At 40.1% G+C, this 56,898-nt stretch carries 66 protein-coding genes, 1 tRNA gene, 1 other RNA gene and 1 pseudogene (2 of these 69 running past the window's edge); 43 read left to right on the top strand and 26 right to left on the bottom strand.

Going from position 1 to position 56,898, the window contains the following annotated elements:
* Positions 1–995, bottom strand: the 5' end (the start) of a protein-coding gene (locus tag QZ289_RS04100) for a TonB-dependent siderophore receptor (protein WP_295699507.1). The gene continues 1,075 nt to the left of window position 1, outside the view; 995 of the gene's 2,070 nt are visible here — the first part of the coding sequence; its start codon is at positions 993–995; its stop codon lies beyond the left edge, outside the window.
* Positions 996–1,153: 158 nt separating this feature from the next.
* Between QZ289_RS04100 and QZ289_RS04095 the strand changes: the two genes are divergently transcribed.
* A complete protein-coding gene (locus tag QZ289_RS04095; protein ID WP_295699504.1) occupies positions 1,154–1,345 on the top strand; it encodes a hypothetical protein in 192 nt (63 codons plus the stop codon).
* Positions 1,346–1,630: 285 nt separating this feature from the next.
* On the opposite strand, the gene ppsA is transcribed toward QZ289_RS04095, so the two are convergent.
* The gene (ppsA, locus tag QZ289_RS04090) at positions 1,631–4,057 is read right to left on the bottom strand and encodes a pyruvate, water dikinase (protein ID WP_295699502.1); all 2,427 of its coding nucleotides are present in this window, start codon (positions 4,055–4,057) and stop codon (positions 1,631–1,633) included.
* Between the two features lie 219 nt (positions 4,058–4,276).
* Here ppsA and purL point away from each other — a divergent pair, with 219 nt between their 5' ends.
* The 6 genes from purL to traF all read left to right on the top strand — a co-directional run bounded on the left by purL (position 4,277) and on the right by traF (position 13,346).
* The gene (gene purL / locus QZ289_RS04085) at positions 4,277–6,517 is read left to right on the top strand and encodes a phosphoribosylformylglycinamidine synthase subunit PurL (RefSeq protein WP_295699500.1); all 2,241 of its coding nucleotides are present in this window, start codon (positions 4,277–4,279) and stop codon (positions 6,515–6,517) included.
* Positions 6,510–7,034, top strand: a complete 525-nt coding sequence (locus QZ289_RS04080) for a hypothetical protein (protein ID WP_295699498.1) — start codon at positions 6,510–6,512, stop codon at positions 7,032–7,034. The genes purL and QZ289_RS04080 overlap by 8 nt, the downstream gene beginning before the upstream one ends.
* 163 nt (positions 7,035–7,197) lie before the next feature.
* Positions 7,198–8,997: a translational GTPase TypA gene (gene typA, locus QZ289_RS04075; protein ID WP_295699495.1), complete on the top strand. Its 1,800-nt coding sequence runs from the start codon at positions 7,198–7,200 to the stop codon at positions 8,995–8,997.
* 79 nt (positions 8,998–9,076) lie between these two features.
* Positions 9,077–9,700 (top strand): NAD(P)H-dependent oxidoreductase, encoded by a 624-nt coding sequence (locus QZ289_RS04070; protein ID WP_295699493.1) that lies wholly within the window; start codon positions 9,077–9,079, stop codon positions 9,698–9,700.
* 14 nt (positions 9,701–9,714) lie between these two features.
* Complete coding sequence (locus QZ289_RS04065; protein ID WP_295699491.1) at positions 9,715–12,090, top strand: ribonucleoside-diphosphate reductase subunit alpha; 2,376 nt, start codon at positions 9,715–9,717, stop codon at positions 12,088–12,090.
* Positions 12,091–12,164: 74 nt separating this feature from the next.
* Entirely contained in the window at positions 12,165–13,346 is a 1,182-nt protein-coding gene (gene traF / locus QZ289_RS04060; RefSeq protein WP_295699490.1) for a conjugal transfer protein TraF, read from the top strand.
* Between the two features lie 56 nt (positions 13,347–13,402).
* On the opposite strand, the gene QZ289_RS04055 is transcribed toward traF, so the two are convergent.
* The 5 genes and pseudogenes from QZ289_RS04055 to rpsT form a co-directional block, all read right to left on the bottom strand.
* The gene (locus QZ289_RS04055; protein WP_295699488.1) at positions 13,403–14,128 is read right to left on the bottom strand and encodes a glycosyltransferase family 10; all 726 of its coding nucleotides are present in this window, start codon (positions 14,126–14,128) and stop codon (positions 13,403–13,405) included.
* 69 nt (positions 14,129–14,197) lie between these two features.
* Positions 14,198–14,254 (bottom strand): annotated as a pseudogene (locus tag QZ289_RS04050) (hypothetical protein); the annotation flags it as partial.
* A 317-nt stretch (positions 14,255–14,571) separates the two neighbouring features.
* Complete coding sequence (locus tag QZ289_RS04045; protein WP_295699485.1) at positions 14,572–14,754, bottom strand: hypothetical protein; 183 nt, start codon at positions 14,752–14,754, stop codon at positions 14,572–14,574.
* Positions 14,754–15,818 carry a peptide chain release factor 1 gene (gene prfA, locus QZ289_RS04040; protein WP_295699483.1) on the bottom strand — a complete coding sequence of 355 codons (1,065 nt, stop codon included), beginning with the start codon at positions 15,816–15,818 and terminating at the stop codon, positions 14,754–14,756. Before prfA ends, QZ289_RS04045 begins: the two co-directional genes overlap by 1 nt.
* Before the next feature lie 24 nt (positions 15,819–15,842).
* Positions 15,843–16,115, bottom strand: a complete 273-nt coding sequence (gene rpsT, locus QZ289_RS04035; protein WP_295699481.1) for a 30S ribosomal protein S20 — start codon at positions 16,113–16,115, stop codon at positions 15,843–15,845.
* Between the two features lie 102 nt (positions 16,116–16,217).
* On the opposite strand from rpsT, the gene glmM reads away from it, so the two are divergent.
* Positions 16,218–17,558 carry a phosphoglucosamine mutase gene (gene glmM, locus QZ289_RS04030; protein WP_295699543.1) on the top strand — a complete coding sequence of 447 codons (1,341 nt, stop codon included), beginning with the start codon at positions 16,218–16,220 and terminating at the stop codon, positions 17,556–17,558.
* Positions 17,551–18,048, top strand: a complete 498-nt coding sequence (lspA, locus tag QZ289_RS04025) for a signal peptidase II (protein WP_295699479.1) — start codon at positions 17,551–17,553, stop codon at positions 18,046–18,048. The genes glmM and lspA overlap by 8 nt, the downstream gene beginning before the upstream one ends.
* A gap of 92 nt (positions 18,049–18,140) precedes the next feature.
* Here lspA and QZ289_RS04020 read toward each other — a convergent pair.
* Positions 18,141–18,215, bottom strand: a tRNA-Val gene (locus QZ289_RS04020).
* A gap of 514 nt (positions 18,216–18,729) precedes the next feature.
* Here QZ289_RS04020 and gltS point away from each other — a divergent pair.
* Positions 18,730–19,968: a sodium/glutamate symporter gene (gene gltS / locus QZ289_RS04015; RefSeq protein WP_295699541.1), complete on the top strand. Its 1,239-nt coding sequence runs from the start codon at positions 18,730–18,732 to the stop codon at positions 19,966–19,968.
* A 237-nt stretch (positions 19,969–20,205) separates the two neighbouring features.
* Here gltS and QZ289_RS04010 read toward each other — a convergent pair whose 3' ends face one another.
* Both QZ289_RS04010 and QZ289_RS04005 read right to left on the bottom strand, forming a co-directional pair.
* Positions 20,206–21,090, bottom strand: coding sequence for a hypothetical protein (locus QZ289_RS04010; protein WP_295699476.1), 885 nt, complete (start codon positions 21,088–21,090; stop codon positions 20,206–20,208).
* 100 nt (positions 21,091–21,190) lie between these two features.
* Positions 21,191–21,382 (bottom strand): hypothetical protein, encoded by a 192-nt coding sequence (locus QZ289_RS04005; RefSeq protein WP_295699475.1) that lies wholly within the window; start codon positions 21,380–21,382, stop codon positions 21,191–21,193.
* A 238-nt stretch (positions 21,383–21,620) separates the two neighbouring features.
* Between QZ289_RS04005 and QZ289_RS04000 the strand changes: the two genes are divergently transcribed.
* From QZ289_RS04000 to QZ289_RS03985, 4 genes are all read left to right on the top strand, one after another.
* Positions 21,621–22,529 (top strand): bifunctional 2-polyprenyl-6-hydroxyphenol methylase/3-demethylubiquinol 3-O-methyltransferase UbiG, encoded by a 909-nt coding sequence (locus tag QZ289_RS04000; protein WP_295699472.1) that lies wholly within the window; start codon positions 21,621–21,623, stop codon positions 22,527–22,529.
* Between the two features lie 161 nt (positions 22,530–22,690).
* Positions 22,691–22,963, top strand: coding sequence for a NifU family protein (locus QZ289_RS03995; protein ID WP_295699470.1), 273 nt, complete (start codon positions 22,691–22,693; stop codon positions 22,961–22,963).
* Between the two features lie 21 nt (positions 22,964–22,984).
* Positions 22,985–23,599, top strand: coding sequence for a hypothetical protein (locus tag QZ289_RS03990; protein ID WP_295699468.1), 615 nt, complete (start codon positions 22,985–22,987; stop codon positions 23,597–23,599).
* Positions 23,571–24,980 (top strand): UDP-N-acetylmuramoyl-L-alanyl-D-glutamate--2,6-diaminopimelate ligase, encoded by a 1,410-nt coding sequence (locus tag QZ289_RS03985; protein WP_295699465.1) that lies wholly within the window; start codon positions 23,571–23,573, stop codon positions 24,978–24,980. The genes QZ289_RS03990 and QZ289_RS03985 overlap by 29 nt, the downstream gene beginning before the upstream one ends.
* Positions 24,981–25,037: 57 nt before the next feature.
* Here QZ289_RS03985 and tsaD read toward each other — a convergent pair whose 3' ends face one another.
* Positions 25,038–26,162: a tRNA (adenosine(37)-N6)-threonylcarbamoyltransferase complex transferase subunit TsaD gene (gene tsaD, locus QZ289_RS03980; RefSeq protein WP_295699463.1), complete on the bottom strand. Its 1,125-nt coding sequence runs from the start codon at positions 26,160–26,162 to the stop codon at positions 25,038–25,040.
* A gap of 67 nt (positions 26,163–26,229) precedes the next feature.
* On the opposite strand from tsaD, the gene QZ289_RS03975 reads away from it, so the two are divergent.
* On the top strand, positions 26,230–27,360 hold the full coding sequence (locus QZ289_RS03975; protein ID WP_295699461.1) for an agmatine deiminase family protein: 1,131 nt from the start codon (positions 26,230–26,232) through the stop codon (positions 27,358–27,360).
* A gap of 38 nt (positions 27,361–27,398) precedes the next feature.
* On the opposite strand, the gene ssrA is transcribed toward QZ289_RS03975, so the two are convergent.
* From ssrA to QZ289_RS03960, 3 genes are all read right to left on the bottom strand, one after another.
* Positions 27,399–27,765: a transfer-messenger RNA gene (gene ssrA, locus QZ289_RS03970) on the bottom strand.
* 26 nt (positions 27,766–27,791) lie between these two features.
* Positions 27,792–28,355 (bottom strand): phosphatase PAP2 family protein, encoded by a 564-nt coding sequence (locus QZ289_RS03965; protein WP_295699459.1) that lies wholly within the window; start codon positions 28,353–28,355, stop codon positions 27,792–27,794.
* A gap of 224 nt (positions 28,356–28,579) precedes the next feature.
* On the bottom strand, positions 28,580–29,656 hold the full coding sequence (locus tag QZ289_RS03960; RefSeq protein WP_295699457.1) for a tyrosine-type recombinase/integrase: 1,077 nt from the start codon (positions 29,654–29,656) through the stop codon (positions 28,580–28,582).
* A 270-nt stretch (positions 29,657–29,926) separates the two neighbouring features.
* On the opposite strand from QZ289_RS03960, the gene QZ289_RS03955 reads away from it, so the two are divergent.
* The 25 genes from QZ289_RS03955 (at position 29,927) to QZ289_RS03835 (ending at position 41,077) form a co-directional block, all read left to right on the top strand.
* Positions 29,927–30,346 (top strand): hypothetical protein, encoded by a 420-nt coding sequence (locus QZ289_RS03955; protein ID WP_295699454.1) that lies wholly within the window; start codon positions 29,927–29,929, stop codon positions 30,344–30,346.
* 53 nt (positions 30,347–30,399) lie between these two features.
* On the top strand, positions 30,400–30,624 hold the full coding sequence (locus tag QZ289_RS03950) for a hypothetical protein (protein WP_295699452.1): 225 nt from the start codon (positions 30,400–30,402) through the stop codon (positions 30,622–30,624).
* Positions 30,621–30,914, top strand: a complete 294-nt coding sequence (locus QZ289_RS03945; RefSeq protein WP_295699449.1) for a hypothetical protein — start codon at positions 30,621–30,623, stop codon at positions 30,912–30,914. The genes QZ289_RS03950 and QZ289_RS03945 overlap by 4 nt, the downstream gene beginning before the upstream one ends.
* On the top strand, positions 30,898–31,317 hold the full coding sequence (locus QZ289_RS03940; protein WP_295699446.1) for a hypothetical protein: 420 nt from the start codon (positions 30,898–30,900) through the stop codon (positions 31,315–31,317). Before QZ289_RS03945 ends, QZ289_RS03940 begins: the two co-directional genes overlap by 17 nt.
* A gap of 312 nt (positions 31,318–31,629) precedes the next feature.
* Entirely contained in the window at positions 31,630–31,752 is a 123-nt protein-coding gene (locus tag QZ289_RS03935; protein ID WP_295699444.1) for a hypothetical protein, read from the top strand.
* Between the two features lie 94 nt (positions 31,753–31,846).
* Positions 31,847–32,074 carry a hypothetical protein gene (locus QZ289_RS03930; protein ID WP_295699441.1) on the top strand — a complete coding sequence of 76 codons (228 nt, stop codon included), beginning with the start codon at positions 31,847–31,849 and terminating at the stop codon, positions 32,072–32,074.
* Positions 32,071–32,211, top strand: a complete 141-nt coding sequence (locus QZ289_RS03925; RefSeq protein WP_295699439.1) for a recombinase family protein — start codon at positions 32,071–32,073, stop codon at positions 32,209–32,211. Before QZ289_RS03930 ends, QZ289_RS03925 begins: the two co-directional genes overlap by 4 nt.
* A 4-nt stretch (positions 32,212–32,215) precedes the next feature.
* Positions 32,216–32,638: a recombinase family protein gene (locus QZ289_RS03920; RefSeq protein WP_295699437.1), complete on the top strand. Its 423-nt coding sequence runs from the start codon at positions 32,216–32,218 to the stop codon at positions 32,636–32,638.
* 394 nt (positions 32,639–33,032) lie between these two features.
* Entirely contained in the window at positions 33,033–33,170 is a 138-nt protein-coding gene (locus tag QZ289_RS03915) for a hypothetical protein (protein WP_295699435.1), read from the top strand.
* A gap of 54 nt (positions 33,171–33,224) precedes the next feature.
* On the top strand, positions 33,225–33,497 hold the full coding sequence (locus QZ289_RS03910) for a hypothetical protein (protein ID WP_295699433.1): 273 nt from the start codon (positions 33,225–33,227) through the stop codon (positions 33,495–33,497).
* 72 nt (positions 33,498–33,569) lie between these two features.
* The gene (locus QZ289_RS03905) at positions 33,570–34,106 is read left to right on the top strand and encodes a hypothetical protein (RefSeq protein WP_295699432.1); all 537 of its coding nucleotides are present in this window, start codon (positions 33,570–33,572) and stop codon (positions 34,104–34,106) included.
* Positions 34,107–34,188: 82 nt separating this feature from the next.
* Positions 34,189–34,812: a hypothetical protein gene (locus tag QZ289_RS03900; protein ID WP_295699430.1), complete on the top strand. Its 624-nt coding sequence runs from the start codon at positions 34,189–34,191 to the stop codon at positions 34,810–34,812.
* A 223-nt stretch (positions 34,813–35,035) separates the two neighbouring features.
* Positions 35,036–36,244 carry a hypothetical protein gene (locus QZ289_RS03895; RefSeq protein ID WP_295699427.1) on the top strand — a complete coding sequence of 403 codons (1,209 nt, stop codon included), beginning with the start codon at positions 35,036–35,038 and terminating at the stop codon, positions 36,242–36,244.
* A gap of 59 nt (positions 36,245–36,303) precedes the next feature.
* Positions 36,304–36,534, top strand: coding sequence for a hypothetical protein (locus tag QZ289_RS03890; protein ID WP_295699424.1), 231 nt, complete (start codon positions 36,304–36,306; stop codon positions 36,532–36,534).
* Positions 36,535–36,540: 6 nt separating this feature from the next.
* Positions 36,541–36,963, top strand: a complete 423-nt coding sequence (locus QZ289_RS03885) for a hypothetical protein (protein ID WP_295699421.1) — start codon at positions 36,541–36,543, stop codon at positions 36,961–36,963.
* A 28-nt stretch (positions 36,964–36,991) separates the two neighbouring features.
* On the top strand, positions 36,992–37,372 hold the full coding sequence (locus QZ289_RS03880; RefSeq protein ID WP_295699418.1) for a hypothetical protein: 381 nt from the start codon (positions 36,992–36,994) through the stop codon (positions 37,370–37,372).
* The gene (locus tag QZ289_RS03875) at positions 37,369–37,668 is read left to right on the top strand and encodes a hypothetical protein (protein ID WP_295699416.1); all 300 of its coding nucleotides are present in this window, start codon (positions 37,369–37,371) and stop codon (positions 37,666–37,668) included. The genes QZ289_RS03880 and QZ289_RS03875 overlap by 4 nt, the downstream gene beginning before the upstream one ends.
* Positions 37,640–38,002 carry a hypothetical protein gene (locus tag QZ289_RS03870; RefSeq protein WP_295699413.1) on the top strand — a complete coding sequence of 121 codons (363 nt, stop codon included), beginning with the start codon at positions 37,640–37,642 and terminating at the stop codon, positions 38,000–38,002. Before QZ289_RS03875 ends, QZ289_RS03870 begins: the two co-directional genes overlap by 29 nt.
* 72 nt (positions 38,003–38,074) lie before the next feature.
* Entirely contained in the window at positions 38,075–38,779 is a 705-nt protein-coding gene (locus tag QZ289_RS03865; RefSeq protein ID WP_295699411.1) for a hypothetical protein, read from the top strand.
* The gene (locus QZ289_RS03860; protein WP_295699408.1) at positions 38,780–38,941 is read left to right on the top strand and encodes a hypothetical protein; all 162 of its coding nucleotides are present in this window, start codon (positions 38,780–38,782) and stop codon (positions 38,939–38,941) included.
* A 64-nt stretch (positions 38,942–39,005) separates the two neighbouring features.
* On the top strand, positions 39,006–39,398 hold the full coding sequence (locus QZ289_RS03855) for a hypothetical protein (RefSeq protein ID WP_295699405.1): 393 nt from the start codon (positions 39,006–39,008) through the stop codon (positions 39,396–39,398).
* Between the two features lies 1 nt (position 39,399).
* Positions 39,400–39,690 (top strand): hypothetical protein, encoded by a 291-nt coding sequence (locus QZ289_RS03850; protein WP_295699403.1) that lies wholly within the window; start codon positions 39,400–39,402, stop codon positions 39,688–39,690.
* A 107-nt stretch (positions 39,691–39,797) separates the two neighbouring features.
* Complete coding sequence (locus QZ289_RS03845) at positions 39,798–40,013, top strand: hypothetical protein (RefSeq protein ID WP_295699400.1); 216 nt, start codon at positions 39,798–39,800, stop codon at positions 40,011–40,013.
* Positions 40,014–40,162: 149 nt separating this feature from the next.
* On the top strand, positions 40,163–40,732 hold the full coding sequence (locus QZ289_RS03840; RefSeq protein ID WP_295699398.1) for a DJ-1 family glyoxalase III: 570 nt from the start codon (positions 40,163–40,165) through the stop codon (positions 40,730–40,732).
* 51 nt (positions 40,733–40,783) lie between these two features.
* The gene (locus QZ289_RS03835; RefSeq protein WP_295699396.1) at positions 40,784–41,077 is read left to right on the top strand and encodes a hypothetical protein; all 294 of its coding nucleotides are present in this window, start codon (positions 40,784–40,786) and stop codon (positions 41,075–41,077) included.
* Positions 41,078–41,223: 146 nt separating this feature from the next.
* Here QZ289_RS03835 and QZ289_RS03830 read toward each other — a convergent pair whose 3' ends face one another.
* The 12 genes from QZ289_RS03830 to QZ289_RS03775 all read right to left on the bottom strand — a co-directional run bounded on the left by QZ289_RS03830 (position 41,224) and on the right by QZ289_RS03775 (position 52,410).
* A complete protein-coding gene (locus tag QZ289_RS03830) occupies positions 41,224–41,859 on the bottom strand; it encodes a hypothetical protein (RefSeq protein ID WP_295699393.1) in 636 nt (211 codons plus the stop codon).
* A gap of 35 nt (positions 41,860–41,894) precedes the next feature.
* Positions 41,895–42,161: a hypothetical protein gene (locus QZ289_RS03825; protein ID WP_295699391.1), complete on the bottom strand. Its 267-nt coding sequence runs from the start codon at positions 42,159–42,161 to the stop codon at positions 41,895–41,897.
* A 472-nt stretch (positions 42,162–42,633) separates the two neighbouring features.
* Positions 42,634–43,647, bottom strand: coding sequence for a quinolinate synthase NadA (gene nadA, locus QZ289_RS03820; protein ID WP_295699389.1), 1,014 nt, complete (start codon positions 43,645–43,647; stop codon positions 42,634–42,636).
* Between the two features lie 36 nt (positions 43,648–43,683).
* Positions 43,684–44,469: a phosphatidylserine decarboxylase gene (locus tag QZ289_RS03815; protein WP_295699387.1), complete on the bottom strand. Its 786-nt coding sequence runs from the start codon at positions 44,467–44,469 to the stop codon at positions 43,684–43,686.
* A 9-nt stretch (positions 44,470–44,478) separates the two neighbouring features.
* Positions 44,479–45,027, bottom strand: a complete 549-nt coding sequence (locus QZ289_RS03810; RefSeq protein WP_295699386.1) for a queuosine precursor transporter — start codon at positions 45,025–45,027, stop codon at positions 44,479–44,481.
* 14 nt (positions 45,028–45,041) lie between these two features.
* Entirely contained in the window at positions 45,042–46,853 is a 1,812-nt protein-coding gene (locus tag QZ289_RS03805; protein WP_295699383.1) for a hypothetical protein, read from the bottom strand.
* Positions 46,854–46,898: 45 nt separating this feature from the next.
* A complete protein-coding gene (locus QZ289_RS03800; protein WP_295699381.1) occupies positions 46,899–47,555 on the bottom strand; it encodes an OmpA family protein in 657 nt (218 codons plus the stop codon).
* A 92-nt stretch (positions 47,556–47,647) separates the two neighbouring features.
* Entirely contained in the window at positions 47,648–48,343 is a 696-nt protein-coding gene (locus QZ289_RS03795) for a non-canonical purine NTP pyrophosphatase (protein ID WP_295699379.1), read from the bottom strand.
* Positions 48,344–48,359: 16 nt separating this feature from the next.
* Complete coding sequence (locus tag QZ289_RS03790; protein WP_295699377.1) at positions 48,360–49,319, bottom strand: thiamine-phosphate kinase; 960 nt, start codon at positions 49,317–49,319, stop codon at positions 48,360–48,362.
* Between the two features lie 7 nt (positions 49,320–49,326).
* Entirely contained in the window at positions 49,327–50,157 is an 831-nt protein-coding gene (gene nadC, locus QZ289_RS03785; RefSeq protein ID WP_295699374.1) for a carboxylating nicotinate-nucleotide diphosphorylase, read from the bottom strand.
* A 122-nt stretch (positions 50,158–50,279) separates the two neighbouring features.
* Positions 50,280–50,918: a superoxide dismutase gene (locus tag QZ289_RS03780; protein ID WP_295699371.1), complete on the bottom strand. Its 639-nt coding sequence runs from the start codon at positions 50,916–50,918 to the stop codon at positions 50,280–50,282.
* 565 nt (positions 50,919–51,483) lie between these two features.
* Entirely contained in the window at positions 51,484–52,410 is a 927-nt protein-coding gene (locus tag QZ289_RS03775) for a radical SAM protein (RefSeq protein WP_295699369.1), read from the bottom strand.
* Between the two features lie 128 nt (positions 52,411–52,538).
* On the opposite strand from QZ289_RS03775, the gene QZ289_RS03770 reads away from it, so the two are divergent.
* The 3 genes in view from QZ289_RS03770 to QZ289_RS03760 are tightly spaced (each overlapping or abutting the next) and all read left to right on the top strand, a layout consistent with a single transcriptional unit that may run on beyond the window.
* Positions 52,539–53,723 carry a murein transglycosylase domain-containing protein gene (locus QZ289_RS03770; protein ID WP_295699367.1) on the top strand — a complete coding sequence of 395 codons (1,185 nt, stop codon included), beginning with the start codon at positions 52,539–52,541 and terminating at the stop codon, positions 53,721–53,723.
* Positions 53,723–54,460 (top strand): arginyltransferase, encoded by a 738-nt coding sequence (locus QZ289_RS03765; protein ID WP_295699364.1) that lies wholly within the window; start codon positions 53,723–53,725, stop codon positions 54,458–54,460. Before QZ289_RS03770 ends, QZ289_RS03765 begins: the two co-directional genes overlap by 1 nt.
* Positions 54,460–56,898: the 5' portion of a type ISP restriction/modification enzyme gene (locus QZ289_RS03760; protein ID WP_295699362.1), read on the top strand. 1,125 nt of this gene lie beyond the right edge of the window; only the first 2,439 of its 3,564 coding nucleotides appear in the window; it begins with the start codon at positions 54,460–54,462; its stop codon lies off the right edge, out of view. Before QZ289_RS03765 ends, QZ289_RS03760 begins: the two co-directional genes overlap by 1 nt.

The following is a 56,898-nucleotide window of genomic DNA, read 5'->3' as shown; positions in this document are numbered from 1 at the left end:
AAATCACTCCCAAGATTCATAAGACTTAAGTCCATAGCTCCTTCTGGGTCGTGTGTGGTTGTAATATCGCTATGATTTACATCTGTGGGGGAGAGTTTAAGAGATTTGTGTGAGAAATAGTTATTCCACGATAACATAAAGCTATCATTTGCACTATAATCATAGCGCAATGCTGCATTGTGGGCGTTGAGAGTATTATTAAAAAGCTCTGGTGTTGTGCTAGTGATGACATTTGCGGCATAGGGTGCGACTGAAGTGATGTGATTAAAGTGATAATGCACGTTTATGCTGTGATTTTTTGCAGGGAGAAAGGTAAGCGTGAAACTTGCGTTCTGTGTTTGGGTTTTAGAGGAGAGGACTTTATCACCATTGCCATCGCGGTAATAAGGTATGTTATCAAAGCTATAGGCAGCGAGTAGCCCGAGATTCTTTGAGAATTTACCATAGGCAGCAAGGGAGGTATTCACGCCTTTATTGCTTTGTCCGCTGAGTACGAAATGCGCCCCATAATCGCGATTCTGCAGTATGTCAAAGGCATTTTTGGTAGTGATATTAATCCCACCGGCTAATGCCCCTGCGCCATCCTCTGCCTTAGCAAGTCCTTTTTCTATCTCAATATCTTTTATCAAAAATGAGTCAAGCACTAAGTTGCCTTGATGGTGGAAGAGATTCCCTGATTGTGTGATACCATTAAGGCGGACGCGATACATTCTATCCTCAAAACCGCGTATGTAGAGCTTTTGCGCGATTTGTGTGCTTCCTCCAACTTGAATCTCGGCATTTTTGTTGAAAATCTCACGCAAATTTTGTGCTTGAGTATTAGCGATGAAAGCATCATCTATGATACTTATGTTGGCATTACTTATAGGGTGAGCCACAGAGACAAGAGGAGAGAGCTTCGCACTGGAAACTTCCTCTCCAAAAAGTCCGCTAACTCCTAAAAGCAAATATGTAGTGCAAAGAGATATGTTTGGAAATATAGGAGAACGTATCATTGCAAAAACCTTTATGCAAAAAATAAAGTTTGAAGTGTATCACATTTTATAAAATGTAGCAATACACTTTCTAAAATGTGATGAAATTTGATAATTCATAATATTATTTTGCTAGAATCAGCATAAAACAAAGCCATTTCTTAAGGGAGGAGTTCGATATGGAATGTCCTTATTGTAAACATACGCTGTCTCATAGCGAAGTTGTGAGCTTACTCAAAAGTTTAGATAAAACAAAAAAGGATTGTGAAGTATGCCACAAGCCTTTTATTGGGAGCAAAAGTGCGAAGACTTGCTCGAGTGCATGCCGCTCAAAAGCATATAGAATCCGCAAGGCAGCGCAGATTCACTAACATATTAAGCTACTCTATTGTAGCTAATATCGCCCGTAGTCTTATATTTCTTTGTTTATATATTTGGTTTCTGCTTACAGATTTTATATCCCCCTCTGTTTCAAGGATGCCCCCCTTTTTTTAAAGGGGGAACTATATAAAGAACTTTCTTTGCCTATGAGGGAGGGAAGGCATATCTTTCAAACGGGGTGGGCAAATGCAGGAATAAAGTATCCTTGTAAGGTATAAATACTTGAAAGATTTAAAAATATAATGAGAAGATAGAGGCTTAAAAGCCTCTAGAAGTTATTTTAGCGTTTTTTCTACCTCTACGACTTTTTGCCAAGTGGCGATTACCGAATCGGGATTAAGAGAAATAGAGCTAATGCCCTCTTTCACTAAAAATTCAGTTACTTCTGGATAATCGCTTGGGGCTTGTCCGCATATACCGCAATATTTATTAAGGCGCTTACAAGCTTCAATGGCTTTCTTAAACATTACAAACATAGCAGGATTACGTTCATCAAAGACGTGGCTTACAAGCTGTCCATCTCTATCTACACCCAAAGTAAGCTGTGTCAAGTCGTTTGAGCCAATGGAGAATCCATCAAACATACTCAAAAACTCATCGGCTAAAATCACATTTACAGGCAATTCACACATCACATAAATTTCTAAACCATTTTTACCACCCTCCAAGCCATTGCGGCGCATAATCTCAAGCACCTTTTTACCTTCCTCAGGTGTGCGTAGGAATGGAATCATCACTTTCATATTGGTAAGCCCCATCTCATCGCGCACCATTGCTAAAGCCTGACATTCCCACTCAAATGCCGTGCGATACTGTTCGGAATAATACCTGCTCGCACCTCGATAGCCTAGCATAGGATTTTCCTCATGTGACTCATATCCTGTGCCGCCTAGCATTCCGCGATATTCATTTGATTTAAAATCGCTCGTGCGGACAATCACGGGATTAGGATAGAAAGCAGAGCAAATCATACCAATACCTTCAGCGATTTTTTTAGTAAAAAAGTCTTTAGGGTTTTCATAACCGGACATAATCTTCTCAATCTCTGCGCGTTCTTTTAGTCCCTTTGCATTACCATTTTGAATATCAAGCAAGGCAAGGGGGTGAGCTTTGATTTGATTGAGCACGATAAGCTCCATACGCGCTAAACCCACTCCGTGACTGGGAATCTGTGAGAAACTAAAGGCTTTTTCGGGATTTCCCACATTCATATAGATTTTTGTTTTAGGATTCCCTAGATTGCTTAATTCAATGCTTTCAATCTCATATTCGTGGATTCCATCATAGATATAGCCTTCCTCGCCTTCGGCACAAGAGACGGTTACTTCCATACCACTATAAAGTCTATCTGTCGCACCAATAGCCCCGACAATAGCAGGGACGCCGATTTCCCTAGCGACAATTGCTGCGTGGCAGGTGCGTCCGCCACGATTAGTAATTACCGCTGCTGCTTTTTTCATCGCGGGTTCCCAATCTGGGTCAGTATTATCCGTTACGAGAATCTCCCCTTCCTTAAAGCTATCCATATGCTCTATATCATTAATAATCCGCACCTTGCCCGAACCTATCTTTCCACCGATAGCTTTGCCTGTAAGGATTATTTCTTTTTTGATTTCAGGATTCACAAATTTAAATTTTTCAAGCCTTTGCCCATCACCTTTTTTGTTTTTTTGGCTTTGCACGGTTTCAGGACGAGCTTGGACGATGTAAATCTCCCCGCTATCACCATCTTTTGCCCATTCCATATCCATAGGGCGATACTCTCCGGCTTCTTTAGTGTAGTGTTCCTCGATTTTTATCGCGTAACGCGCAAGAGTAAGAATATCTGCATCAGTGATAGAAAAACTTTTCATCTCACGTTGCGTGGTTTTGATATTTTTTGTAGGGTGTTCGCTTCCGCGTGGGGCATATACCATTTTTTGATGTTTATACCCTAGCTGTCGCTTGATAATAGGACGTTTGCCCTCTTTGAGAGTAGGTTTAAATACATAAAATTCATCTGGATTCACCGTCCCTCCTACGACATTTTCCCCAAGTCCCCAGCTTGAAGTAATGAATACCGCGTCTTTAAAACCTGTTTCTGTATCGATACTAAACATCACTCCCGCGCTACCCTTATCTGCGCGCACCATCTTCTGTACTCCCACGGAAAGTGCGACCTTAAAGTGGTCAAATCCTCTTGAAGCACGATAGCTCACGGCTCTATCGGTAAAGAGTGAGGCAAGGCAGGATTTTACATAATGGATTAACTCCGTTTTGCCCTTAATGCTTAAGTATGTATCTTGCTGTCCGGCAAAACTTGCATCGGGTAAATCCTCTGCAGTAGCGGAACTCCGCACAGCCACATCGGCATCTTTCATACCATATTCCGCACTAAGTATTTCATAGGCTTTAAAAATCTCTTCACGCAAATCTGCGGGGAATGGTGTCCCAAAGATGAGTTCGCGGATTTTTTTTGATCGGGTTTTAAGCACATCGATTTCGGTTACATCAACGCCATCAAGTAACTCTACGATTTTCTCTCTAATGCCGCCAGAATCAAGCAAATACCAATACGCATCGCTTGTGATTGCAAATCCATTGGGGACTTTAATCCCTTCACTTACAAGCTCTTGAAACATCTCGCCAATACTTGCATTTTTACCACCGACAATAGGCACATCTTTATTGTTGAGTTCCTTGAAAAACTTGATATATTTCATATCCGCGCTTTCTCCTCATTTTATAGTTGTATTAAAGCGCACATTGTAGTTAATCAAAGTTTATCGCAAACTTAAAATAATAAACTTCGTTGCTTCTTTTTGTGTAAAGCAAAAAAAAGGGTAACTTGTGATAGAATCCGCGTTTTCCCAAACCTGCTTTATTTCAAAATTTCAAAGCAGTAATTAAATTAAAAGTCAAATCAGTAAAAAGAGGTAATAATGGCGGTAGATATTACACATATTCTTGGTGAAATCAAAGATATTGATGAAGCACTTAAAGCACACAAGCTCACACAGAGTGATTATGAAGCGATTGTGAAAATTCTTAAACGCCCTCCTAATCTCATTGAATTGGGTATTTTTTCGGCGATGTGGAGTGAGCATTGCAGCTATAAATCAAGCAAGAAATATTTGCAAGGATTCCCTACATCTGCGCCTTGGGTGGTACAAGGACCGGGGGAAAATGCCGGTATAATAGATATAGGTAATAACCTCTGTGCCGTGTTTAAGATAGAATCTCACAATCACCCAAGCTTTATCGAGCCTCACGCGGGGGCAGCTACGGGAGTAGGGGGCATAATGCGCGATATTTTCACTATGGGCGCGCGTCCTGTGGCTTCTCTAAACTCCATACGATTTGGCGATATTAATGACAATGGCGCACTAGGGCGCAAACATCGTTATTTACTGCGTGGCGTGGTAGAAGGCATAGGTAGCTATGGGAATTGTATGGGTGTGCCTACTATCGGTGGGGAGATGAGCTTTGAATCTTGCTATAATGGCAATATTTTGGTTAATGCCTTTTGTTTAGGCTTGGCAAAGAAAAATGAGATTTTCTACGGACGAGCAGAGGGTGTGGGGAATCCTGTCATTTATGTAGGGAGTAAAACCGGCAGAGATGGGCTAGGCGGCGCAGTGATGAGCTCTAATAGCTTTAGCTCTCAAGCAAAGGCTATGCGTTCAGCCGTGCAGGTGGGAGACCCATTTGCAGAAAAGCTTTTGCTTGAAGCGTGTTTGGAGCTTTTTAAACAGGATTTAATCGTGGGGATTCAGGATATGGGCGCAGCGGGGCTTACAAGCTCTAGCTTTGAAATGGCAGGACGTAGCAGAAGCGGTATGATACTTCATCTTGATAAAGTGCCTATGCGTGAAGCAGGTATGAATCCTTATGAGTTAATGCTGAGTGAATCCCAAGAGAGAATGCTCATCTGTGCGAAAAAAGGCTGTGAGGAGCGAGTGCTGAGCATATTTGAAAAATGGGAGATTGACGCGGCGATTATTGGAGAGGTTACAAAAAGTGGCATTATGGAATTATTTTGGGAGGGGGAGAAATGTGCGGAGATTCCTATCGCTGAGCTAAACGAGAATATGCCTGTGCTTGATATGCCTGTGAGGGCAAAGCCACCTCAAACACACAAGGCAAATCACCTTGAGACACATTTAAATACACAAGAGATTTTCCTTATGTTGCTTGGCAGTGTGGAAATCGCTAATAAAAAATGGGTATATAGCCAATATGATAGCAGTGTGCAGAGTAATACTATTACTTCCGCAGGAAGTGGCGATGCGAGTATGATACGCATCAAGAATAGCAAAGTAGGCATAAGTATGAGTGTGGATTGCAATATGCGATATTGTTATCTTAATCCAAAAAACGGCGCGAAAATCGCCGTGGCTACCTCTGGACGCAATTCTATTGTTAATGGTGCAAAACCTTTAGCAATCAGCGATTGCCTTAACTTTGGCTCACCGCAGAATCCTGAAGTGATGTGGGCGTTTAAAGAAGTATGTGAGGGCATTAAAGAAGCGTGTAAGGCACTTAATACCCCTGTGGTAAGCGGTAATGTGTCTTTATATAATCAAAGCGATGGCATAGATATTTATCCTACGCCAAGCATTGTGAGTGTGGGGCTAATAGATGATGTCTCGAGGGTAATCCCCTCATCTTTTCAAGCACAAGGTAATGTGATCGTGCTACTAGGGGAGGCAAAAGCGGAATTTGGAGGCTCTTTGGCACAAAAGCTTTGTGAGGGGCGCATTTATGGCTGTATCCCAAGCATTGATTTAGATAAGGAATCAGCATTGTGGAATCTTATGTTAGAGGCGGTGAGTTTGGAGATTCTCAAAGCGGCAAAAGATATAGGTGAGGGGGGCTTAGCCATTACTTTAGCGCAAATGGCATTAGGCAATGGAGAGCATAGGCCTATGGGCTGTAATGTGCATACGAGTTTGCCATCACAAGTGCTTTTTGCACCATCTCAAAGCTGTATTATCGTGGAAATTGCAGTTGAGAATCTCGCTCTGCTTACACAAATGGCAAAGAAGCATAAAATACCTCTACACGAGATTGGCTGCGTTGGCGGAGACCATTTCTGCTGTGATGAGATAAACCTCTCTTTACAAGAAATCAGTGAGTTATACTTCACAAGCTTTGAAGCAATGATTAATCAAGATGTATAGAATCCTAAGCCGCCTGTGCATTTGTGGCTTTATGTGGAGCTTGGGTTGTGCTATGTGCTATGCAGGAGGTAATGCTGTGGTCAATGAGCCTCCTAATCCTTTTAGATTTCCTAAAGATGGTAGCTACTATTTAGAGCAAGATGCTCCCATACTGCGCGATTATGTCGAGGTGGTACGGAAGCAATCTTTAGAAAAAAACTATCCCTTTTATTCCTCACGTCCCATTATTGAATATAGCGTGTATCGCGGTTTGAAACAGGTAGATAAAGAAACTATGCGGGAGTGGATAGTGCTTATAAGGGCGTATATAGCTGAATTTATTAAGTATAGCCATTTGGGCGGTGTAGGCATAGGGGCAAAAATGAATCTAGATGACAAAATGAGCTTTTATCTCAATTTTGATGGGCGGTATTTGACAGATATAGAATCTTTTGGTATAGGGAAGGAAATCTTTGCTTATTGTGTATTGCCGCGATTTGACAAGTGCATTATGCTAGGCATTGGGGAGGAGTGGTAGCTTTGCTTATTGGAGATTAATGCTTTATGTTTCAAATCACTTGAATGAGAGAGTTTTATATTCAGTGTAGATTTGATTTAAGTGAAATGTGCCTATTTATTGTTGGAGACATATTTTTTGCTATAATCCCGCTTTTAATCTCCATTTTGAAAGTAGAAATCCTATGCAAAACATACGAAATATCGCAGTTATAGCCCACGTAGATCATGGCAAAACAACGCTTGTAGATGGTTTACTCACGCAATCAGGTACTTTTAGCGAGAGGGAGCAAATTGATGAGCGTGTAATGGATAGCAATGATTTAGAAAAAGAGCGAGGTATTACGATACTCTCTAAAAATACCGCTATCAACTACAAAGGCACAAAAATCAATATCATAGACACGCCCGGACACGCGGACTTTGGCGGAGAGGTCGAGCGGGTGCTAAAAATGGTCGATGGTGTGCTATTGCTTGTAGATGCGCAAGAGGGCGTAATGCCGCAGACAAAATTTGTCGTCAAAAAGGCTCTAAGCTTTGGAATCCGCCCCATTGTCGTAGTAAATAAGATTGACAAACCTGCTGCCGAGCCAGATAGGGTAGTAGATGAAGTCTTTGATTTATTTGTAGCAATGGAAGCGAGTGATTTTCAGCTTGATTTTCCCGTGATTTACGCTGCTGCACGAGATGGCTATGCGATAAAAGATTTAAATGATGAAAAGAAAGATTTGCAGCCGCTTTTTGAGGCGATTTTAGAATATGTCCCTGCGCCTAGCGGCAATAGTGAAAGTCCGCTGCAAATGCAGATTTTCACACTTGATTATGATAACTATGTGGGCAAAATTGGCATTGCGAGGGTGTTTAATGGACGTGTAAAAAAGAATGAAAATGTAATGCTTGCAAAAAGTGATGGCGAGAAAGAGACAGGGCGCATTACCAAGCTCATAGGATTCTTAGGCTTAGCGCGCACAGAGATAGAATCTGCACAGGCTGGGGACATTGTGGCGATTGCGGGATTCAATGCCATTGATGTGGGGGATTCTATTGTTGATCCTAGTAATCCTATGCCCCTTGATCCTATGCACCTTGAAGAGCCAACAATGAGTGTATATTTTGCGGTTAATGATAGCCCATTAGCCGGGCTAGAGGGTAAGCACGTAACGGCAAATAAGCTCAAAGATAGACTACTTAAGGAAATGCAAACTAATATCGCTATGCGTTGCGAGGAGATGGGGGAAGGGAAATTCCGCGTGAGTGGGCGCGGGGAGCTACAAATCACTATTTTGGCGGAGAATTTGCGACGTGAGGGCTTTGAGTTTAGTATCTCGCGCCCTGAAGTAATTATCAAAGATATTGATGGCGTGAAATGTGAACCTTTCGAGCATTTAGTCATTGATACGCCGCAAGACTTTAGCGGGGCAATTATTGAGCGGTTAGGGCGCAGAAAGGCAGAGATGAAAGCGATGAATCCTATGAATGATGGCTATACAAGGCTTGAATTTGAGATTCCCGCGCGTGGGCTGATTGGTTATCGTAGCGAGTTTTTAACAGATACAAAGGGTGAGGGTGTGATGAATCATAGCTTTTTAGATTTCCGCGCTTTTAGTGGCAATGTAGAATCTCGTAAGAATGGTGCGCTTGTAAGTATGGAAAATGGCGAAGCGACAGGATTTTCACTTTTTAATATCCAAGAGCGAGGAGTGCTTTTCATCACGCCGCAAACCAAAGTTTATGTGGGAATGGTTATCGGGGAGCATAGCAGGGATAATGATTTAGATGTTAATCCCATTAAGGCAAAACATCTCACAAATATGCGCAGCAGCGGGGCTGATGAGGCGATTAAGCTTGTGCCACCGCGAGATTTAACGTTAGAGAGGGCACTAGAATGGATAGAAGATGATGAGATTTTAGAAGTAACGCCCCAAAATATTCGAATTCGCAAGAAAATTTTAGAACCAAATATGAGGAAAAGATCAAAAAAATAAATCAAAAAGTCGATATTCCTTTTTCAAGGAGTAGCTCTCCTTGAAACATATTTCTTTCAAAAGAACAAGGGAGCATATTATGAATCATTTTTTAGAATCTATTTATTTTCGCCACGCGTGTAAACTTTTTGATGACAAAAAGAAAATTCCTCAAGAACAATTTGATGAGATATTAGAAGTAGGGCGAATGGCTCCTAGCTCCTTTGGTATGGAGCCTACAAGGCTTATTGTAGTGCGTAGTGAAGCGGCAAAAGAGGCGTTGCGTCCTTTGTGTTGGGACCAGCCACAAATCACTACTGCGAGTGAAGTAGTGGTATTTAAGAGTTTGCAAAATGATTTAGTGCCGCCAAGTGAATACGCTAAACAAAATGCTTTAAGGCGTAAGATAGATTTGAGTAAGTACGAGACTTTTTCTAAGCGATTGGGAGACTATCTCAAATCTCGTGGGTTTGTCGATGAGAAAATTGCGTATTGGAGTGCATTGCAGGCTTATATTACAGCTACTTATATGGTAGCGTATGCCAGTTATCTTAATATCGATACTTGCTATATTGAGGGTTTTGAGAAAAATAAGGTTGAAGAGCTTTATGGTTTGGATACCTTTAAAGAACAAGTAAGTCTTATAGTGTGCTTTGGATATAGAGGAAAAGAACAGCAGCAACGTTTTCGAATCGGAATAGATGAGTTTGTGCAATATAAGTAAAAATGGAGGGATAAATGCTAGATACAATCACAGTTACTAAAAGAAATGGGCGCATTGAGCCACTTGATATTTCAAAGATACAAAAGCATACTCACGCGGCAGTAGAGGGCTTAGAGGGCGTAAGCCAAAGTGAGCTAGAGGTTGATGCAAAGATTTTGTTTAAGGATAAAATCACCACTGAAGAAATTCAGCAGACATTGATTAAAACAGCTGTGGATAAAATCGATGTAGATACACCTAATTGGACTTTTGTCGCGGCACGATTATTTTTGTATGATTTGTATCATAAAGTAACGGGTTGGACGGGATACAAGAAGCTTGAAGATTACTTTATACAAGGTGAAAAAGAGGGTAAGCTCATATGCGGAATTAAAGAAAAATATGATTTAGCATTTTTGGATTCTCATATTAAGCCCGAGCGCGACTTGCAATTTAATTATTTAGGTATCAAGACACTTTATGATAGATATTTGCTTAAAGATGCAAATAACCACCCCATTGAGTTACCTCAGCATATGTTTATGGCGATTGCTATGTTTTTAGCGCAAAATGAGACTGATTGTAATGCGTGGGCAGTGAAATTCTACGATATGATTTCCTCTTTTGAGGTCATTTGTGCTACTCCCACTTTAGCAAATGCACGTACTACGCGACATCAGTTGAGCTCTTGCTTTGTGGGAAGCACACCTGATAATATTGAGGGTATTTTTGATGCGTATAAGGAAATGGCACTTTTAAGCAAGTATGGTGGAGGGATTGGCTGGGATTTTAGCCGTGTGAGAGGGCTAGGAAGCTATATTGATGGGCATAAAAATGCAGCAGGTGGTGTTGTGCCGTTTTTAAAAATTGCCAATGATGTGGCTATTGCTGTGGATCAGCTAGGCACACGCAAGGGGGCTATTGCTACGTATTTAGAGATATGGCATAATGATATTAATGATTTTATTGATTTACGTAAAAATAGCGGTGAAGAACGTAGGCGAACACACGATCTGTTCCCTGCTGTGTGGATTTGTGACTTATTTATGAAACGCGTTGAGGCAAATGAGTTTTGGACACTTTTTGACCCCTATCAATGTCCTGAACTCACAGAACTCTACGGAGAGGCATTTGAGGCTAAATATATCGAATACGAGCAATCAGATTCAATACTAAAAACCTGTGTTTTAGCTAAAGATTTATGGAAGAAGATTCTTACTAATTATTTTGAATCTGGTTTGCCATTTTTGTGCTTTAAAGATAATGCTAATCGTGCGAATCCTAATGCGCATGTTGGTATTATTAGAAGTAGCAATCTTTGTACGGAGATTTTTCAAAATACTAATCCTAATCATTACGTGGTGGAAGTGGAGTTTGAAGATGGAAGCAAGAGTATCTATGATGAACAAGAAAAGATACAGGTTGATAGTGGCATTTCAAAAAGAGCAAATAAGCTTACAAGTATAGATTCTGTTAATGGCAAAAAGGTATTTATTACCTCTCGTATTGCGCAAGGAGGTGATACAGCTGTGTGTAATCTAGCAAGTATTAATTTAAGCAAAATCCACGCTAAAGAGGATATTGAGCGTGTGCTGCCTATTGCCATTAGAATGCTTGATAATGTAATTGATTTGAATTTCTATCCCAATCGTAAGGTAAAGGTTACTAATATGCGTAATCGTGCTATTGGGCTTGGTGTAATGGGTGAAGCAGAGATGTTAGCACGAGCTGGAATTGAATGGGGAAGCGAAGAGCATTTAGCTAAAATTGATGAAGTAATGGAAATTGTTAGTTTCTATGCAATCAATTCAAGCGCAGATTTGGCTCAAGAAAAAGGCATATATCCGCAGTTTGAAGGGAGTAATTGGAGCAAGGGAGTTTTTCCTATTGATTTAGCTAATAAAGAAGCGCTAAAGCTTGTTGATAGAGGAGGGCTTTTCTCACAACAATGCGATTGGGAATCTCTAAGAGCAAAGGTAAAAACACAAGGTATGCGCAATGGCTATTTAATGGCAATCGCCCCTACAAGTTCCATCAGCATTTTAGTAGGGACAACACAAACTATTGAACCTATTTATCGCAAAAAATGGTATGAAGAAAATTTAAGCGGGCTTATTCCCACAGTTGTGCCACATCTTAATTTGGATACGTGGAATTATTATGTGTCTGCTTATGATATTGACCAAACATTGCTTATTAAGGCTGCTGCTGTGCGACAAAAATGGATTGATCAGGGGCAAAGCACAAATATTTTTGTGCGGCTTGATAAGGCAAGTGGTAAAATGCTCAATGATGTTTATATGCTTGCGTGGAAATTAGGCTTAAAAAGCACCTATTATCTGCGCTCTCAAAGCCCAGAAGCAGAAGAGCAGATTATGGATAGAAGTGTAGAATGTGTGAATTGCCAGTAGAAATTTATTGCTTTACATATAGATTTTATGTAAAATTAGGAGAATCCATTAACATTAAGTAATAAGGAGACGCTATGAATAGAGTTTATAAGAAAATAGGTTCGGGCACAATGTTGCTTGCACCTTTATTGAGTTGTGCTGTGGAGTTTGGAGGGCAGGGGATTCGCTCTGCCGCTTTGGGTGGCGCTGGTGTGGCTCTGAAGCAAACACAATGGGGTTTATATTATAATCCTGCATTACTTGCAGCAGAACCTGCAAAACACGCTAAAGTTGGTTGGAATGTGGGTGCAACACTTATGGATAGTGGGCTTTTCACGATGTTTGACGACTCCATTTTGGAACAAGATACAATTAAGAATACTCAATCTTTGAATGAGGCACTAAATCGAGGTGCTAATCTTACCTTTCAAAGTGGTATCGTATTTCAATTGCTACCTATATCGCAAGGACATAATCTAAGCATTGGTTATTTTAAAAATATTTATACTTCTTTGAGTGGTTGGGGAAATATACCCGATAATTCCACTAATCTTAATGATGTAACAGACAATGCTGGGTTTGATGCACACTTGTTAGCTATTGATGAGCTACCTATTGGTTATGCATATCGTTTTAGCACATCTGCGGGAGAGATAAGCATGGGTGCGAGTGTGAAGTTTATGTTTGGCGCTGGTGGAAGGCATAGTATGGATCTTAATGGGAATATAACTGATCTTATCAAAGATACACTTTCAGTAGAAAATGCAGCTTCAAGCTTTAATGTTGGGCTAGATTTGGGCGCATACTATAGTCCTAACATTATAAATAATCGTTTAGGCATAGGATTGGTTGTTAAAAATCTCAATGCACCAAGCTTTACGATGAAACATATTAGCAATGGTGTTAGCACAAATGAAAAAATTTCCCTTAATCCTCAAGTGCGTTTGGGTATGTCGCTTGACCCATTAGATTGGCTGACATTTACCTTCGATGCAGATTTGACATCAAATAAGTTGCTTCCTCTTGCTTCCAAGACCGTGCATTCTCAAGTTGTTGGTGGTGGGATGAGATTCCACAGCACAAGATTTGAAAATGTGGATTTAAATCTAGGTATAGCAAAGGATTTTGGCTTAGATAATGGTTTAACCTTTAGTGGTGGATTTGGTTTAGGTTTGATTGGTATTGCTCTGTCATACTCCACAGGCAAGACAGATATGGGAGGCGTGGCTATCCCTAATTATGTAGCTATTAAAATTGGTGGTGGTTTGAATTTCTAAGCCTTGATAATGGATAGCTTTTTTATAATAGGCTATCCATTATTACTCATTTTGATTTACTTTAAGGGCAATAGAATCTTGCGAAAGGTAGATTTTATTGCTCGAATAGGCTTTTGAAAGATATGAGCAAAGTTATTAGCTAATCTACGTGCTCTTTGAATTTTTTTATAACGTCTCTCTAGGTTACATCGCCATTGCCCAAAGCCTCTGCGATAAGCCTTTTCTAAAGGTTGATTAAAAATATGAAGCAAAAAGTCTTCAAGCTTTTTGTCAAAAATTTCTTGGTGATTGCTATTTAGAAAACTAGGCTGGGAAAGCATAGCAAGGTAGGCTTCATCATTTTTATTAAGATATTTAATCTGCTCTAACACTGCTGCGAAATCTGTATGTGAGCGGCAATGGATAAAAGCCTTTGCATTCACCCCACCCCCGCTTGATTCTAAAGGCAAGCTCACTCTTTCATCACCCCAATAGATAGGTATGCTTTGGGCGGCGAGTGCCTCAATCAACTTTTCTGTCGTATAGCCATTTGTGCTTGAATTTTCAAAGGTGATGTTGAATTTGCCTGTTTTGAGAAAGGCATATTTATCTGCTACGCGTTTGCCAATATTATTTTTATAGCCTCCACCGCTATCTATATGATCATATTGAGAAAGATAGTCAAAAAACTGCGCCCGTAGCTCATCTGCCTTGCCATTACTCACTACAAAGGTGCAAAATCGCGTTTTCTCCTTGAGTAACTGCGGAGTGATGCTTTGATGTTTGCTCATAGCTTTTTCCATGACTCCTTTATAATGCAAGTAGAGCGGATAGCGCATATATCTATCCTCAAACTCCATATAATCATATCCAATCGCATAATCACAAAAATTAAAATCCGCCCGAACATTCTCCCCACAGGAAAAGATTCTAATCCCATCATATTCAATATCTTATCTGTATAGTTTTGTCAGGAATCAAAGTGAGAGAGAAGCTAAGCAAATAAAGCAAAGTGCGAGAGAATGAGGGATATTTGAAAAATCAAAGTGCGCTCAAATTTGAATGAGTAGTATATGATGGGGCTAATGGCTGGGAGATAAGATAAGGCAAGAGAACTTAAGAGAGATTATAGAGCTTTTTTAAAGGTTGGGGATAAGAGGCTTAAAGGGCTAGTTTTACTGCTGGGGATTATTAAATTTACTTAAATTTAATGTTTGAAATCAAAGTAAAATCCCTCACTTTGATTTCAAACGCAAAATGACTTTGATTTTACGCGAGGGGTTACATTATCTCCCATCACAGAATAAGAGATATAATCAGGATTTTTGTCGGTAAAGATGAGCTTATAATGTTTGCGGAGGATTTCTAGAATCTTCCCTTCCACCGCCCCATCGCAAAAATACACCTTTTTTGTCGGCTTTTGTGGCATTATTCAGTCGTTCCCATTGCTTGACTTTGGGCGTGGGCGATAAGGGGATTTATAATCTCATCAAGCAGCCCACCTAGCATAATCTCTTCAAGGCTATAAAGCGTTAAGCCGATGCGATGGTCTGTAAGGCGATTTTGCGGATAGTTATAAGTGCGGATTCGTTCACTTCTATCGCCACTCCCTACTTGTGTTTTGCGTACCTCTTTATTTTGGGCATTTTGGGCTTCAATCTCGGCTTCATACAGCCTCGCTTTGAGAATCTTTAGTGCCTTGTCTTTATTTTTATGTTGAGATTTTTCATCTTGCATTGATACGCTAATGCCTGTAGGGATATGGGTAATCCTCACTGCAGAATCAGTTGTATTGACACTTTGCCCTCCGTGCCCGCCGCTGCGGAAAACTTCGATTTTCAAATCATTTGGATTAATATCGACGCTTACATCATCAACCTCAGGCATAATCGCCACGGTGATGGCAGAAGTGTGAATCCGCCCTTGAGATTCTGTCTCGGGGACACGCTGCACTCGATGAGTGCCGCCCTCATATTTGAGCCGCGAGTATGCGCCATTACCTTTGATAAGTGCAATCACCTCCTTATAGCCACCCACATTATTTTCACTCGCGCTCATTATCTCCACTTTCCATTTTTGCAAATCCGCATAGCGGCAATACGCCTTAAACAAGTCTCCTACAAAGATTCCCGCCTCATCACCGCCTGTCCCAGCGCGGATTTCAAGATAAATATTTTTACCATCATTAGGATCTTTAGGGATAAGGAGAATCTTAATTTCCTCCTCTAATATGATTTTTTGAGATTCTAAATCTTTGAGCTCTTCTTTGGCAAGCTCACCTAGCTCCTTATCCTCTAGTAATGTCTTATTTTCAGCAATGCCCTCAAGTGTGGCAAAATATGCTCTAGCCTTTTGCACGATAGATTCTATATCGCTTTGTTCTTTGCTAAGTTGTGTTAATTGCTGGATGTTAGAGAGAGTGGATTCTAAAGTAAGGAGGTTTGAAATCTCATCATAATGCGCCACAATGGGCTTAAGCTTATCGACAAGCATTTCAAGCCTTTGTAAAAATGGTGATTAGGCAGATTGTGCGAGTTTTTTCACACTTGCATTGAGGCGCGATACTTTTCTTGCGGCTGTATTTTTTGTTAAAATGCCCTTACTTACATATTTGTGTAGCTCTTTATTGGCAATTTTAAAGGCTTCTTGCGCTTTTGCAAGGTCTTTATTTACTACTGCTTCTCTAAGATTACGGACAATATTTTTAATGCGCGTTTTGTAGTATCGATTACGCTCGGTTCGTGTTTTTGTCTGTCGAATGCGTTTTTGTGCGGATTTATGATTTGCCATTTCCTATTAGTCCTTTTTAAAAAAAATTAAGGCAAAATTGTGCCAAAAGTTTGATTAAATGCAGTTTAAAGCCATTAAGGAGATATGATGAACTCGAAGGATATAAAGCTTTTTGGCACTGATGGCGTGAGAGGACGAGCCGGAGAAGTTATCACGCCTTCAAGTGTGATTGCCCTAGGTGCGAGTGCGGGGATACACTTCCGCCAACATTCCCTTACAAATAAGATTCTAGTAGGTAAAGATACACGCCGCAGCGGCTATATGATAGAAAATGCACTTGTCTCAAGCCTTACTTCTGTGGGCTATGATGTGATACAAATTGGTCCTATGCCTACTCCTGCAGTGGCTTTCCTCACTGAAGATATGCGCTGCGATGCAGGAGTGATGATTAGTGCTAGTCATAATCCCTATGATGACAATGGCATTAAATTCTTCAATCATTGCGGCTACAAACTTGCCCCGCAAGAGGAGGAGAGTATAGAATCTTACTACCACGATAATGCCGCCCTACAAGCTGCACTCAAAAGCGGACAGGAGATTGGTAGCTCAAAACGTATCGATGATGTCGTGGGGCGCTATATTGTGCATATTAAAAATTCATTTCCCAAACACCTTACGTTAAGAGGGCTTAGAATTGTGTGCGATTGTGCCAATGGCGCGGCGTATCGGGTCGCCCCTATCGTGCTTAGTGAGCTTGGGGCTGATGTGATTGCGATTAATGACGAACCCGATGGATTCAATATCAATAAGCAGTGCGGGGCTATGCACCCAGAGGATTTAGCGCAAAAGGTGCGGACATATCGCGCTGATGTGGGTTTTGCCCTTGATGGCGATGCGGATAGGCTTGTTGTGGTGGATAGCGAGGGCAATATCGTCAATGGCGATAAGCTTATCGGTGCACTTGCGCTTTATCAAAAGCAAATGGGTGTATTAAAAAATAATGCCATTGTGGCGACACTGATGAGTAATCTGGCACTTGAGGAGTTTCTCAAATCGCATAAAATAAGCCTGTATCGCTGTAATGTTGGTGATAAATATGTGTGGGATATGATGCAAGAGCATAACCTCAATTTTGGTGGGGAAAATAGCGGACATATCATTTTTAGCGATTATGCTAAAACAGGCGATGGCTTGGTGAGTGCCTTGCAAGTTTTAGCTCTTTTGTTACAAAGTAAGCAAAGCTCAAAAGATGTGCTTAATCCTTTTGAGCTCTACCCAAGTGAGCTTTTTAACCTCAAAGTAGCGCATAAAAAGCCCCTTGAAAATATTAAGGGGCTGCAAGAGAAGCTAGATTCTATTACTCAAAGTGGCAATCGTCACTTAGTGCGCTACTCTGGCACGGAAAATAAGCTTAGAATCTTGGTCGAGGGTAAGGATTCTAAAATAGTCGAGAGGCAGGTTAAAATGCTTGTAGAGTTTTTTCAAAAGCAACTCAATGTGTGAGCAAATGCTATCTTTACAATATATCCATCAGCTTAGTAAGCGGCATTTGCTTGTGTTTGCCGCACTTTTTATATTCAGTATAGCTCTTGATCAATGGGTGAAAATTATTATGATTGAGGGCTTTGCTTGGGATAGCGAGGTGTTAAGCATAGGCGGGAGGGCGTTAGTATATAATAAAGGTGTGGCGTTTTCGATGTTTAGTTTTTTGAGCGAGTATTTAAAATATCTGCAGATTTTATTTTTGTGCTTTTTGCTACTTTTTGCACTATGCAGCGACTTTTTCTTAAAGCATTATGTGACACTAGGAATCTTAGTGGGTGCGGGGGTTTCAAATATTCTTGATAGGTTTATGTATGAGGGCGTGGTGGATTATGTGTATTGGCATTATTGGTTTGATTTCGCGATTTTTAATTTAGCCGATGTAATGATTGATATAAGCGTAGTGCTGATTATCTGGCAGATGTTGAGGGAGAAGCACTCTAAGACTTAAGATACTCAATATTTATCCACTACAAGTAAAAAATTAAAGTGTAAAAATACGCATAAATACCTTATATTAAAGCAATAATATGTTGCACTAGATGGTGTTCACGACTGGATTTGAACCAGCGACCCCTACCATGTCAAGGTAGTGCTCTACCACTGAGCTACGCGAACTCTCTGTACTCTGCAATCCTTATCATTCAGGCATTTGAAGCTTAAGTAGTTGTTAGAGGGTGGATTCTACCCAAGCATTTATTTACATTTTCTTAAGTCTTCTGCAAGAATGATTAAATAGAAATTATACAATGTTATTACGTGAAGATTAAAATATGCGAATTATAATTTTTGCAAATTCAAAATAAAGGAATAATTTATGTTTGGCAAACTCATTTTATTTCTCGCACTTTGCTTGTTTTCATCGCTTCATGCAGAGGTGGCGCAATGGGGTGGGGGGAGCCCTTGCACTAACGCTACTTCATCAGTTATGCACCCCATCTCATCGTGGGCGAATGACTATATAGTGAATGCAGATGATACTAATGTATATAGTGCTCCTTTTGAATCCTGCATATTAGGCAATACCCTTAATCGAGGGCAGAAGATTAAAGCTCTTGCAAGCAATGATGAATTTTTAGAATTTTTATATGTAGAGACACAGAGCGAAAATGAGGGAATTAAACATTTTTATATCAAGGGGGATTCTGCACGTCTTGGAGCATTCTCTTTTGATTTTTATTTCACTCTGGTATGTATGGTATTTGTGTTACTCACTGGGCGATATATCATCTCTAAGGTAAAGGTTTTACGGGATTACAATATTCCCGAGCCCGTCGTAGGTGGAATCTTAGCGGCGATTTTTATCCTCTGTGTGTATCAATTCTTGCATATTGAATTTAAGTTTGATACTTCACTTAAAGACCCGCTAATGCTTGCCTTTTTCTCTTCGATTGGCTTGAGTGCGGATTTTGCCTCGCTAAAAAAAGGCGGTAAAATGCTAGTGATATTTTTAGGCGTTGTAGTAGGACTACTCTTTTTGCAAAACATCATCGGCGTGGGCGTGAGCTATGCAATGGGACAAAATCCACTGCTTGGAATGCTTGGCGGTTCTATTACGATGAGTGGAGGACATGGCACAGGTGCAGCGTGGGCAGATATATTTAAAAATCCACCTTATAATTTTGGTGCAGCTACGGAGGTGGCTATGGCGTGTGCGACCTTTGGGCTTGTGATGGGAGGGCTTATAGGCGGACCTACTGCGCGTTATTTGATTAAAAAGCATAATCTTAAGATTCCGGGTAAAGAGCATATTAGCAAGGATTCTCACGGCTTTGAGACGCCCAATAAAGAGCGGCTTATTACACCCATTAGCTTTATAGAATCTTTAGCACTCATTGCGATGTGCCTCCTCATAGGGACATTGCTTAGCGATTATAGTAAGAGTGCATTTCCCTCATTTAATCTCCCTACATTTGTGTATTGTCTCTTTATGGGCGTGATTTTGCGTAATGTGCTAAGTGCGCTCAATATTCATCAAGTCTTTGATAGGGAAGTCTCTGTGCTAGGGAATGTCTCGCTCTCGCTTTTTCTTGCCTTTGCGATGATGACTTTGAATCTATGGGAGCTTGTGGCATTGGCATTACCTATGATAGTGATTTTGACCGCACAGGCAGTATGTATGGTGCTTTTTGCCGTGTTTGTTACCTTTAGATTCTGTGGGAGGGATTATGACGCGGCTGTATTGGCAGCGGGGCATTGTGGCTTTGGCTTAGGCGCGACACCTACAGCTATGGTGAATATGCAGACGGTTACTTCACATTATGGACCAAGTCATATGGCATTTATTGTCGTGCCTTTGGTAGGAGCGTTCTTTATTGATTTAATCAATGCTGTGGTGATACAAAGTATATTACAAATCTTGCCTCTTTAAAAGGCAGGATAGTTCCATCGCTAAGTTTTGATTATTGATTGCTTTTTACCACTACGACCGCTCCATTAAATGAAAGAATCTTGTATGTTGTACTGATGTTATGCTGTTCTAAAAAGCTATGAATGCGGGTAAAAGATTTGTCATCTTTGTTGTGTGTGGACAAAAGGATTAAGTCCCAGTCTTTTTGTTCTAGGAGTGTTTCTATGGCTTCAAATTGAGGTAAATACCGCTTATAAGCTATTCAAGCGAGAGGCAGTTTGCAATTTTGTGAATCAAAATGTGTGGCGATGGAGGCACTCGCTGCGCGTAAATCCTCCTTATGATATGTGGCGCTGTGATATGTGCTACAAGGATAAGAGTAAGGGCAGGTATGTAAAATACAGCATACCTAGAGGCGTATACCAAAATACTTGCAAGAAATAAATAGATAAGCGGATAAAGTTCCACAAAATAGCGTGTTGTTATCGTTTGAGATATACTCATAAAAATAGCAATGATGATACATAGCTCTAAGCCTACAATATAAAGCAGAGGTGCGTATTGCCTATATACTTTAAGAGGGATTTGCTTAAAACAAAAGGCGTAAAAAAGTATGACGAAAATCCAGCCAAACTTCCCCAATGCCGAGAGTGGAATAGATAAAAGCAGAAAATAGAGACTTTTATCATATACCCATTCACTATTCATACGATGTAAAAAGTCTCCATAGTAGTGATGAATGCCAATCCACATAACCCCCATCGCACCCATAAGGGTAAAAATGATAAATAGGGGTATGAAATATTGCTTCGTGCGCCAAGCCTGAATAAGTGCAATCATACCCGTAGAAAACACAAAAATATATGCGTAGTAATGCGTTAGAACCATTGCAACCCCGCATATCAATATACCTACAAAATAATACATAGGGCGTTTGAGTGTTAATCTGTAATACATAGATTCAAAAACGCAATACAAAAGGGTGCAAAAAATACTTGCTAATGCAAGGAGCATAGCGTAATTTCGGGATTCTTGTGCGTAATAAATAGTATTTGGAGCTAAAGAGAAATAAAACAAAATATATGAGCGCGAGTTTTTCAAGATGATGTTTATAGAGGAGGATATAGCTAGTAATAGCGCCAAAAAGTATCCATAAAGTGCTAAAAAAGCGCAGCGTAAAATCAAAAGTACCAAAGATATGTGAGTAGATTTTAAGAAGGAGATTGTAAAAAAAGGGTGATTGTCATTTAGGATTATGCCAAAAGCTCCTAAAATCCCAAGTATTTAGGCTTGTGCTATGCCCCCCCCCCATAATAGAATATACGCTAAATGCTTCATCTCCCCAAAATGATTCGCGATTAATATTCCATAAGACAATGAGCAAAAAGAGGGTGATTACTCCTGTGATATGAGTATTACTTGAGCTACGATTCATAAAAATCCTTTATGCGGGTTAAAAGTTATGATTGTAGCACAAATATCAATTGAGAATGATAATCTATTATTTTAGTGTATATTGCAATCAACATTCTAATCCAGATTCTTTTATCATTGTATTTTGTGTTATATTCGCGCCTTAATGATTGTTTGGAAATACCTCTCTCCACATTTGTAAAGTGGGTTTTTCAAGGTATAATTTTCATAAATCTTTCATTTTTTACAAAAGGAGTCTTATGCAGATAAAGCCCTCATATATCCAAAATGGCATTGTATTCTTTGCCCCCCCCCCATTAGATAATCCCTCTTTTAGCAATATAGATTCTTATAATTCCCAGATATCGCCTCACACTTCATATTCAAATACGCATTTTCCACTTGAAGGTATGGATATGCTCTATTTGGCTGAAAAGGTGCATTTTTGGCATAGGAGTAGGGTGGAGTTTATCTACCAGCAGGTGAGTAAGCAGCTTGTGCGTTTATATGGTAAGGAACACTTCAAGCAGCAATATATACTTGATGTAGGAGCGGGGACAGGGAGCGTTACGCGATATTTTCTCTCGCAAGGATTTGAGGATATGGCATTGGGTGAGATTCACTCACAAGGCTTGGAATATGCTAAAACTTATGGCATTTCTAAGCTTTTTTGTATGGATTTGCTTGATGTGCCTTTTGAAGATGAGTTTGATTGTATTTTTGCCTTTGATGTGATAGAGCATATCGAGAATGACAAAGAATCCATTATAAATATGAAAAAAATGCTTAAAAACAATGCAAAAAGCCTTTTGTGCGTGAGTGTCCCCGCACATCAATGGCTATGGAATGCACACGATGTCTTAGTGCATCATAAACGCCGCTACACCAAAGGTAAGCTTATGAATCTATTTAAAGAATGCGGTTTATATATAGAGATGGCGCAATATTTCTTCGTCGCGCTCACGCCGCTTTTGTTTGCACGAGCCTTGTTAAGCCCTGCTAAAAAGGCACAAAAGCTATCTAAAGAGGCTTTGCGCGATGTGCCACCTCCTAAGATTCTAAATAGTGCATTGCTTGGGCTATGTCGCTTAGAAAATGCACTATTGCCCTTACTTCCTTTTGGTATGCCTTTTGGCGGCTCATTATTGCTGGTTGCAAGGAAGGTGTAGCTTTTCTTACCCTGCCTAAAGAATCCATAGCCTTGCAGCTGCTTAATATGCTATGTTATACGCATTGTAGAGCGAGTTTGGAGGCTTAAGTGTATTTCGTATATAACATTTGAAAAAATAGGCTAAAATATGGGGATATAAAGTTCTAGGGAGGTAATGGCGTGTTTCCCTTTAGTGATGAAGAGCTGAAAATACCCGTTGAAATGGTTATGCAAAAGGTGCGTCCAACACTAACACTTGATGGTGGAGACATTACTCTACTAGGCATTAGAGATGCAAAGGTATATGTTCGGCTTGAGGGAGCGTGTAAAGGCTGCCCAAGCTCTGCAAATACGCTTAAATACGCTATTGAAAATCGCTTAAAAGAGGAAATCCACCCGGATATTGCTATTGTTAATGTGCCTCACGGGGAAGAATCACATTTTAATTGGTAAATTCCTATGGAAAGTGTAAAATTGACAGATACTCGCACAAGACAAGTGATTAACAAAAATAATAAAAGAGCCTTTGCGCTTTTTAGTGCTAAGGAATACAAACAAGCATTTGAGCTCTTCGCTCACAATCTCCACTTAGAGCCTAATAATACTGAATCACTTATTGGTATATTACTCGCTGATATTGCACAAGACTTTGAAGAACAGGCTCTTGGCTTGTATGAATACTATCAAATTCTGCTCTCACAAGAAATAAGCAAAGTCAAGGCAAGAAAACAGATCCTAAAGGCTATTAAAAACTTTGACAAAAGCACAAATGATATTTTTTCTTTAGTAAAGGGTATTGAGAATTTACGTGCAGATTCTATTGATGGGATTTTATATCAAGATTTTAAGCGTTTAACAGCGGAGAAAAGCTTTAAGGAGATATTTGAGGATTTGATTTTTAGCACAAAGATTATTTTTCTTAATAAGTATGAATTTTACGAATTTCTTAATCAGCTTATAGAAAATGGCTATCAAGATATGTCGCTTGAATATATAGAATCATTAAGGAAAAATATTGTTTATGATAGTGAAATAGAAAAAATTTTACAAAAGGTAACTGATGATAATCATAAAAACCATAAAACATAGCGATAAGCTTTATACTGCTATCACTGATGATACTCGCGTTGTCGCCTCTCTTTTGAAAGGAGAGAGCATAAGCCAAGATGAGCACCCCATAGAGTTAGATTCCCTCCTGCTTGTGAGATGTAAGCAAAATGCCACTTTTGTAGAACGCTTACAAGATTCTATAAAAGATACATCATCTAGGCAGATTCATATTATAGAATCTACCCAGCTTATAAAAATACTTCTAGGCAATGCAATGCAGGAGCAAATGCGCATAGTGGGGATTACTGGCACAAATGGTAAGACAACCACAGCGGCGATTATTTATTCCATACTGCTTGATTTGGGATATAAAGTAGCCTTGCTTGGCACAAGGGGCTTTTTTATGAATGATAAAATGATAAAGCCTAAGGGGCTAACAACGCCGAGTTTGCTTGAGCTTTATGAAAATCTATGTATTGCACGAGAGGCAAAAAGTGATTTTTTCATTATGGAGGTAAGCTCTCACGCTATCGAGCAAGAACGTATCGCAGGGCTTGAGTTTGCTTTGAAGATTCTTAGTAATATTACAAGCGATCATTTAGATTATCATAAAAGTATAGAGGAATATAGACGTATCAAAAATAGCTTTTTTGAGGGCAGTGGGGCAAAGCTTATCAACGCAGATGAGCCATACGCACATTGCAGTGATAAAAAAGCATTTTATTATGGGATTGAGAAAAAAGGGCATTTGAGTGTAGATGCCTACGCGCTGGAAAATGGCATTGACGCACATATCTCGTGGCGAGGACACAATGGCGATGTGGAGCATAGCACGATAGAAGCACATTTATATGGAAAGCATAATCTTTATAATGCCCTTGCTGCTGTTGGAGCGGTGAAGATTCTCACATCTAAAGGCTTAGAATCTATCGCGCAAGCTTTGGGACATTTTGGCGGTGTGAGCGGACGTATGGAGGTCGTGCATACATCGCCGCTTGTGATAGTGGATTTTGCTCATACATACGACGGTATGCGTCAAATTTTTGAAAGCTTTAGACATCAAAAAATTGTAGTGGTATTTGGCGCAGGAGGTGATAGAGATAAAACTAAGCGTCCTAAAATGGGAGAGTGCGCCCAGCAGTTCGCACATAAGATATATGTTACAAGTGATAATCCTCGAACAGAATCTGCACAATCTATTATAGAGGATATATTGAGCGGTATTACTAGGCAGGAGCGCGTATTTGTAGAAGTTGAGCGCAAAAATGCGATTTGCAGGGCATTAGATGAGCTGCAAAATGATGAAGTACTACTGATTTTAGGGAAAGGCGATGAGGACTATCAAATCATCGGCACACAGAAGCTACATTTTGATGATAGAGAAATAGTAAAGGCATATTTTGCTCATAAACATTCATAGATTCTAAGCCTTTGAAGCGCAGCATAGAATCTTATAAATACGAGGAGATATCAAAGTCTAGATACAAAAATCGCTAGGCAAACTTTTAGGAGCGATTTGTGCTTCATGCAGAGGTGTGAAATCATTGCTTGTGTATTGCCAAATCGCTGCCATACCTATCATCGCCGCATTATCGGCACAAAATGCTAATGGCGCTAGATGTAATTGTTTGTTGTATTCCTTGCAAAGCTCTGCAAGAGCTGTTCTTAAATGTGTGTTTGCACTCGCACCGCCTACAATGGCAAAATGTGGCAAATCCCGCCCTTCATTGCTTTGAAAAAATAATCTCACTTTACGCACGATATGCTCACACGCGCTTTTTTGGAATCCCGCACAAATGCTCCCTATGTCCTTTTGCGAAAAAGGCTTTTCTAGGGTTAGAGTGGCGATTCTTACAGCATTTTTTAGTCCTGAAAAGCTAAATTCTAATTGATGATTGTGCAAAAGTGGCACAGGGAAGCTATGGGGTGTGTCGTGAGGGTATAAGCGCATAAATTCAGCTGCGTAAGATTCTACCAAAGGACCACCCGGATAGCCTAGACCAAGATATTTTGCTACCTTATCAAAACTCTCACCAAAGCTATCATCAAGGCTTTGCGCGATAATGCTTATAACATCAATACCACGCATAGAGAGGATTTGCGTATGTCCGCCAGATACAAGCAAAATACCTAGTGGTAAATGCGAAGTGATGGTAGATTCTAAATCTGTTTGTGTAGAGGTTAGGGCTTGTATTTCTGCATAAGGAGGGATTTTAGGCAAGTGGGGTAGGGTATCTCTAATAAAAAGCGAATAAATATGCCCCTTGAGGTGATTCACGCAAATAAGCGGCACTTGCAAAGAAAGAGAGAGAGCCTTTGCCATCATTAAGCCCTCAATGAGCGTTACGCTTAAGCCCGGACGTGTGGTTACTGCAATGGCTTTGATATGTGAGAAATCATCATTTACAAAAAGTGCAAGTTTGTTTAGAATCTCGGGCAGTTTTTGGCAATGCAGCCTTGAGGCAATCTCTGGCACTACGCCACCATAGTGGCTATGGGCTTCATCTTGTGAGATTTTCAAATGATATATGAGAATCCCGCTATCAATGTGTGTTAGGGCAATGGAGCTATCATCACAGCTTGATTCTATGCTTAAAATCATCTCTATAACCTCATTTTAAAATGGAAAATGTCAAAATTATACAAAAGAAGTTTAAAGGATATGTGCGATGGATAGGGTGCGTTTAAAGGCGGAGTGGGAAGAGCAAGTGGCGATATTGATGGCTTTTCCACATATAAATAGCGATTGGGCTTTGCATATAGATAGGGCGAGAGAGTGCTTTATACGTATAATCGAGCATATTTTGTGTTTTGAATCGGTGATTCTCTGCATAGATGTGCGCGATAATGAGGGTATAGAGCTTTTGTGTGATTATTTTAAGCCCTCTAGTAATGTGAAAAATACAGAATCTAGCGCTATATCAGCCTATATCCGTACTCATATACGCGATGATGTGCCTCAAGTAAGCATTACTAATCCTTTTCTTCCACATTTTATGCTAGATTCTCATTTTACCCTGCATATTGTGAGAATCCACAGCAATGATACTTGGGCTAGGGATTTTGGCGGTATAGGCATAGAGAAAGCAGGGAATGGCGAAATGCTCAAGTTTATGTTTAATGGCTGGGGACTAAAGTATCCTGCCAATTATGATAATCGCATTGTGAGAGATATCTTCACACCGCAATATATGACACAAGCTGATATGGTGCTAGAGGGTGGGAGCATTGAGAGTAATGGGGCAGGGGTGCTGCTTACCAATACGCAATGCCTCCTTGAGCCTAATCGCAATCCGCATTTAGCACAAAGCGATATAGAATCTAAGCTTAAGGCATATTTTGGATTAAAGCAGGTGCTATGGCTTCACAATGGCTATCTTGAGGGCGATGATACCGATAGCCATATTGATACATTAGCGCGTTTTATCACGCCTGATACTATCGCATATATTGCTTGTGCAGATAGGGAAGATTCACATTTTGAAGCCTTGAAATGTATGGAGACCGAGCTTAAAGCCCTTAAACAGCCCAATGGAGAGCCTTATAAGCTTATCGCCTTGCCTTTTACACAAGCAATATATGATGAGCATAAGCAGAGGCTTCCATCAAGCTATGCGAATTTTTTATTTGTGAATAACGCGCTGCTTGTGCCAACCTATGATGATAAAAACGATAGCAAAGCCCTAGCTATTCTATCACGTGCTTTGCCTCATTATAAGGTAGTAGGTGTGCCTTGCCGCTCGTTGATTTTATGGCACGGGAGCTTACATTGCGTTACTATGCAGCTTTATGCAGATTGAGAGCATTCATAAAATTTTAAAAACAAAAGAAAAAGTAATGGTGGAGCTGTGGGGAGTTGAACCCCAGTCCAAAAATGAGAGCTTCTTAAGAATCTACATGCTTAGTAGGCATTGCAATCTTTTTGTGGCTATCCAATACCTCAAGATAGAATCCACAAGCAACCTTAGTCTTTTCTTTTGCCACAGGTAAGGTAAAAGAGCATCTAGGCAAAGATGACGATTCTAACTCCTCGCTAGATAAGAAAGCTAAAATCGGCTCCTAAAGAGTGATAAACCTACGCTACTTTTGCGTAAGCTGGAGCGTAATTCGCGTTGTTTGCGTTTAATAAAAAGTGGCAGTTTGAGAGCTTACCGGCTCACATGCACTTAAGCCTCGCCACTCCTGTCGAAAGCCAAGTCAGCCCCAGATTCTATAAAGATTCTTAGAATCTTTAAGGGCGGGGATTATAGTCTTTTTTGCACGTTTTGTCAATTTTGTTTAGTAGCATTATAAGAGCCAAGCTCCCCACAAAACCTAAAAATGCTCCTGCACATACTTGCATGGGCGTGTGCCATAGGCTTATGATACGCGAATAGCCCACAAATAGAGCTAAAATAAAGGCGAGTATGCCCCATTGCTTACCCATAAAATACCACATTAATGCAGCTGCTGTGAATGCGGCAGTAGTGTGTCCGCTAGGGAATCCCTTAAACTCGCCATTAATAGGGCGTTTGGCGATTTCTATAATATCTTGCACGGATTGTAAATCTCCATAATGACTTGCTATATATGTAAATGTGAGCTTACACACAAAGGCTATGCCTAAAATGACTGCAACAACGCAAACAAAGTATGCCATAAGTCTATATTGCTTCTGTGAGAGCCACCACAAACCAAGTGGAATAAGCATAAGGCGGAACACATCGCCATAAAGCTCGGCATTATAGAGCCATAGCCCAAGTGCGAGTAGAGCGATGAGACATAGCACTATGTATTGATTTTTGATACGATTCATTGCTATTCTCCTTTAAAATTATAGAATCGAGACCTTTAACACACTTTGCAAGTGTGGAGTGAGGGGGGTAATCCAGCCAACACTTCGTACGTATGATAAATAAAAAACACTAGCTTTAATTGTAAGTGTATTTTTTGGGCGCACAAGCAGGAGTAGAAACACATTTGTAAGCACTGATTGTAAGACTACGTGACAAGTATCGGGATAGTATAGCTATAATAAATCTAAGATTTCCCAATACTATCCATTGCATTGACGACTTCTTGCAGTCTTTCTTTATCAAAATGCGTGTAAATACGGCTTGTATTCAAATCTGCGTGTCCTAGAGCTTCTTGCACCATTACCAAATCGTGCTTTTGCTGATAGAGTAGTGTAGCAAAAGAATGTCGCAGCATATGCGCGCCATTCTTTTCCTTGCGGAGACCCACTGACATCAGTATATTTTCTACATTTTTATAGATATAGCTTTGTGTGAGCGCCTTGCCTTTAGCATTGCAAAAGAGCAAATCGTGCTGCGGGGCAAAAGCTTCACGTTGCGTGAGCCATACGCCGAGCAGATTCTCTATATGGCTTTTGCGTATCATCGCTACTCTAGGCTTATTGCCCTTGCCGCGAATCTGCACGAGATAGCAGTCTTGCATAGGGAATATATCCTTGCGGCGGAGGTTGAGCGCCTCGCTCACGCGTATGCCCGTATAGACAATGAGTTTGATGATGAGTTTATTGCGTGCAGCGATTTTCTCGCCAAAGGGCATTTCGTCAATGCCTTGTAAAAACCGCTCAAGTTCATTTTGATTTAAATATGCGGGCAACTTTTGCCCACTTTTGCCTTGTAGGGCACCGATTTTAAGTGTGATGTTATACACATAAGATTTGCCTTCGTTCTCATTTTGTTTATCAATATAGCCAAATAGCCCAATGAGTGCAATTCTATAATTTTTTTTACTCGCATTTGAAAGGAAGCTTGTCTCCACGCTCAAAAAATCGCTTAGCACCTCTTCATCGATTTCTTCCATTGTGTGAATATTACTTTGTGCGAGGAATGTATAGAGCTTGAGTAGGGGAGTGGCGTAGGTATTAATCCCTATCATTCCTGCTTTTCTTACGCTTTTGCAGAGGGATTCTAAAGATTCTAAAGAGTTTATTTCATCGTTGTTTAGGGCATTTATCGCTTCTAAAATGCGCTCTTTATCATAAACTTGATGATTGGATAATGTAGTGAGCTTGTAACGTATGAAGCGCGTAATCCAAAACAGCATATTTGCAGAAAAGTCATCTTTATAACGCAATGGATATTTCATAATTGCACCTTAGAGAGCTTTAAAGCCCTTATGTAGAGCTGTAAGCATAGCATAGTTTTGTAATATCCAATTTGAAAACTATACTTTCAATGTTTTTCGGGTGGGGAGGGGTGTATTAAAGTTACGAAAAATCCCAAAAGCAAATAGATTTAGCATTGAAATCTATGCTTTAGCACAAAACTACAAGCTAACGCAGAGACAGCAAAAGCAGCATAAAGAGCTACTCAAATATTTACTTACAAAAAAAGTTTCAATTTTACACAAGCGGACGTGTGCTTAGACACCACACAGCTACTAAAAACACAAAAAGCACACAAAACAAAGCAGTATAAGGGGACAAACTACCTAGACTTTGGCGAGGCGGGGCAGCTTTGCATCTATAATAAAGCGATAAAAGATAGACAAAGGAATATGAAATGCCCCACACAATATGGCACATTACGTTATGAAGCAACCTTAAAATTAAGTAAAAACCATACAACACTAAACCGACCAAAAGCCACACAGCAAGGAAAACGTAAGCCATCAAGCCCCCATAATAAGAAAATATCTAAGAATCTTAAACGTGACTCTCAATACTTGAAATATTCTACAAAAGAATTCTTTAAGTATCTCTCTATCAACAAAAAGCAAAAAGTATCAATGAGACATTTTGCAAAACACATTCTAGCTAAGGGAGCAAGCCCTTAAGGGTAAGCGACCTTACAAACTAGAATGTGAAATCTTAAAACAAAGGAGCAGTTATGCACAATCCATACAAAGACACTAACCTTGTAGTGCGCTACACGACAGGGACGCAAGGCTTTATCCCCTTAAAGTATATAAGCGAAATCGTAGGCAATGCCACGGGTAATCAATATGCGATAATCGATAAAGAGGAACTCGCACAGCTTAAGAGAGAGGCGGCACAGCAAACACTCTTTACCTATGCAGCGCTTAGCAGTAGCACACGAAAGGACTTGAAATGAAGTTTTACTTAATCGTAAAAATTGGCAATAGCCACTTAAAGGTATTAGCACAGAGTGAGAGACTAGAGACTTTAACTTGTAGCCTTCAAGAAATCACAGACGCAGGATTCTATGTGATGATAATCAAAGCAGATTCAGAGGCTAAGGCACTGGTAAAAGCCGCTAGCTTAAGCTTATGCGATATAGACATCATAGAAATACCCGACATAGAGCAGCAAGGCAAGGCAATCACAGCCACAGCAGCACACATAACAGAATTTAAGGAGGCAAACAATGAGTGCAGCAAATAACATAGAGCTTTACACACAGACATTAAAGGAATGGTATAACGAGCGAAACACGCAATACCCCTATGAAATGCAAAATAACGCACATCTCTATATCGCTAAAAGGCAGTATATCTATGAAATCGTGCGAAACTTAAGGGCATATAGGGATAATAACAACTTTAGCAAGTATAACGCGCGTCTCTATGCACAAAGGAAGCGATGTGAAGCGGACATACGCGCCGCGCTTCAAGCTAAGGCACAAAGGGCAAAAGAGTTAGAAGCCCAAAAGGCGCGTGAGGCAAGGGCTAAAGACAAAGCCGAGCAAAAGGCACAGCAAAAAAGGATAGATAATCGCATAAGGCAAGCGCGCTTTAGAGAGCGCAAAAAGCTAGCACAAACGCAAAGCGCTTTAGAATTGAAATAAAAGGAGGCAAACAATAGCTAATAAACACATAGCAAAAAAAAAACAGGTAGGCTTATCGCGCGGGATATGGAGTGCTTTATGGATTATCACTTTATAGAAGCAAAAATCTACAAAAAAACACGACGAGGTAGAGGCAGACAACGTAATAATGAACTTAAGGCATTACATAAAAAGCGTAAGGAACCGAGTGTAAATAAATGTGTAGTTAAATGTACATCGTGCAAGTGTAACATTTGAAGTAAAAAAAAGTTGTGCTTGCATATTGATTTACAAAAGGATAAAATTTAGAGATAAATTTACAATGGAGGCTTTATGAAAAAGAATAACAATAAGAAAAATTGGCGGTGGTGGATAGATAATGTATTCAATTTGAACTTTATCTTAGGAATGCTCTTTACAATGGCATTTTTAGAAATAACAGGAGGGCTAAAATGAACATAGCACAATATGTAAATGGCATACAGGGCAAGCGGGCACGCACGAGCCTTTACTCTACAAGGCGCGCGAGGATATAAAGGCGGATTTTTACTTGCAAATAAGCAATGTAGATTCTATCAAATGCGATTACAAACTCTATGCGCTGCTATGGGAGCGCGATAACGAGGGCGAACCGCAAACATTCGACATCGCCGAGGGTGAGATAGAGCGCGCGCAGTTAGAGCACGGGCATTTAGAGGCGTTTTTAGATGAGTGCGTCAGTAACGCAGAGCTAGGAGCCCGTCCGATTCATAGTAGTAGAGTAAGGAGGATTCTATGATAGTAGCATATGTAAGAGTAAGCACGATACTACAAAACGAGGCAAGGCAGCTAGAGCTTATCAAACAGGAGCAGTGCAACAAGGTATTTATAGAAAAGTTAAGCGGTAGCAAGGCAGAAAACCGCCCCCCAGCTTAACGCAATGCTAGACTATGTGCGCGAGGGCGATACTATCATTTGTCACAGCATAGATAGATTAGCGCGTAATCATAGGGACCTATGCGAGATTCTCAACATTTGCAAGGATAAGGGCGTGATTGTGCGCTTTCTCTCTCAAGGATTAGATACCAGCAAGGGCGTGGTTACGGATATGCTTATTAGCATTCTAGGATACGTGGCGCAAATGGATCTAGCGCATATCAAAGAGCGGCAACTAGAGGGCATAGCGATACAAAAGGCAAAGGGCACACTCAAAAGCGGGCGCCCGTTTATCAATGTAGATAAAGCGGCGTTTGATGAGGCATTCTTTGCCAGCGGTGGTAGCATTACTAAAACGGCAAAGCTAATGAAAATCTCACGCACGAAGCTTTACAAATGGCTACAAGGGCAAAAGAGCACACCATAAACCGCGTAAAGGAGGCGTACAATGGACGGAGAGCAAAATTCAAGCATATGTTTATAGGGGCTTTATAATACCCATTGCCTTGCAAATTTTAATAGATTTGTGTCATTAAGTAACATAGAGTTTAAAATTTTACTTTTTAGCGATTGTTATTTAACTCTTAAAAGGCAAGTTTTAGAGGCTAAACTTAAGGGGTTTATCTCAAATAATCCCTTAAGTGCTTTTATCAAAATGAACTTTTAAACAATCCACAAATACACAAACAAACTTAAAACCACGAAAAACGCAAAATCTCATATTATCACATAATCGCGCTTATAATCCAATATGACGCTTTTTAGGGCACTTTTTGCTTTGCGTTAGAATGCCCCTTGAAATTTAAAACGAGGGGTAACAAATGAACCTAGATTCTATAATGGACACATACACTAAAGCGCATTTAGTGGAATTGCTTACAAGTAATGAACGCAAAGCCAGTGAGCTAAACCGCAAAAGTAAGCAGGAATTAGCACAGCTTTTTCTCTCTCAAGGGTGAGAGTATCAAAAAGGCACAAAACGCGCCCAAAATCCCAAAAAGTGAGCTTTACTAATGGATAGCACACAAAATGCACAAAATGCTAACGTAGAGCCAGCAAGCGAGGGAAACATTACTCTAACGCCACAGGAGCCGTTAGAAAGCGCGCGTGAGCCCGTGCAATATGATAATGATTTTATAAACAAAATAGAATCTCAAGTCGAAGCAAGGCTGCAAAAAAAGCTCTATGCGGGGCGCAAACAGGAAAAAATCGATAAAAAAGCGCACAAAGAAGCTATAAAAATCTTGATTTTATGGATAAGACGCCCTCACTTTTGCAAAGTGTAGTAGCTTTAGTGGGAATGGTGGGGGTAGGAATTGCAGTTTATGGATTCTATCTCTTAAACAAGGAAAAGAAAAATGAAACTAACGCACAAAAAGCCACAGAATCCGCAAGCGGAATCTAAAAGCGGTATCACGGGCGGAATCCCGAGCGGAGATTCAAGCGGGGGTAAAAGCGGGGATTCTAACCTTGCAAAAGCGCAAAAAATCCACGACTTAGGCTACTCTCAAAGAAGCCTTAGCACACTTGAACGGCTAAGTTCTCAAGAGTTAGACTTTATCTTAAGAGAAAAGCGCGACCCGCAAAAAGACGAGCTAAGCCGCAAAACCATAGAATCCAGCAAAGAGATAGTCAAAGGCTTTGTCTCAACGTGCGAGGCTCTCAAAAAGGCGCGGGTAAATGAACCGCTTAACCCGGGCATTAAGGTAATGGTAGAAAGTAACCAAAGCGCGCTAGCCGAGTATATAAGCGTAGGGGCGGGGGGCAAGGTAGGGCTAATCCTGCTTATACTCTCAAGTATTGCAATGATAATAGATTCTGCAATTGGCTTTGAAAAACTAAAGCGTAACAAAGAGCCGCGTAAAGATAATCAAAACAAGGGGGATTCTAAATGATTAATTGGAAAGTAGTTTCACTTTTTAGCATAGCCTTTTGCTTAAGCTTGCTTGTCATAGAGATATGTAAAGGGGGCTTGTTTTGAAACAAAACACAATTACTACCATCTTTGCAAATAAGGGTAGCGGTAAAACTATGCTAGCCACGGCGTTAGGTTTAGCACAAAGTAAGCCCGTTATCTTTATAAGCCCCATTATGCACTCTATCCCTACACACTTTAGAGATAAAGTCAATCAAAGCGAGTTACAAGAGGATTTTTATAGCGGGGTAAGCTATATCTATTACTTGAATGATTTTAACGCCTTAGAGGAGCTTTTAGGTAGCATAGCCACGATGGAAAATATTTGCATAGTGATAGATGAAATAGACTTCTACTATAAGAATATGCTAGACAAAGAGTTAGAACTCTATAAGCTTATCAACTACGGTCGGCATAGAGAGATAGACTTAATCGTGATGGCAAGGCGTTTGCAAGATACACCAAAGGCGATAGTGTCTCAAACGGACGTATTCTACATAGGGCGCATAGGGAAAAGTTATACGGATTATGAGTATATACGCAAGACGTTAGATAAAGACATCGCCGAGGATTCACAATACTTGCCGCGAGGTGATTTTATGCGGGTAGCTTTAGGGGATAACAAGGCTACTCGCATAAGGTTATCTCAAACCTTAATACATCAACTAGAAAAGGGGCTACAATGAGCTTAAAATTCACAATCAAAGCGGGGCTAAACGTTAAAGGCAATTATCGGCGTAGTAGTCGGTATCGTATTGTTTAATCTTATCAAGACTAAGATTCCACAAATTAGCTAAAAGGGGGAGTATATGAAAGCGATTTTAGAAACAGTCGTTACGGCATTGGTAGCAAGTATCGTATTTGCTAAACTCTCAAAACTCAAAAAACCAAATCTATAAGGAGGATTCTATGGCAGGCGTATTTAACGGACGTAAGAATATCGAACCAGACGGCACAGGGGCGCAGTGGCAACCAAATGGAAATGTGGTTATAGACTTAGGGCGGTATCGCAATAAGCGCGCATTGGCAATGATTTTAACCATCACAGGGCAAATCGTAGCTAAGGTAACTACTGCCCCAGCAAGCGACACAGCATACACAATCAATTATGCAGACGACCACATTTACAATCTCTTTAGCAACGTGCAAATAAAGCTAAATGGTAACACCGAGGTAAAAAACGTTACTTCACTTGCTATTTTTAGATTTATTAACACCTTGCAAAATCGCGGTAAGTTTGAATATATGGAAATCCCAGAGAGTGTAAGCATAAAAGCGGGGCAAACTCAAGGGGTAGCAGAGTTTAAGCTCGTAATCACTATACCTTTTGCAATGTTTGACCAGATAGGGGCTACACAAACAAACATCTGCACTTGGCTCTTTAATAGCTTCCAACTTACCTATAAGAACGAGCCGCAAGAAGTATGTTTCAAATCTATGCTAGCAAGAGCAGAGGGGGCAAGTGATGATAATGAGGGCGCGGCTACTCTATCCCTTGCTAATACCTATGTCAATTGCAGTAGCAAGTATTGGATAACAAGCGAGATTCAAGCAAACAGACAAGAACAATTCTTGTCTCAAATGGGTAATCTCTATGTGCAAAAGGTTATCTCAAAGGGCTTTAGCGGTGGCGGTAAGGGGCAATATATTGAACTTACCCCCAACCTATGGATAAAGGACTTTATCATAGTATTTAGAAACTCTCAAACCAACGAGCGACTAGATGGTATGATAGACAGGATTAAAATTGCAGATGGAAATAATATCCTAGTGGATACCACGCCAGAAATTCTTAAAAATGAAATGCTACAAAAGTTTAGCCTCTCGCAAATGCTATTTGGCAAAGAGCTAAGCGACAGCCCAGATGGTAAAGGCGTATTCTATGGAGTGTATCATATAGCGAGTAACTACTTTGGCGATATGAACAACTCTTTAGTATTTATGAGTTTCAATCAAATGCGCTTGACTATCGACTTTAACAATAAATTTGCAAGCGTGCTTAATGGTGCGACGGAGGAAATCCTAGTAGAGGTATATCAAAACTACGAGGATTTACCACAGCTTTTACAACAAGTGGCACTAGCAGAGGCAAACCGTACTGCACAAGCACAAGGCTAAAAAAGACACGGCATAACACAGAGCCGTGCAAAATGGGTTAATCTAATAAGGGGGATTCTATGGATTGGAATTTTGATTCTATCGGTAGTTTGGTAGATAAGGGCGTAAATATCTACAATAGCTACTCAAGTAACCAGACAGCAAACGACATAGCAAGGCAACAAGCTAATGCAAACTGGCACGCGACCGAGACGCAAAACAAAATCAACTTAAGCAATGCAAAGCTAATGCTTATTGGTGGCGTCATACTTGCTATTGGCACGGCGCTTTTTATCTTTAATCGTAAGTAGGGCACTATGGGGTGGTGGTCAAGCAAAAAAACTACAAACAACACAACTAATCTCTATCAAAACACGTCATATGGCGCGGTAACGGGGAGCAACCTCTCAAATCTCTTTGGCGGGGGCAATACCTTTAACATAGGGAGCAGTGGGAGCGTATATAATGAGGCAAACGGAGGTTTCGGAGGCGGTAGCACTACTACCAGCCCGCATAATACCGCCACAAACTCAAACACGACCTCACAAAGAGATGAGTTAGGATTCAGTGCGAGCGTAGGTGGAGGGAGTGGCAGCGCAGGCAGTGCCTCCACAGGCTTAAGCGGCGGGAGCGATAGCATAGGCGGGGGCATATCTCAAGGGGGCGGCTTATCAAGCCCGTTAATACCTCTAGCCTTAATCGGTGTAATGGCAGCGCTTATGTTAGGTAAGCGCAAATAGGCATTATTTGTAATGTTGGAGGGATTCTATGGCAAGTAATTTTGGATTAGACTTAAGTCAAACAGACAGCAGTCAAAGCAGCTCAGCGGCTACAATAGGGGATAATTCCTATTATGTAGATAATGGGATAAACCTAGACTTAAGCGGCGCGATACTTGATACAAGCACGAAATTAGGGCTTATGGGAGAGGATTTACACGCCATAGGAAATACTATCAGTGGTATTACAAATAATGCTTTTAGCGCGATTTTAGGGATTACCGCACAGAATAAAGAGGCGGTTATAGAAGCCACAAAGGGCAACTGCAGCTTAGGCATTCAAATAAGTAATATGTTTAAAACGCCTTATATGTGGTGTGTTTTATTAGGAGTTTTACTTATAGTTTTTAAAATAAAGGGGCGTAAATGAGTAACTTACTTTTTAGCAAACAAAATACAAGCTTTGCAAAGCAACAAAATCCATTGCAAAGTTTAGAATTGCCTTGCGATAGGGAATATAATCAAGTCAATTTAGGGGCGTGCGCGTATTTTTTGCTCCTTGACTACCCCGTGGATGTAAAGGTGTATATCTCACTCAATCCCGAGCGTAAGGACGCCTTTTTGGTAGATAATCGCAATACGGGCTTTAGAATTACAGACGTATATACCCGCGAGGGCGTGCCCGCACAAGTGCAAAATGTCTATCTATGGACAGAGGGCATATAACCAACTTGCAAGATTCCAAAGGCGGGGCGGCAAAAGTGCGCATAGCCTCCACTGGGGGCAATTTTTATCAGGGGACTTTTACCAGTTTACCGCCTATTTACATAGGGGCGGTTATAGCCTAGGCACGGCTTACGGGGCGAACTATAACAACCTTGCCACTTTTAAGGATTCAAACGAAACGCTAGAGTTTAGCGGTGATTTTATCTTGGATAATTTGATAAGCAGGGATAGAGAGGAAAATACAGGCTTAATAATATGGTTTATGACAAGAAGAAATGTAAGCTCAAGCACGCATTGGCTAGCGCAAGCCGACTTTATCATCTATGAGAGCTAAGACGTGGGGCTTTTTGTGGTATTTGGAATGTTTGGAATATGTTTAATTTTAGGATTTACAGGAGGTGTGATTATGAGTCAAAGTGATAGATTTAAATGCTACGGTATTAATAGCGACGCGGAGCTCACCGCCGCCATAGAATACGCGGTGCAAAACTTCGCTATGGGGGCAAATGTAGATAACTTAAGGGCTATGCTAAGAGAGACAGCCATTACAGAATCTAACTATGGCAGGGCGATTTACAACAATAAGCGCGGGTTTGGATACGGGGCGTTTCAGTTTGACTCTATAGGAATGAAGCAAGCCCTACTAGTGGCAGAATCTAAAGGGCAATTAAATAAAATTCGTCTCTTGTCTTTAACTACAAGCTTAGGAATATTCAAACTAAGTGAGGCGTTAAAGACAGCTGGGGGCGAGGCGTTAAGCGATGAACGCGTATTAAGCGAAGCAGACGTGATAAATATCTCAAACGCACCAAGATACGCGGGGAAATCGTGGGAGCAGGTTAAAGCCGAGCTACTTAATCAAAACGCGCTAGTAAGAATGTTTGATTCTATGCCCTCTTTGCAAGGCTTTGCCTTAAGCATCGTAGGTATAAGCAAGTATGCTTTTAACAGCATAGTGGAATACAAAAATCCCATAAGGGCAGCTAAAGAGGACGTAAAGATGATTTTTAAGGGCGCGGGGATAGTCTTTACCACAGGGGCGATTCTCGCTTTAGCGTGGAAGGTGGCTTTAATCTATATGGCATACAAAGCCGTGCGTAAAGGTGTATAAATGCAAGATTGGGAAAAAGAGTTTTTAGCTTTATTTGGGGAACACGAAAGGGCGCGGGAATACGCGCAAAATGTAAGGAATACAAAGAAAGCACAAGCGCAACGCAACGCGCGTAAAAAAGTGCTAAAAAAGCCCTTAATAAAAAGGGTAGAGTTAAGGTAAAGGGCTATTGTGTCAGGGGGTATATGCGAAATATCCCACGCAAAAGAAAGAAAAGGGGGCATAAATGAGTAGCGCATTATCAGTATTTCGAAATATCTTTAAAACCGCCGAGCGGGCAATAAGCAAAATCCCTAGCGATAGCGAGCGAGAGATGATAAGGGGTGAGATTACAAAGGAATTTGCCTTACTAGAGGTAGAGTTTGACAAGGCGGTAATGAGTGAAGCCACGCTAAGGTATCAAAAAGACTTAGAGAGCGGCTCTTGGCTTAACCGCCACATACGAGCTATTATAATGCTTATCTATACCGTTATAGTGATAGTGCTACCATTCATTAATAAAGTGCCACTGCACATAATGGACTTATACTCTACTATCGCTATGCTTATTTATGGATTCTACTTTGGTGGCAAGACGTTTGAAAAAACGGCAGAAATTTTTAAGCTAGTAAAGAAATAGAATGCAAACCGCACACACGCCCGACTTTGGCTTTTTCTTAATGGTGATTGACATTGATAAAGACATAAGAGCGTATAACGCGGCTATGAGTAGTTACAACCTATGGAAAAGTAGAATCAACATAAAACACTCGGTGCAGCATACGCACTGGCGGCGCTTTTTGGGCATTAAAGTAAGCAAGTATTACACATACACTACTCACATTACTTACCCACAGGCTCCAGCCCAGACAAACAAATACAACGCACAGGCACAGCAACTAAGAGATAAACTAGGGGTTTTTTTGGTTTAAAAGGTTTTTAAGTTTTTTAATGTAAGATTCAAGGCATAAAAAACCTTGCAAGTTAAAACCTGCAAGGGGTAGGTAAAAATCAGGAAACAAAGACAAAGGAATTAGCAATGTTTCAGGGCGCATTATATGATTTTGAAGCTCTAAAGTCAAGTTATGAACATCTCTTTTTAGACAAAATCGACACACAAATGCTTAAAATCGATACCTTACGTGGCATTTGCACCGCCTCGGCTGCACTAAGACTACACAAAAGATTTACACTTAAAGCAATAAAGACTGAAACAACTTCTACTGAAAACTATACTTTTCAAACTTTTATATAAAAGGCACTAGCCCTACTTTCTACTGCATTTGCATATAAAATTTACCAAAATCAAAAAATATCTATTAAGTCTAATCTGTTCTTACATTAAAAAATGTTAGAATCTGTGCGTTTTTTAATAAGGACAAAATCACATCAAGGAGTGTTTAAGTGAAAAATGTTTTAGTGCCTGTTGCAAGGGGATTTGAGGAGATAGAACTTGTAAGTATAGTCGATATTTTGCGTCGAGCTGGAGTGCGTGTAGTGATGGCAAGTTTAGATTCTCATAAACGCATACTTGGAGCACATCATATTGTGATAGAAGCAGATTCTGTCCTACCCGAGCTTGATATGGAGGATTTTGACGCAATTGCTTTAGCTGGAGGCTATAATGGTATGCAGAATCTCGCTAGTAATGAGCTTATCAAGCTCTGGCTTACCACTTTCAAGCAAGAGCAAAAGCTCATAGCTGCTATTTGCGCTTCCCCTATCGTGCTTGATAAGGCTGGGGTGCTTGAAGGGGATTTTACTTGTTATCCGGGCTGTGAGAGCGAAATCAATATGCAAGGTAAGACAAAAAACACAAAAGCTGTTGTAAAAAATGGCAATATTATCACATCAGCAGCTCCGGCTACGGCTGGGGTATTTGCCCTTAGCATTGTCGAGGAGCTATGTGGCAAAGCAAAGGCAAAGGAACTCTACGAGGAATTGCAATTACCTCTTTTAAAAGCATATCTCTAAAATTTTAAATTTCCTTAATTTAAGCAAAACCAAATCAAAAAGAATGCAATAATGAAAAATATTTACCTAGCAGAAATAGACCCAAACACGAATAATAAAAAAATCATAAACCGCTCTCCATTCAATAGTGTAAAAGAGGCTCAAAATGCAGCTAAAAGGGCACTTAGGAATAAAAAATTGGAGAAAAATATCTACGGAATCATTAAAGTAGATAGTAAAGGTACAGAAATAAAAGGCATTTTTTACAAGAGAAAGAAACATAAAAGAAAAAAAATTACAGATAGTGAGGTAATGGCACTTCTGTTAGGCTTACTTTTAATAATCAGTCTATGGTTTATTTTATAATTTGTTTTGCCTACTCTATCCTACTCTACTTTGCGCGAGTTTAGCCATTTGTGAAGTATCGCCCATCAGGCACAATCGCCAAAACTTGCCTAGCGATTTTGTGCCTTAATGGCAACGCTAAAGGGAGATTCCAAATTCTAGCATACCTATTGCGGATTAATATCCTTTGTGTAGCCCACGCTGACTTTTGCCATAAAGTTTGTCCCTCGTAGCTTTGAGGCAGTATTGGTATTAGCAAATACATAATCGCCATTTAAAAAGGTATAAAATCCCGCGAGATATTCTATACTTGAAGTGTCGCCCATAGGAAGGAAGCCCTCTAACTCTCCTCCAGCAAAATGACGGGAAAGCCCTATTCCCTTGCTTTTTAGATTTGTAGAGAAATTATCCCAGCCATAAACAGCATTGATAAATAAAGGCATTTTTGCACTTGCGATATTCACCCCAATCTTAAAATAAAAATCAGTGAATAGCGAAAGATTACTTTTGCTGTATAGATCAGATTCAAAGTAAGCTCCAGAGGCTGTAGCACTGCCTAACCCTACTTTGCCACCAAGTTCGGAAGCAAGACGGTTCTTAAGAGTGCCACGTGCACTAAAGGCGAGATATCCTCCTACACTGCTTATTTGCGCATCTTTAGAATCTAGATTATGATAGGCTCCTCCAAGCCCTATGCGGAAGTTTTTGCAATTTGAATCAGTGCAGTCCGTGGCAAAGATAAGGCAAGGGAGTAATGCTAAGATTCCCAAAGAAAACAAAGATTTTGATTTGAAAGCAAACATAAGATACCCTCCTTTTTATATAGGTGGGGTGGTTTTTACCACCACCCATTTTTATCGCCGATTTTTTCTACTGCTAAAACGATAAGTCCAGCGGTTAATCCACCCCAAAACTCACCTTGAGTTTCTTGCATTTCTTTTTCGCTCAAAGTCTCTACATTGAGATTTTGCACATTATCACCAAAAAGCAAAGCTTTTTCACTTTTTTGCAATTCCCCTGCGTTGGAAGCTATACCCTCAACAGCCGCTAGGCTAGTCGCTCCAAATAAAACTGACACCAACAATAAAGCACAAATCTGTCTCATAACAGACCTCCTAAAAAAATTTTGTTTCACCTTGATGTTTCAAAGGAAATGATTACATTATTAGTAATAATTCCTAATATTATGATTAAAAAAACGAATTTGTATATTAAAGTTACAAAAAGTAAAGTATTTTCTAACTTTAGGCTTTTTATAATATATAGAAACTTTGCCCTCCCCCTAACCCCCTGCAATACTTACCACCGCCAAAAAAAAAGGGGGGGGGGGGATAAGAGATGAGCTCACCTTCCGCAAAAAAAGGGTGAGAGATAAAGTAATTTTCCGCGAGAGAGGGGGAATGAGTAGGAGCCAAATCCACAAAAAAAGAAAAAAGAATTGAGTGGGAAACGAATAAAACCCTGCTTTTGAAGGGGTGCAAAAGCAGATTCTACCAAGGAGAGAAAAGAAATAACCTCTTATGCAAAGAAATTTAAAGCAATCTCCATAAAAGAAGGGTTAAAATAATGCCACTGCCCTATGATAGCTCTAGCATTCTATCTAGGGCGATTTTTGCCCATTTTTGAATCTCATTGTCTAAAAACACCTCATTTATAGGCTTTTTATCCTCATAGGCTAAAAGCACATCGCGTATGTCCTCTAAGGTGGTTTCATTCATCGTAGGGCATTGGGGCTTACTCGCACTTAGCACAAAGGTTGTTTGTTTGCCATTATATTTAGGGCGCAGACGATTAACGAGGTTAAACTCCGTCCCTACGGCTACTCTCTGCTCTAGTGGCAAATCTTGGACATATTTGATAATTTGACTAGTCGAGCCTACAAAATCCGCCATTTCTACGACACTAGGGTCGCATTCAGGGTGAAGGGCGATTTTAATATCTGCAAACTTATTGCGGTAGAATCGCACATCATCGGGCGTGAAAAGCTGATGCACAGAGCAGAATCCATCATAGCAAATCACTTGTGCTTCCCTCATCTGCTCTTGGCTATCCCTGCCAAGTAAGGCAGAGCTTTTGCCACTTGCCCGAGCGAGATTCTCTCCTAAACATCTATCGGGCAGAAAAAAGATTTTTTTGCCCTTTTGCAAGGCGAAGTCAAAAATCTTTTGCGCATTCGCACTCGTGCAGACAAGCCCACCCATTTGCGCGACTTTCGCCTTGACATCGGCATTTGAGTTGATATAGGTAATAGGAAAGATAGAATCTTTGTCTATGCCATAAGATTCTAAGGTTTTAATACTCTCATCATAATAATCGCTATCTATCATTCTTGCCATTGAGCAGCACGCTAAACGGGGCATTATGACGCGTTTTTGCGGAGCTAGGACTTTTACACTCTGCCCCATAAAAGCCACACCGCAAAATACAATAAGGGGCTTTTCACTCATACTTGCCTTACGCGATAGCTCTAGGCTATCACCGCATAAATCTGCTAGGGCTACAATCTCATCTTTTTGATAATAATGCGCTACCAAAAGCCCATCGAGCTTATGGAGCAAATCCTTGATTTCATTATAAATATGAGCCGACATCTTATCTTTCCTTAAATGTAGTGATTTTATAGAATCTTATGCGTATGTGCCTATATCTTGGGCAAATTTCACCTTTTGTCCAATGTTAATATCTGGAATCATCTGTTCCATAAATAGCACGATAGTAGAACCCATCTTAAACATACCCAGCTCCTCACCCTTTCTAATCGCAATAGGTGTGCGATAGGTATAGCAGATATTATGTGCTTTAGCATTACTTTGAATCTTGCTTTCAAAGTGCATTACCATACTGCCCACATTGAGCGCACCTATAGCGACAAAATATACCCACTTGCCACTAGAAGTCTTGGCTACTACTACCACACGTTCATTTCTCACAAACAAATCTTGATTTTTGCGCAATGATGGCGTATTTACAGGGAGCAATTCTCCACCAAAATACCGCACCTCATAAATTTCCATATCACAAGGGGCGTGATAGCGATGATAATCCCTTGGAGAAAGGTAGAAATTAATATAATGCAGCTCCCTATCAAGCTTTTGCCCTAGAAGTTCTTCAACAGAATATTCCATACCCTTGATTTGTAGGGCATTTTTTTCACTTGTTTTGCCTATTTGTGTAATCAGCGAATCACACGGAGAGATAAGCACGATAGGATTAGGATTAATGCTTCGCTTAACACTCAAAGCACGAGTAAAAAGCGCATTAAGCGATGGATAAGAGGATGCAGGAGCAAACTCATCAAGCTCAATATGAAAGATTTTGACATATACGGTATTAATGAAGGTTTGCAATGGGGAAAAAAACTCATAAGAGGCGAAACGACCAAAAAGTCGCGAAACTTTATTGGAAAAATACATCTTAGCTCCTTATTTAGTATGGATTTTGGGCTTACTTTTGCGTATGGCAAAGACATAGAAAAATGGTGTATCGCATAAAGCAAGAAATGCCTTAATGCAAAAATCAGCTAGTAACATAGCCATAACCTGCTCCCACGGATAAATAAATAAAAAGGCGATATGAAAGAAAATCATCGTATCGATAAATTGTGAAATCATTGTGCTTGCGTTATTACGTAGCCACCAAAGGCTAGGAAAGCAGTTTTTAAGATAGTAAAAGAGATGCACATCAAGATTCTGTGAGATAAAAAACGCACACACACTTGCAATAGCAATACGTGCTTCACTTGCTAAAAGCGAGGGAATAAAGGCGAGAAGTAGCCCCACCCAAAGCGTTTTAAGCACCTGTGGCTTGTTATATTTTTCGCTCAAAATATCCATCAACAAAAAGCTTAGCGGATAAGTCAGTGCACCATAAGTAAGAGGGGTCCCAAGCACAGGATACTGCACGGTGTAATTTGCTAACACAACAATACAAGCAAAAAGTATCGCTGCACCTGCAAACACCCAAAAGTTCATTGCTTTCACCTTGCCTACTCCTTTATCTCATCAGTTAAACTTAGCTGTTCTAAGATTTGATGTGAAAGTTGCGAATTATAGCTAATCAGGCTGTTTTTTAGCTGAAGTTCCCAAGAGTTAAATCCTTCGCGCATTTCCCTTTTAAACTCATCTTGATTAATAGCCTCATCAACGCTATTAATCGCATAATCGCTCGCGACAAAAAAGCCTATCGCACATAAGGGAGCAAATCCCCCGCATAAAAGTGAGCCTCCCCCTGCGCTAATCGCCCCTCCCAATCCCTTTTTCGCTACACTTTTACTCACAACCTTTGCACTTGTCTTAGCAATGGCTTTACCTGAAGCCTTAAGTATCATCGCCCCTGCCACACTTGCACTTAGAAGTGCTGCTACACCATCAGTAGCACGAGGATTAAGCAAATTGAGCTTTTGGGTAAATTCATCAAAAGAAAGCACTTGAGCGATAGGGATATTATTTGCATTTTTATGCACTTTAAAAAAGCTAAAGCTCTGCTCTAGGCGCGTTTTGAGTGCTTGGAAATGTTTATCATAAAGGGCGTTAAGATGTTCTTGCAAATCATAGGGTGTATGAGCTTTGAGTAAAAATATAAATTGCTCTTGAGCTATATCCTCACCCTTGCCAATAGCCGCATAAAAAAGCCTTGTGTATTCGCCATAAACGCTAAAATACCATTGTGAATACTGGTCTATAATCATCTCTTTTTGGACCAAGTATTCATTGAGGATAGATTCTATATCAGTATTGAGCTGAGATTCAAAATCTGTGAGATTTGCTTTGATTTTTGCTTCTAATGCGGGTAAATCATTCATACGTATAAGGCTATCCACCCCTTGCATACTCACTTGGATATAGGATTGATTATGTTTTAAAATCTGTGTGCTTAAAAGCGGCGGATAGGGCTGATTCTTAGCTAATGGCTGCAGGTGAATACTGATATTAAAGGCAATATATACAAAAATGAGAAAAAACACCATAGTAAAGAATTGTTTAAAAGAACGAGATTCTGTGAATGTAGTAGAAGCATATTCCTCTTTTGTAAGGGCAGAATCCTTAGGGGCAGATGCTTTAGGCGATACACTTCCTATGCAAAGTAATGCAAAACTCGCAAATGCCGCGAAATACCCACAGGCAAATAACACATCAAGGGCGATATGCAAGTAAGTATCGGCGATATTAATATATAATGTATCAAGCAATGCCTTTTTAAGCAACACAAAGCCAAAAAGCTCCTGCCATAAACGGCAGGACATCTGCATAATGCCATAATTGTGCATTAATGTGTAGTAGTGGCTTTGCGTATCACTAATGTGCGAGATAGAGGGGGCAAAGCCATTGAGGGCGATTGTTCCTATAAACGCTAGAAAGGCACAGATAAGGGCAGTATATTTTTTAGCCAATATCGGGGCAAAATCGGCATTGAGATTAGCATTACAGAGGGCATATACGATTTTGTAGCCATAAATGCTACAAGGTACAAGGAGACAAAAAATCAATATTTCGCTACCGCTAGGAAATACAAGCATTAAAAAAAGGGATACACACCCTGTAAAAGCGACAAAAACGCTCACTATTTTTGTGAGAAAAAAGCGTCCAAAATAACGATATAAGAGAGAATCAAGCTTGTAATAAGCCTTGATTGTAGCTTGTTTTTTTATCTTTAAAATTTCATAACTATAAATGTATAGGGCAATAAAGATTCCCAAAAATGCGATATAGAGTAATCCACACAAATGTGGATAGAATCCTACACACAAGATAGCTATGATACTACTAAGAGAGAGTGTAAAAGCAAGTAGATATTTCATTGCTTTATAGATCCCCTACCTTAGAGGAGGCAAGGGAAATCGAAGTTATTTTGTAATAGCTGTAAGGTAGATTTCTACGCGGCGATTCTTCGCTCTGCCTTCAGCGGTAGTATTTGAAGCCACAGGATTCTCCTGTCCAAGCCCATCAACCACGAATCGCTCTGTCTTAACACCTTGATTTTTAAGATATGTAGCCACGCTTTGCGCTCTTTGCTGAGAGAGTGTAAGATTCTTAGAGGCGCTGCCTGTGCTGTCTGTATAGCCCACTACGCTAACGATAGTCTTTTCATAGTTGTTAAGCACTTTTGCCACAGAATTAAGCACCTTGTAGAAATCCCCGCTTAAATCAGCACTGCCAGATTTAAAGGCAATATCGCCGGGCATATTGAGCATAATCTCATCTCCATTTTTAGTAACGCTCACACCTGTGCCTTGAAGTTCCTCACGTAGCTTTTTGTTTTGTATATCCATATAGCCACCCACTGCACCACCCGCTAATGCACCTACTCCTGCGCCAATAGCTGCACCTTTAGCCCTATCCTGCTTGCCTACTAATACACCAATTCCTGCACCTACTAATCCCGCACCAATAGCCGTTCTACTCACTTGAGATTCACCTGTAAAAGGATTTGTGGCGCAAGCTGCCATTAAGAGCGCTCCGCACACAGTAAGAGAAATCCGTGAAGTCGTTGTTTGTATCATAAAAATCCTTCTTGTAATTTAAAAATTTCAAAGTCGCGCATTATAAGCAAAAAAATTTTGTTTTTAGCTTAAAATTATCAGCACAGGGCAATTTAATTCAAAGTGGGAAAAAGCATTTTGATACAGCTAGAGAGGGCTTGTTTGCGATGAGATATAGCATTTTTAGCACTTACTTCAAATTCTGCTAAAGTCTTTTTGAGAGGATTTGCAATATCAGGCACAAAGATAGGATCATAGCCAAAGCCCTTATCTCCCCTTATCTCGCTTATGACCTCGCCATATAGCACACCTTCACAATGCTGCACTTCACATTGTGCCAATGGCGGCAGAGGCAAAGATTTGATAAAAATAAATGCAATATGTGCAACAAAAAAGGCAGATGTAGGAGCAAAGGGCTTGATTTGTTCTATAAGGCATTGGAGATTTTCACTATCATCACTATTTTGCGTTGTGTGGGAAAAATGCCTATATCGCGCATATCTTGCACTATAAATACCCGGCTCTCCATTGAGTGCAGGGATACATAGCCCACTATCCTCGGCGATAATGGCAAGAGGAGATTCTAAAAATGATAGAGAATCTGGCGCATTTGTATATCGCGTATATAATGCCTGATAAATGGCTTTTGCCTTAAGCGCGGCATTTTGGGCAAAACTCTTGCCATTTTCTAAAATCTCTAAAGGTTCTAAAATCTCGCTATATGTATATATTTTTGCATTTTTCCCTTCTAGCATAGCGTGAAACTCGCGGATTTTGTGCTGATTACCTGTGGCTAAAATAATCGTCATTTCTGCTCCTTCAAATTTAATGCCAATGCTTAAAAGATGGTAGGATCTGCCTTTGCCGCGTGAATGTACCAAGTTTACACACTTTGATTCTATGACGTGCAGCCTTTCTCTTAAGCCTTAAAAAGTCTTTAGAATCTATGGCAATAAGCATTTCATAGGATTCTCCACTTTGCAATAATGGCTTTAAATACGGTGCAAAAAATGGCATACAAGGCTTAAAGAAAAGATGATTTATCGCGCAAATGCGGGTGATTTCGGCTAAGATTCCATCAGATATATCCATACCGCCCTTAAGGAATGGAGCGCATTCACGGATAAATGGAGCGCGAATATGCGGAGATAAGAATCTCCCTTTTGCTTTAGCAATCCTACCATTAGGTAGATTTAATAGATTTTTTAGCACTTTATAGCATTGAGTGATAGTATTTTGAGGATACCTGTCATTTGTGTAGCATAATATGCTTTTGGGCTTTATTCTATCGCGATAAAGTGTGTGCTTGTGTGCTTTGCCAAAGAGTGTAATGTGGATTTGCATTTTTGCCGCGCTAATGGTATCTCCACCGATAAGCCATATATGATACTTGCGGCAAAAATCACCTATTCCTCGCACAAATGCCTTGATTTCAGCCCTCCCCCAATCCTTTGGCAACGCCACGCTTAAGGCAGCATAAAGCGGTGTGGCATTCATAGCGATAATATCGGAATAATTGACTAAAAACGCCTTTGTAGCGAGTTCATAAGGAGAAAACCAATCGCGCAAAAAATGCACCTCCTCACAAAAACTATCCATACCTACAACAAGCGACTTTATAGTTTGTGTGTGTGTGTGGGATTTGTGTATATGGGCTTTATGTGGGAGCAAGTATGAGGGCAAGGGGTGTATATCTAAAATGCAGCAGTCATCACCCACACCCCTTGTGATACCCTCTTTTTCAAGCAAGGTGAGAAAGTAAGATTCCCTATCAAAGCCCTGCATTATGAATCTAGTCCTTGATTTTCAAACTCAAATCAAGCCATTTAGCCTGATGTATGAGTGAGCCTACACTAATGGCATTAACGCCGCTTAGCGCGTATTCTCTAATATTATTGAGATTGATATTCCCACTCGCCTCTAGGGTAATATGCGGCGCATTGACATTACGATAAGCGACAACCTCCCTAATCTGTGCTAGTTTCATATTATCGCACATCACTACATCAACCCCTGCTTCCATAGCTGCTTTAGCAGCATTAAATGTATCGCATTCTACTTCAATAGGACACATAAATGGCAGTTTATCCCTTGCATTGCTAATAATCGCCTTTAAATCCGCTATATGTGCTAAATGCGTATCTTTTAACATCAACATCGTATCTAATCCAAAGCGATGATTATGTGCCCCGCCATTGCGGATAGAATATTTCTCAAGCTCCCGCAGCAATGGACGAGTCTTACGTGTATCAAGGAGTTTCACAGGAGTATCTTTTATCAAAGTGCTATAATGATGGGCGAGAGTGGCTATACCGCTACTATGAGCGAGGATATTTAAAAGCACACGCTCACATTGCAAAATCTCCACATAACCGCCCTCTAACTCGCATAAATGTTCCCCTTGATGAAAGGATTGTCCATCTTTACGCAAAAAGGTAAGATTGAGATGAAAATATTGCGCTAAGGCTGTGAGATACAACTCCCCCGAGAATATGCCATCTTCTTTAGCCAACACATAGGCTTTAGCCTTTTTCGTGGGTGCAAAAAGCGCATACAAATCGCCCCTGCCCAAATCCTCGCTAATAGCTTGAGTGATAAAAGTATAAATAGAATGTGAAGTCATAAATCCCCTTTATACATAAAACAAAGATAAAGTAGGATAATAGCATAAAATCGCAACACTCATAATTGCATAAATCTGTGTAGATTCTGCTTTAAGAGTGCTGCGGAAGTGCCAAATATAGGCTATTTAACTGGGTGGAGTTCGTTCATATAAAATTCAGCAGAGTTAATGCCCTCTTTGAGCGCCCATTCATAAGAGCAAGAGACAAAAGCCCAATTAATATGCTTCCAAAACGCTTCTAAATATGCAGGACGCGCATTTCTATGGTCAATATAATAAGCGTGTTCCCACACATCGACAACCAAAAGCGGCACTTTGCCATCAGTTACAGGAGTAGCAGCATTGCTTGTTTGCACGATTTCAAGCTTTTTACTTTGTGGGTTATACACGAGCCAATTCCAGCCTGAGCCAAAAAGCGTTGTGCTAGAAGCGAGGAACTTTTCTTTAAAGCTATCCATAGAGCCAAATTCTGCATTGATAGCCGAGCTTAGCTCTGCACTTGCTTCACTGCTTTTAGGGCTTATGCAGTCCCAATAAAAATCGTGATTATACACTTGAGCAGCATTATTAAAAAGCCCTCCGCTTGATTTCAACACAATATCGCCAAGAGCAGCATTTTCAAACTCTGTGCCTTTGATAAGATTATTGAGGTTATTCACATAGGTTTGATGATGTTTGCCATAGTGATATGAGAATGCCTCCTCGCTAATAAAGCTTCCAAATTCGTTCGTGCCATAAGGCAATTTACGTAATTCAAACATTTTTTTCTCCTTAAAATTTATTGTTTGCTTTTAAGCAACCATATTATAAACAATTTTTTTAACTTTTTGCTATACGTTGAAAAGCAAAAGTAGCAAATGTGCCTAGAGCTACTCTCCTTAGTGATAGCACTATCTTGTCTTTTTAAAGAAGCTTTAGTCTCCTCCCACCTCCTCCACAAAAAAAAAGGGGGGGGGGGGGCAAATGGCGAATCTTCTACAAAAAATAAAAGAGGAGATAGGAATAGATTTAAGGAAGCCTTTATTAAGAAAAAAGAAATTAAAAGCTCCTCTCTTACAGAGGGTGAGAGGTATATTTTAAAGCGGAGGTAGGATAATATCTTTTCTATATGCTTAGGATAATTTTATTCTAAAGGCTCATATTTTGGCATAGATTCTAGCACTTCTATGGTATTTTAAACTCTATTTTCTTAAACTTATAACAAAGGCAAGAGTAAAGTTTTGAGAAAGAGCTTGTATCAAAAATGCAAAAAATGGAGATTCAAATAAAACAAATGAGTTCTACTCAAAGAGAACATTTAATAAAAACCAGTCATTCTATTTAAACTCACACTTGATAAAAAGTATCAAGCCCTACTCTACACTGCTTTATATCGCCTTTTTGGCATAATGTATCTAAGAGTGCTAAAGTTTGAGAATCAAACATATTTTGTGCGTCTTTTATGCTTAATGGCCTGCGTTTGATTAAGCCTAGTAATTGCTCTTGTGTGTAGGATTTAGCCTGTTGTGATGATATATTGTTTGAATCCTTGCGTTTTGGGAGATTGACTTGCAAATGCGGATAGGCATAAAAGCATTGTGCAAGCGTCTCTAATCTCTCATCGCTTATCGCCTCTACTTTGTAAGCTGGTGGGCGGTCGATACTGCCTATATCTACACGACAAAGTGGCAAACTCGCTAAAAATGCGGCAATTTCTTGCGCTTGAGAAAGGCTATCGTTTATGCCTTTAACGAACAGCACTTCAGCCACAATCTCTCCCTTAAATTCCTCGCAAAAGCGCACAATGCCCTCCTTGATAGTTTCTAAAGAAAGGCTAGAATGCGGGCGGTCGATACGTTTAAACGCCCTTTTCTCTAAGCTATCGCAAGAAAATTTAAGAATATCAAGCCCTTGAAGCGCCTCACGTATATCTGCTTTCCATAGAAGCGAGCCATTAGTAAGCAAGAGTAATTTTATAGAATCTGGCACTATCTTTTTAAGATTGCTAATTAAGTCTTTGAGATGTGGATAGAGCGTTGGTTCTCCATTGGCAGTAAGCGTCAAAACATCGCATTGATGCATCTCTAGGGCTTTTTTCACAGATTCTATAATTTCTTGCAAAGGCACTACATCACCCATAGAATCTACACTTTTAGCCTTTTGTAGCTCACAATACACGCAGTCAAAATTGCATTGCTTTATCTTAGGGGATAAATCAACCCCTAGTGAGCGTCCAAATCGCCGTGAATGAACAGGACCAAAGACAATTTCCATATTACTCCTTAAAGTCTTGCAGGGCTTTTATTAGGGCAAAAAGTATAGCATATTTTGCATTATGGTAGAAAACTTAACTTTTTAGGATAGAATCCACGCTTTGAAACACTCTATATTAAGGGCTATACTTGAAGATTCTATCCGCACATAAGACTATGACGCTCTGCTACGCGCTTCCTCTTATAAGTTTATTTTATGGCTGCTCTACCTCCACTCAAAATGCAAATATTGCAATAACCGATGATCCACAATACGCAATGCGACAAATCGCTGGAAATCAGCTTAGAGTCTATGGCAATGATGAAAAGGTGCTTTTGCGTAATATCAAAGAAGCTAAAAGACAATATGCCAAAATTACGCAGACTCTAAGCGGCAATATCGCTAAACGATGGAGCAAAGAAGACATCACATTACCAAGTGCGCAAGTCTATGTAAAATACTCTAATGAATACAAAACAAGGGTGAGTGTGAATTTTGCCACAGGAGCGATTCGTATAGAAAGTATCGATGGGGTGAATACGCTAGAAAAGGCTATTGTCAATACACTTTTAATGTCGCAAAACCCAAACCATATGGATTTGTATTCAAGTGGTGATGTAGAGATTAAGGGAAAACCCTTTCTTGCTGGGCTTGTCAAGGATAATGAGGGGGAGGATATACTTAGTTCTTGGCGAGCACAAAAATATGCTAAATATCTCATAACAAACGCCCTCAAAACACGCAATGATGAGAGGGGGAAGCTTGTCAATTATGTCGATTTGCAAATGGTGGGGGATTATCAAAGCAAGAGCGAACACAAATATGAAGCCATAGTACAAAAATATGCACATAAATATAATGTCCCCCCTGCCCTTGTGCTAGGTATTATCCAAACAGAATCTAACTTCAATCCCTATGCAGTGAGTGGTGCACCAGCCTATGGACTTATGCAAATCGTCCCTAGCACAGCTGGAGCGGACGCGTATGAGCTTATCAATGGCAAAAAAGGTATGCCTACAAAAGAAATGCTTTTTGACCCAGAGACAAATATTCATTACGGCGTGGCTTACCTAAGCATACTTTTTAATCGCTATTTGCCTGATGTGAAAAATAAGCAAAGTCAAGAATACTGCGTGATTGCCGCTTACAATGCGGGGGCTGGAAGTGTGCTAAGGACATTCCATAATGACAAAGCACAGGCATTTGCGCGTATCAACGCCCTTAGTCCCACAAGGGTGTATGATACACTTCATTCTAAGCACCCATCTAGCGAGGCAAGACGCTACCTTCTTAAAGTTACTACCTATAAGAAAAATTACGAGCATCTCAAATAATGCGATTAGTTGAATTTTATTCCGAGCAAAAAGCGTGTAGTTATATCGATTCTAAAAAGAGTATATTCCGCTATTTCCATATCCAAAATGTAACGCCTAGCTTTTATTATGGGCTGCTAGAGCGAGGTTGGCGGCGGTTTGGGAATTATTTTTTCACCCCGATGTGTGAGGGCTGCACGGATTGCATTTCTATCCGCACACTTATTGATGATTTTACATTTAGCAAGAATCATAAGAGAGTGCTAAAAAAGGCTCAAAATATCGATATATACATACAAAAGCCCACTATCTCACAAGCCCATATAGAGCTTTATAATCGCTATCATCAATCTATGCGGGATAAAAAAGGTTGGGAATACTCCCCCGTAACGCCTGAATCTTATATGGATATGTTTGTCGATGGGCATCAGGATTTTGGCTATGAGATGCTGTATTTTATGGATTCTCAACTTATTGGCGTGGGGCTAGTCGATGTGGTTTTTGATAGCATTACAGCGGTGTATTTCTACTATGACCATCGCTTTGCTACTTACAGCTTAGGCACACTCAATATTTTAAAGCAAATTCAAATCGCTAAGGAAAATGGCTTAAGATACTTCTACCCGGGCTATTGGATAAAGGATCATTATTGTATGGGCTATAAGGAGCGATTCACCCCCTTTGAAGTGCTAAAAAATATCCCCGATGTCTTTGAAATCCCCCTTTGGGAGATGTATGAGGGTTTAAAGGAGAAATAATGCAATTTTTAAGTGAATACCTTAGTCAAATACAAAGTATTTCACCACAGGATAAAGAGCATACCTACCGCGCTGCTTTAGAAAACCTTTTTGGCATCTTAAGGGATAATCTCGCTATACATAACAAAGCCTTACAATCTCTCCATATCAAACACGAACCAAATAACGACAAAGAGGGCAGAGGCGCACCTGATTTTTTGATACAAAATCAAGGCTTGGTGATTGGTTATATTGAAAACAAACGCGTCAATGCGGACTTGGATTCCATAGCCCAAAGCCCACAGATTGAAAAATATCTGCGACTTAGTGATAATCTAATGCTTACGGATTATTTGCGATTTTGCCTCGTGCGTAAAAATGATAAAGGCAAAGTGCATATCGTGCAGGAATATAGAATCTGCGATTTAAGCCAACTTAAAGCCACTCTTAAAAACAGAGCACTTTTAGAATCCAAAGAAAAAGAATTGACCGAGCTTTTCAAACTCTTTTTTACTTTCAGTCCAAAGCCTATTATCACTGCACAAGAGTTTGCTTCTACTCTTGCTCAACGCACACAGATTCTAAAAGATTCTTTAATAGAGGCGCAAGAAAACCCCCATATCACAAGCCTTTATGAAACTTTCAAAGAACAGCTTTACAAAGAGTTGGATTTCACAGAGTTTGCCGATAGCCTCGCACAAACACTCACTTATAGCCTTTTTCTTGCAAGGCTAAATAATACGAGTGGCAAGGAGATTGATTTGTATAATGCCAAAGCCTTTATCCCTAAGTCTTTCCCACTCATTCGTGCGATGAGTGGATTTTTAGACAATTTAGAGGATTTAGATTCTATCAGATGGCTTATAGAGGAGATTTTGTATATTATCAATCACATTGACATTGCAAGTATCATTCAAGAGCTAAACAAAGTGAAAGAAAAGGACTTGTTAGGGCATTACACCATGCAATTTAAGCACAAAGACCCTTATTTGCACTTTTATGAGACTTTCCTAAGCCAATATGACCCGAGATTGCGTGAGATTCGCGGCGTGTATTACACTCCTGCAAGTGTAGTGAGCTTTATCATTAATGCCATAGATTCTATACTTAAAACAGATTTTGCCTTAAAAAATGGCTTGGGTGCGAGTTTGGAGAATGACAATATCACGCTTTTAGACTTTGCCACAGGGACAGGGACATTCCTGCTTGAAGCTTTCCGCAAAGCCTTAGAATCCACCCCTAAAGATAGCGCAAGATATGAGCCCAAAAAGCTCTTAAAGCAATTCTTTGGCTTTGAATTTTTGATTGCTCCTTATACCATCGCACATTTAAAGCTTTCCCAAAGTTTCAAAGAAGAGTTTAACGCACCTTTGCAAGAAAATGAATCGCTTAATATCCGCCTAACAAACACACTTTATTCCAATAAAGAAAAAGATGAAGCAAACAAGCAAAGCAACCTTTTTGCAGGAATGATAGAATTAGCAGAGGAGTTTAAAGAAGCGCAAAGAATCAAAGAAAATGCCATTCTCATCATCACAGGCAACCCGCCTTATAGTGGCGCAAGTGCGAACAAGGGCTTATTTGAGGATAATGTGCGTATCACTTATGGCTTAGAGCCAAGCGAGGCGCATTTGAGCAAAAGTGAACAAGAAGCAATCAACTTTTATCTGCAAAATCCCAAAAAAGATGCAAATCAAAAATCTACCTTTAAAACCATTCTGCAAAAGAAAAAACTCAAAAACGAGAAAAACCCCAAATGGCTACTTGATGATTATGTAAAGTTTATCTGCTTTGCTGAATCTAAGATTAAAGAACAATCAAGCGGTATCTTTGCCTTTATCTCCAACAACAGCTTTTTAGATAATCCCACCTTTCGCGGTATGCGCTATCACTTGCTAAAAACCTTTGATACAATCTATATTTTAGATTTGCACGGCAATGCGAGAAAAAAGGAAGCCACACCCGATGGAAGCAAAGATGAAAATGTCTTTGATATTATGCAAGGCGTAAGCATTAATATCTTTGTAAAAAATAGAAATTCGTCTCTTACGCAATCTTTGAATGATTGCGGCGGCTCGGCTCGGTCATTTATGCCTGATAAACTCCCATCACCTCACCTTGCAAAACATTCAAGTCTTACGCAAGATACTAGAATTTCTCGTTATAAGTCCTTAAACTCTCATTCTCAATACAGCGAAAATTCTAATGAAAAACCTCAAAAACTCGCTCAAATTTACCATTACGATTTATATGGCAAAAGAAGTGATAAAACAAACTTTTTGTATGAAAACACCTTAGATTCTATTGCTTGGGCTACATTACAGCCACAAGAGCCTTTTTATCTCTTTATCCCACAAAACGAGAGTTTAAGGGTGGAGTATGAGAAAGGCTGGAGTGTCAAGGATATATTTAAGGTTTCAGGGGTAGGAATCTGCTCCAAAAGAGATAAGATTGTATTT

Source organism: uncultured Helicobacter sp. (assembly GCF_910577135.1).
GTDB lineage: Bacteria > Campylobacterota > Campylobacteria > Campylobacterales > Helicobacteraceae > Helicobacter_C > Helicobacter_C mastomyrinus.
Note: the sequence above shows the minus strand (reverse complement) of the source record. Positions and strands in the feature narration are given on the sequence as shown.

Coding starts and splice junctions, on each gene's coding strand:
- QZ289_RS04095 (WP_295699504.1), top strand. CDS start 1,154: ATGGAATGTCCTTATTGTAAACATACGCTGTCTCATAGCGAAGTTGTG.
- ppsA (WP_295699502.1), bottom strand. CDS start 4,057: ATGAAATATATCAAGTTTTTCAAGGAACTCAACAATAAAGATGTGCCT.
- purL (WP_295699500.1), top strand. CDS start 4,277: ATGGCGGTAGATATTACACATATTCTTGGTGAAATCAAAGATATTGAT.
- QZ289_RS04080 (WP_295699498.1), top strand. CDS start 6,510: ATGTATAGAATCCTAAGCCGCCTGTGCATTTGTGGCTTTATGTGGAGC.
- typA (WP_295699495.1), top strand. CDS start 7,198: ATGCAAAACATACGAAATATCGCAGTTATAGCCCACGTAGATCATGGC.
- QZ289_RS04070 (WP_295699493.1), top strand. CDS start 9,077: ATGAATCATTTTTTAGAATCTATTTATTTTCGCCACGCGTGTAAACTT.
- QZ289_RS04065 (WP_295699491.1), top strand. CDS start 9,715: ATGCTAGATACAATCACAGTTACTAAAAGAAATGGGCGCATTGAGCCA.
- traF (WP_295699490.1), top strand. CDS start 12,165: ATGAATAGAGTTTATAAGAAAATAGGTTCGGGCACAATGTTGCTTGCA.
- QZ289_RS04055 (WP_295699488.1), bottom strand. CDS start 14,128: ATGGAAAAAGCTATGAGCAAACATCAAAGCATCACTCCGCAGTTACTC.
- QZ289_RS04045 (WP_295699485.1), bottom strand. CDS start 14,754: ATGCCACAAAAGCCGACAAAAAAGGTGTATTTTTGCGATGGGGCGGTG.
- prfA (WP_295699483.1), bottom strand. CDS start 15,818: ATGCTTGTCGATAAGCTTAAGCCCATTGTGGCGCATTATGATGAGATT.
- rpsT (WP_295699481.1), bottom strand. CDS start 16,115: ATGGCAAATCATAAATCCGCACAAAAACGCATTCGACAGACAAAAACA.
- lspA (WP_295699479.1), top strand. CDS start 17,551: ATGTGTGAGCAAATGCTATCTTTACAATATATCCATCAGCTTAGTAAG.
- QZ289_RS04005 (WP_295699475.1), bottom strand. CDS start 21,382: ATGAATCGTAGCTCAAGTAATACTCATATCACAGGAGTAATCACCCTC.
- QZ289_RS04000 (WP_295699472.1), top strand. CDS start 21,621: ATGCAGATAAAGCCCTCATATATCCAAAATGGCATTGTATTCTTTGCC.
- QZ289_RS03985 (WP_295699465.1), top strand. CDS start 23,571: ATGATAATCATAAAAACCATAAAACATAGCGATAAGCTTTATACTGCT.
- tsaD (WP_295699463.1), bottom strand. CDS start 26,162: ATGATTTTAAGCATAGAATCAAGCTGTGATGATAGCTCCATTGCCCTA.
- QZ289_RS03975 (WP_295699461.1), top strand. CDS start 26,230: ATGGATAGGGTGCGTTTAAAGGCGGAGTGGGAAGAGCAAGTGGCGATA.
- QZ289_RS03965 (WP_295699459.1), bottom strand. CDS start 28,355: ATGAATCGTATCAAAAATCAATACATAGTGCTATGTCTCATCGCTCTA.
- QZ289_RS03960 (WP_295699457.1), bottom strand. CDS start 29,656: ATGAAATATCCATTGCGTTATAAAGATGACTTTTCTGCAAATATGCTG.
- QZ289_RS03950 (WP_295699452.1), top strand. CDS start 30,400: ATGCACAATCCATACAAAGACACTAACCTTGTAGTGCGCTACACGACA.
- QZ289_RS03945 (WP_295699449.1), top strand. CDS start 30,621: ATGAAGTTTTACTTAATCGTAAAAATTGGCAATAGCCACTTAAAGGTA.
- QZ289_RS03940 (WP_295699446.1), top strand. CDS start 30,898: ATGAGTGCAGCAAATAACATAGAGCTTTACACACAGACATTAAAGGAA.
- QZ289_RS03935 (WP_295699444.1), top strand. CDS start 31,630: ATGAAAAAGAATAACAATAAGAAAAATTGGCGGTGGTGGATAGATAAT.
- QZ289_RS03925 (WP_295699439.1), top strand. CDS start 32,071: ATGATAGTAGCATATGTAAGAGTAAGCACGATACTACAAAACGAGGCA.
- QZ289_RS03920 (WP_295699437.1), top strand. CDS start 32,216: ATGCTAGACTATGTGCGCGAGGGCGATACTATCATTTGTCACAGCATA.
- QZ289_RS03915 (WP_295699435.1), top strand. CDS start 33,033: ATGAACCTAGATTCTATAATGGACACATACACTAAAGCGCATTTAGTG.
- QZ289_RS03910 (WP_295699433.1), top strand. CDS start 33,225: ATGGATAGCACACAAAATGCACAAAATGCTAACGTAGAGCCAGCAAGC.
- QZ289_RS03905 (WP_295699432.1), top strand. CDS start 33,570: ATGAAACTAACGCACAAAAAGCCACAGAATCCGCAAGCGGAATCTAAA.
- QZ289_RS03895 (WP_295699427.1), top strand. CDS start 35,036: ATGGCAGGCGTATTTAACGGACGTAAGAATATCGAACCAGACGGCACA.
- QZ289_RS03890 (WP_295699424.1), top strand. CDS start 36,304: ATGGATTGGAATTTTGATTCTATCGGTAGTTTGGTAGATAAGGGCGTA.
- QZ289_RS03885 (WP_295699421.1), top strand. CDS start 36,541: ATGGGGTGGTGGTCAAGCAAAAAAACTACAAACAACACAACTAATCTC.
- QZ289_RS03880 (WP_295699418.1), top strand. CDS start 36,992: ATGGCAAGTAATTTTGGATTAGACTTAAGTCAAACAGACAGCAGTCAA.
- QZ289_RS03875 (WP_295699416.1), top strand. CDS start 37,369: ATGAGTAACTTACTTTTTAGCAAACAAAATACAAGCTTTGCAAAGCAA.
- QZ289_RS03870 (WP_295699413.1), top strand. CDS start 37,640: ATGTCTATCTATGGACAGAGGGCATATAACCAACTTGCAAGATTCCAA.
- QZ289_RS03865 (WP_295699411.1), top strand. CDS start 38,075: ATGAGTCAAAGTGATAGATTTAAATGCTACGGTATTAATAGCGACGCG.
- QZ289_RS03860 (WP_295699408.1), top strand. CDS start 38,780: ATGCAAGATTGGGAAAAAGAGTTTTTAGCTTTATTTGGGGAACACGAA.
- QZ289_RS03855 (WP_295699405.1), top strand. CDS start 39,006: ATGAGTAGCGCATTATCAGTATTTCGAAATATCTTTAAAACCGCCGAG.
- QZ289_RS03850 (WP_295699403.1), top strand. CDS start 39,400: ATGCAAACCGCACACACGCCCGACTTTGGCTTTTTCTTAATGGTGATT.
- QZ289_RS03845 (WP_295699400.1), top strand. CDS start 39,798: ATGTTTCAGGGCGCATTATATGATTTTGAAGCTCTAAAGTCAAGTTAT.
- QZ289_RS03835 (WP_295699396.1), top strand. CDS start 40,784: ATGAAAAATATTTACCTAGCAGAAATAGACCCAAACACGAATAATAAA.
- QZ289_RS03830 (WP_295699393.1), bottom strand. CDS start 41,859: ATGTTTGCTTTCAAATCAAAATCTTTGTTTTCTTTGGGAATCTTAGCA.
- QZ289_RS03825 (WP_295699391.1), bottom strand. CDS start 42,161: ATGAGACAGATTTGTGCTTTATTGTTGGTGTCAGTTTTATTTGGAGCG.
- nadA (WP_295699389.1), bottom strand. CDS start 43,647: ATGTCGGCTCATATTTATAATGAAATCAAGGATTTGCTCCATAAGCTC.
- QZ289_RS03815 (WP_295699387.1), bottom strand. CDS start 44,469: ATGTATTTTTCCAATAAAGTTTCGCGACTTTTTGGTCGTTTCGCCTCT.
- QZ289_RS03810 (WP_295699386.1), bottom strand. CDS start 45,027: ATGAACTTTTGGGTGTTTGCAGGTGCAGCGATACTTTTTGCTTGTATT.
- QZ289_RS03805 (WP_295699383.1), bottom strand. CDS start 46,853: ATGAAATATCTACTTGCTTTTACACTCTCTCTTAGTAGTATCATAGCT.
- QZ289_RS03800 (WP_295699381.1), bottom strand. CDS start 47,555: ATGATACAAACAACGACTTCACGGATTTCTCTTACTGTGTGCGGAGCG.
- QZ289_RS03795 (WP_295699379.1), bottom strand. CDS start 48,343: ATGACGATTATTTTAGCCACAGGTAATCAGCACAAAATCCGCGAGTTT.
- QZ289_RS03790 (WP_295699377.1), bottom strand. CDS start 49,319: ATGCAGGGCTTTGATAGGGAATCTTACTTTCTCACCTTGCTTGAAAAA.
- nadC (WP_295699374.1), bottom strand. CDS start 50,157: ATGACTTCACATTCTATTTATACTTTTATCACTCAAGCTATTAGCGAG.
- QZ289_RS03780 (WP_295699371.1), bottom strand. CDS start 50,918: ATGTTTGAATTACGTAAATTGCCTTATGGCACGAACGAATTTGGAAGC.
- QZ289_RS03775 (WP_295699369.1), bottom strand. CDS start 52,410: ATGGAAATTGTCTTTGGTCCTGTTCATTCACGGCGATTTGGACGCTCA.
- QZ289_RS03765 (WP_295699364.1), top strand. CDS start 53,723: ATGCGATTAGTTGAATTTTATTCCGAGCAAAAAGCGTGTAGTTATATC.